Consider the following 54739-nt stretch of genomic DNA (forward strand, 5'->3'; position numbering starts at 1 on the left):
CTTGATCGTCCGGACCATGATAGGCGCGGTGATCTTCCGGTCGAGCCGCAGCAGGCGCAGATAATTGTGCATGCGCCGGTAGGTGCTGTCGATCAGAGTATTGTGCAATGACGCAATGATTGCGCCGTGAAACGCTCCTTCCAGCGCGTCCATCGCCTCCAGTTGTTCCCTTCCGAGGCCATCCCGCTCCACGCTTCTAAGCAGACGGGAATGCCGGATTTCCAAGGCATTCATGACGGTTTCGTCGCCTTGTTCGGCAAAGACGCGGATCGCCGAGCGCTCAATGATGGCGCGGAATTGGTAGGTGGCACGCGTAAGCTCCATGCCGGGCCTGATGAACTGGATGCCGGAGCGCGGGTGGATGATCAGAATCCCTTCCGCCTCCAGAACGCGCAGAGCGTCCCGAAGCGGTGCAACAGGCACGTCGACGATCGCAGACAACTCGTTTTGCGAGACGAAGGCCCCGGCAGGAACGCGCCTGTCGAACAGGCCCTCCAGAATACGCTGATAGGCAATATCGCTCATACGGACGGCTGCCCCCAGGGCGGTAGAGACGGTTTTTGCTTTGCCCACCACTTGCGGCACCCCCATTGGTCCGATACTAAAGACGCAATCTGATAGATCAGTTTATCATTGTAAACGATCAGAAAGCCCTTGTGATGAGCCTTTCGCATTTTCGTATAACCCGATTTCAGTTCGCCCGCGACCGGGTAATCGGAGACAGTCAAGTTCGGGTGGACGATGTCAACGTCGCCACGTTGGAACTCGTCTCGGAAAGCGGCGAGGTTGGGCTGGGGTTCATCCAGGCGCTCTTCAATCCTCTACCCGATCAGACGGAGATCGAGACTGTTTTCGAACACGAGGTTTGGCCGACACTCAGGGGACACAAGGCGATCGCGCTGGTTCATCGTGTGAACCGCCCGCGCGGCGGCAACCAGCGGTCCTATTCGCTGCCCTTTCACGAGGCGGTTCAGGTGGCGCTTTGGGATCTTGCGGGGAAGGAAGCCGGCCTGCCTCTTCACGTCTTGCTTGGCAGTCGCCGCAACCGCGTGAAAGCCTACGCCAGCGGCCTCGATTTTCACCTCGACGATGAGGCGTTCGTCTCGTTGTTCTCTCACGCGGCATCGCTTGGCTACTCCGCTTTCAAGATCAAAGTCGGCCATCCGGATTTCGACCGCGATCTGCGGCGCCTGGAGCTGTTGAAGACCTGCGTTCCGGCAGGCTCAAAAGTCATGATCGATCCAAACGAGGCGTGGACATCGAAGGAAGCGCTCGTGAAATTGGTCGCGATCCGCGATGCCGGTCACGATCTTCTCTGGGTCGAGGATCCGATCCTACGTCACGACCACGAAGGATTGAGAACGCTCAGGCATGCCGTGACATGGACCCAGGTCAACAGCGGCGAATATCTGGATCTTCAAGGCAAGCGGCTTCTTCTGGAAGCCCACGCAGCCGACATGCTGAATGTCCACGGCCAGGTGACCGACGTCATGCGCGTCGGGTGGCTAGCCGCCGAACTCGGAATCCCGGTCAGCATCGGCAACACCTTCCTGGAGGTTGGCGTGCATATGGCGGTCGCCCTTCCCGAGGTCGAATGGCTGGAGTATTCGTTCCAGAATTTCGATCATCTGGTGGAACAGCCCATCGAAATCCGAGACGGCTACGTCTATGCGCCCGATCGACCCGGCCATGGACTGGTGCTTTCCGAAAGAGCACGCGGCGAATGGAGGAGACCGAGGCGCCTGGCCCGGTCGGAACTGGGCGCAGCGCCCCAAAATCCACGCCTTGTCCCGTGAAGCAGAAGAGAAGCTGAAGCCCAGACCGGGCGGCGGTCAGAAAATCAGAAATCCTGCTGTCGTTCCGTGCAGCCCTCGGAGACTGCGCGGTAGTGGCGACAATCCACCCCAAGGTCCGATCGAATTTGCACAGTCACCATGAGCATTTGATGCCGCGCGTCGGTTTATCGACCGGCCAAGGTCAAATCGATCTCGGTGATGTGCCAACGGCCGAGATTGGAGGTGTAGAGTTTGTTACCCTTGAAGGCGATATTGGTGGGATGCGACAGCGTGGTTGCCGCCGGATCCTCGATCAGCACTTGGAGTCCCCGATCGTTGCACCAGCAATAGATCCGGCTGGGCTCGTAACATGAAATGAACAGCGATCCGTCCGGAGCGAAGGCTAGGCCATCCGGGACGTTATGTACGCCCTCGATGACGACCTGTTTCGACCCAGCCGCACCGTCGGCAAGGATCGGCACGTAGCTGATACAAGACGCATTGCTTTCCACCACATAAAGCCCGCTTCCCTCCGGCGCCATGGCCATGCCATTGGCAAAGGACATCGCCTCCTGGCACCACAGACGGCCCTCGCCCGTTTTGAGATCGTAGCGGAAGATGCCGGAACGATTGTCCTCGCCGACGCTGTCCGACACGTAGAGGCAGCCCCTCGCCTCGTCGACAATGGGATAATTCGGCACGCGTATGCCGGACGACGCGAAGCGCTCCATGCCCGCTGTCGCGGCATCCCAACGAAAGATCGCGGCGTGCTTCAGGTCACAGGCGAAGCAGTTCCCCATGCTGTCGAAGGCTATGCCGAGCAGAAAACCGTCCGTGCCGCCCATGCGCTCAACCGAGCCGCCATCGGCGGCCAGCCGCAGGAGGTCGCCGGTTTCGGTGCCGCACCAGATCGACCCGTCACGGTGGACTGCCACGCCCTCCGGGTGCGCGACGCGCGGGCTGGTGAAGATGCCGTCGAAGAAGACGCGCGCGGCGGACATGTCGAGCAATGGTTTTGCCATGGAGCGCTCCTCAGCTTGCGACGTGCGATCTCTGTGCGGCGATGCAGCGCTCGACCATCGCGCGGTCGGCGGCGAGGATCTCGGCGATCAGCGCACCGCGCTCCTTGGCGCTGACAAATTCGAGGCGCCGCAGGCCGAGCGGGTCGATGCGATTGCGCAGAACAGCGAGCACATCGCTGGAAGGAAGGGGGACCTCCCGACAATCGGCGTCGAAGGCCACCGCAAACCCGGTGGCGTCGCGGATCTGCTGCTGCATGACGCCGGGCATGGTCTCGGTGACGATCAATTCCCGGGAAATCCGGTCGAGCCGGAAAACGCAGAGATCGGTGAACACCAGCGCCTGGCCGGTGCGATAGCCCATCGGCTCTCGCTCCGCCGGTGTCAGCAGCCCGCGGGCGGAACTGACGATCTCCACCTCGTCCACCAGCGACTGGACCGAATGCCGGGGGATGTAGAGCAAATAGTCGCGGTGCATGTTGGCGACGTCGGCCATGCCGCCCTGCCCGGGCAACCGGATCAGGCCGCCGCTCGGTTTGCGCAGCGCGATGGTGTTGACGCGGCCGCGTCGGTCGACCTGCGCCGCGCCAACGATCTCATGCGTCACGGCACCCGCCTGATAGTAAGTCGAGTAAGTGTCGTCGCCGCCGGCATGCGTCACTGCCGTCTCGCAATCAAGGCTTTCGATCAGCGACAGGATCATCGGGCTCGGCGCGATGTCGAGATGGCCGCAGCTCATCGTCGCGATGATCATGTCGGGCGCATGCGTCGCCTTGGCCAACCGGTAGGCGACGTTGGCCAGCGGCGAGACAGCGCCGGCGCTGGCAAAACTCTCATTGTCGAGTTCGGCGGCGATGCGGGCGGCAATGATCTCGTCGCTGGATGCTTTCTCCTCACCATGTGCGAGCGCCGGCATTGCGAGGGCCGTTTCGGCGCGAACCTTCGCAGCCTTTTGCAGCGGCTTCGGCACGCCATCGGAAGGTAGTTGGAGACTGTCTGCCAAGGGTGTTTCCCGTGCCGCGAATACCTCCGACAACGCCTTATAGTCGGTGACATAGAATGGCAGGCAGGACGCCGGCCAAGCGCCGCCCGGCGCCAGCGCTATGGCCGAAACCTGGTTGCGGGTCAGCACGCTCTGGCGTCGGTCCTGCCGCAGCGCCCCAACCGGGACGATCTCCTCGACAGTGACCAGCACCTTGCGTGCCGCGCCCGCCATTGCGAAGTCCAGTGCGCGCGGGCCGATGACCTGAACATTGCCATTTTCATCCGCCCGCTGTGCGTGGACGACGAACGTATCGAGCCTCAGCGGCGGGATGAATCCCATATCTGTTCCGGCGATCGGATCGGGCACGGCTCTCGCGCCCGGCAAACGCGACAGCATGTCCGATCCCTCCGGAAGCTGGAACGGCATGGACGGCAGATTCTGCTGCGCAGCCCGCAGCGCCTGGATCATGGCCAGTGCCGTCCAATCGCGAACCGGTATCGCTCCGCTTTCGGCGGCGGCACGGAACCTCGGCGGCAGGCCGAAAATATCGAGACTGGAGAAGCAAAGGTCGATTTCCGCCACCGCATCCGCTTCGAGCAGCAGCTCGAGCGGCAACCCGCCCGCCCAGCAAACGTAGTGCAAATCCTTGACGCCCAGCTGGGCAATCGCGTGCAGCAATGCGATCGGCAGCCGAGCGAAATGGTGACCGCCGACGCCAAGCGAGTCGCCTTGGCCGACCATCGCGGCCAGCCCTTCGACATCAGTGAAGCGCGGCCGGTTCGACTTGACCAGGGACATTGCGGCACGATCATTCACAGCGCGGACGCCTCGATGCGGTAGCGGGTCACGAACGGCTTTTCGGTTGAGAATTCCAGCGCCGTCGCAACGCCGGATTGGGCGATGGGGTTGTCAGCCAGCGCAAGCATCGCGCCAAGCCGCTGGACGGTCAGCGCGCCGGTCTTCACGGCCCAGCCTTCTTTGTCGTGCTCCTGTCGGCGAATTCTTTGACCCGCTGCTGGCCGATCTCGCTGCGATAGAGGTCGCCCAATATGTCGCGTTCCATGGCGAGGCCATCGGCCAGGTCGCCCGAAACGGCATGCAACGTCAGTGCCTTCAACCCTTCGATCGCGGCGGCTGGCTCGGCGGCAATTATCTCAGCCAATTCCAGCGCGCGCGCCATCAGCCTGTCGGCGTCGACGATCTCGTTGACAAGGCCGGAACTGGCGAATTCAGAGGCCGGTAAGATGGCGCCGGTCATCAGCAGCAAATTGGCACGGTTGCGGCCGAGCTTGGCGACGCTGCGTTGCGTACCGCCACCGCCGGGGACCAGCCCGAGCTTGATCTCCGGCAGGCCGAGTTTCGCGAACTGGTTGGCGATCACGATGTCGCAGCACAGCACCAACTCCATGCCGCCGCCCAGGGCAAAGCCGTTGACCGCCGCGATCACCGGTTTGCGGTTGTTCTCGATCGCCGCGTACATGCGCATGCCGGCAGTCTGGAACGTGTCGAACTCGGCGGCGGTCTGCGCGGCGTATTCCTTGATGTCGGCGCCGGCCATGAAGCCGCGACCTTCGCCGGTCACCACGATCGCTCCCACGCCCGCATCGTTGGACAGCGCCTCGAAGGCGTCGGTGATCTCACCTTGCATCATCCGGTTCATGGCGTTGAGCTGGTCGGCGCGGCGGAAGGTGACGACCGCGACGCGGCCAGAGATTTCGACCGTGAGTGTCCGATAGAAGCGCATTGTCAGGCCGCGTCCACAGTCATGTCGCCTGACGCCTCCAGTGCTGCGATTTCCTCCTTGGAGAGGCCGAACTCGGCCAGGATCTCGCGGCCATGCTGGCCGACCAGCGGCGCCGGCCGCTCGATGGTCGCGGGCGTCTCGCTCATCTTGACCGCGGGCGCCACCACCCGCACCTTGCCGCCGCGCGGATGATCATAGCTGGTGATCATGCCCATATGCTTGACCTGCGGGTCTTCGGCCGCGCGGCGGATGTCCTTCACCTCGGCGCACCAGATGTCGGCTGCCAGCAGCCGTGCCAGCAGATCCTGCGTGGCGAATTTCTTCGTCTCCGCATTGACATTCTCGAACACCTCGTCGCGCTTGTCGAACAAGGTTTTCAGATCGTCGTAGACGGCAAGCTGCGGCGCCTCCAGCACCTCGTAAAGCGTCTTGAACGGGCTCATGGCGATCGAAATGTAGCCGCCGTCCTTCGCCTCGTAGATGCCGAACGGCGCCTGCATGCCGGGATGGCCGATGCCGGAATTGGGCCGCACGAAATCCTCGCCGAGGTTGAGCACGGCTACATATTCCTGATTGAGATGCGCCAGCAGACCGGCCAGCAGATTGACCTCGATCTTCTGGCCCTTGCCGGTCTTCTCGCGATAGTAAAGCGCCGACAGGATGCCGTAGACCATGTTCATGGCGCCGATCTGGTCGGCGAGCCCGGCGCCGGCCGGGACCGGCGCCTGGTCGCCGCGGCCGGTGTTGGCAATCAACCCGGCTAGCCCCTGGATCAGCATGTCCTGGCCGGGGCGCTCGACATAGGGGCCTTCCTCGCCATAGCCGGAACCCGAACAATAGATGATGCGCGGATTGACGGCCTTGAAGTCCTCGTAACCATAGCCGAGTTTGGCCAGCACGCCGGGGCGGAAATTCTGCACCACTACGTCGGCGCTCTCGGCCATCTCCATGATGATCGTGTGCACCTTGCGGCTCTTCAGGTTGAGGGCAATCGAGCGCTTGTTGCGGTTCCAGGCGAGGAAATTCGGGCTCTCGGAGCCGCCCACCCATTTGGCGAAGAAGGTCATGCCACGGAACATGTCGCCAGCGCCGGCACGCTCGATCTTGATGACATCGGCGCCCATGTCGCCGAGCAGCTGTGTGGCGAACGGGCCCTGCAGCAAATGGCTGAAATCGAGGATGCGGACGCCTTCGAGGGCCTTGTTCATTTCAAATCTCGTTTCGTGTTTTCAAAGCAGTTCGGGAACATAGCGCGGTGCGGCGGTCAGCCCGCCGTCCACACGCAAATCGGTGCCGGTGGTGAAGCCAGCGGCATCGGAGGCGAGATAGACGGCGGCCTCGGCCACTTCGGAGGGTTCGCCTATGCGGCCGAGCGGATGCATCTTGACCCAGGCCTTGGCCAAGTTGCCGCCGATCTCCTTGATCAGCCTGTCGTTCATCGGCGTGTTGATGGTGCCAGGCGAGATCGAATTGACGCGGATGTTCACCGGGCCGAACTCGACCGCCATCTGGCGCGTCATCGCCATCACCGCGCCCTTGGCGCCGGCATAGGCGGTCCAACCGTCCAGCCCGATATGACCTTGCGCCGAGGCCATGTTGATGATCGAGCCGGACTTCTGCGCGATCATGTGCGGCAATGCGTATTTGCAGCCGCGAAACACGCTGGTCAGGTTGACCGCGATCAGCCGGTGCCATTGCTCGTCGGTCATCTCGTGCACCGGCATGCCGCCAATGGCGATGGCGGCATTGTTGATCAGGATGTCGAGGTGCCCGGTCTTCTTGACGGCGCTGTCGATGAGGCCGGCGATGTCGGCCTCTTGAGAGACGTCGCAATGCACGTAATCGGCCTGACGGCCGGCGGCGCGAAGTGCGGCCGCGAATTCCTCGCCGGCGCCGTCGGCTATGTCGCCGAGGAAAACATGCGCGCCTTCGCGCGCCATCGCTTCAGCGATCGCGTGGCCGATGCCGTCGGCAGCACCGGTTATGATAGCGGTTTTCCCTTCCAGACGAGCCATGTCAGCCTCCATTCGCGCGCCGGCGTTTCGCTTCGTCGAAGGCGACCGCGGCGATGATGATCATGCCGGTGATGACCAGTTGCCATTCGGTCGGCAGGCCGAGGCCGCGCAGGCCGTTGGACAGGAACTGCAGGATCAGCACGCCCAGCGCCATGCCTGTCAGGCTGCCAATGCCGCCGGCAAGGCTGACTCCACCGAGCACCGTCGCGGCAACGACCTGGAATTCGAAATTGAGCCCCGCCGTATGCTGCGCCGAGCCGACGCGCGCGGCGAGAATAATGCCCGCAATTGTCGCCAGCAGTGAGCTGATGATGAAGCAGATGAACTTGACGCGCCGCACATCATAGCCAGCCAGCCGCGCCACTTCCTGATTCCCGCCGACGGCATAGATCTGCCGCCCGAACGGCCGATGCTGCATCATGTAGGCGAAGGCGGTGAGAAGGACGATCGCGATGACAGCCGAATAGGGGATGGTGTTGAACAGGCGGCCATCCGACAGAGCGATGAAACTGTCGAGGCCGGCATCGTCCGGGATGGCGCGCTGGCCGGTATAGAGATAAACTCCGCCACGCATGATGAACATCGTGCCCAAAGTCACGATCAGCGAGTTGATGCCGGCATAGGCGGTTAGATAGCCGTTCACCACGCCGATGATCAGCCCGAACAGCAGCGCGCCACTGATGCCGAGCCACAGCGAATTGGTGTCGTTCATGATGATGATCAGCGGCAACGCAATGGTCGCGAGCAGAGAGCCGATCGAGATGTCGACCTCGCCGGAAATGAAGACGATGGCGCAGCCAATGCCGGCGATCAGCGGCAGCGACGCCTGGCCAAGCACGTTGGTCAAATTGCGCACGGAGAAGAAATTCTCGACCGTGAAAGAAAAGAACGCCAGAACCAGGATGAGGCAGACGAACAGCGCCAGTTCCTGTCGGGCAATGAGCCGCACCAGCATGGATGGCTGGGCCTTTGCGGAAGCCGTGGCTGCAAAGCTCATCGCATGCTCCCTTCGAGGTGGGGCTGATCGCTTGATGTCATCATCTTACCCGATCGCCGCATTGAGGATCTTCTCCTGTGTAGCTTCCTCGCGCGACATGATCACGGTCAGGCGGCCTTCGCACATCACCGCGATCCGATCCGCAAGACCGAGCAGTTCCGGCATCTCGGACGTCATCATGACGACCGCCAGGCCCTCGCCGGCGAGCCGGTCGATCAGCGCGAAGATTTCCGACTTGGCGCCGACGTCGATGCCGCGCGTCGGCTCGTCGACGACGATCACTTTCAGGCCTCGCATCAGCCAACGCGCGATCAGCACTTTCTGCTGATTGCCGCCCGACAGGTTCTTCACCTGCTGGAACAGGCTGGGCGTCTTGATGCGGAAACGGTCGACATAGTCCTGCACCGCCTTGTGTTCCTTCGCCTTGTCTACGAACCCCAGGCGGGCGAAAGCGCCGAGCGAGGCCAGGCTTGCATTCTGGTAGACAGGCAGTTCGCCCATCAGCCCTTCGCTCTTGCGATCCTCGGTGAGCAGGCCGATGCCGAGCTTGACGCCGGTGCGCGTGTCACGCGGCACGAGCCGGCTGCCGTCGACGGTGATCGTGCCCGCAGTGATCGGGTCATAGCCTACGATCGCCTTGGCGAGTTCGGTGCGGCCAGCGCCCATCAATCCAAAGAAGCCGAGCACCTCGCCGGCTCGTGCCTCGAAGGAGACGTCGGTCAGCTTCTTCGCCGTGCTGAGGTTCTCCACCGACAGCGCGACCTTGCTGCCCGCCGCGCCACGCTGGCGGGGAAACAGATTGTCGATGCGCCGGCCGATCATGTCCTGGATCAGCGTGTCGTTGGTGTGCTCGCCGATCGGCCTGGTCGAGATGTGGCGCCCATCACGCAGCACGGTCACCGTATCGGCGATCTCGAACACCTCGTCGAGCTTGTGGCTGACATAGACCACCGCGATGCCAAGGCTGGCCAGCCGGCGGATGACTGTGAACAGCAGCGAGACCTCGTTCGGCGTCAGCGAAGACGTCGGTTCGTCCATCACCACGACGCGGGCTTCATGGGCGAGCGCGCGGGCGATCTCGACCATCTGCTGCTGGCTGACCGGCAGCGATCCCGTGCGCGCCGCCGGATCGACGTTGAAGCCGATGCGGTTGAACAGCGCGGCTGAATCGGCACGAATCTTCTTCCAGTCGATCGAGCCGGCTCTGCCGGTCGGATAGCCTTCCAGGAAGATATTCTCGGCAACGGTGAATTCGGAGATCAGCGCAATCTCCTGGAACACGACCTTGATGCCTTCCTTCAGGCTGTCGCGCGGCGACTTGATGTCGACCTCGTGCCCGCGCATGCGGATGGTGCCGGCATCCTTGCCGTAGACACCAGCCATGATCTTGATCAGCGTCGACTTGCCGGCGCCGTTCTCGCCCATCAAGGCATGGATTTTGCCGGGCTCCAGGCTGAAGTCGACATTGTCGAGCGCCACGACGCCGGGGAAGCGCTTGTCGATGCCGCGCAGTTCGAGCGCCGGCACGCTGGTGTCGATGGCCGCGCCTTCGCCAGGGTGAAGGAAATCAACGGACATTGGCTTTGTTCCGGATGGTGTCGAGATAAGTTGCAAGGATGATGACGACGCCCGGCACCACCATCTGCAGGTCCTGGTTCCAACCGAGAATGATGATGCCGTTGTCGATCACCTTCAGCACCAGCACGCCGAGCAAGGTACCGAACAGCGATCCACGGCCGCCGAGCAGGCTGGTGCCGCCGAGGATGACGGCAGCAATGACGGTCAGTTCGAAGCCTCGGCCGGCGGTCGGCTGGCCGGCATTCATCAGCGACGACAGAATCACGCCGGCAACGCCGACGCAGAGCCCGGTGAGAACGAAGGCAAACAGCTTGAGGCGCTCGGACCGAAGGCCGGACAGGCGCACCGCCTTTTCATTGGCGCCAACGGCATAGAGGTAGCGGCCGAGCGTGGTGAAACGCAGCGTCACATAGGCAACCACGAAGATCAGCGCCGCCAGGATGACGGGAACCGGCACCGCGCCGACGTAGCCGGCGCCGAGATCGGTGAAGCTTGCGAGCTGGTTGTGGTTCTGCACCGCCTCGCGCGTGAACAGATAGACGCCGCCTTGCAGCATCATCATCGTGCCGATGGTGGCGATCAGCGAGTTGACCCGCAGCCTGGTGACGACCAGCCCATTGAACAGGCCGACCCCGCCGGCAAAGGCTAGGGCCGCCAGCAAGCCGAGCGTGAGGCTATGGGTAGAATTGAGCACCGCCATGCCGATGCAGCCGACGAAGGCGAGTGACGCGCCGACCGACAGATCGACCTCGGCGGTGATGATGAGCATGGTCATGCCCGAGGCAACGATCAGCACCAGCGCGCATTGGCGCAGAATGGCGATGATGTTGGCCTCCGAATAGAATTGCGGCGCCGCGATTGAGATGGCGATGCACAGCACCGCCAGGATGACACCCAGCACAAGCTGGCTGCTGCCCAGCAGCTGGCCGCCGACAAAGCGCTTCGGCGCGGAGGCGTGTGTAAGCTCGCTCATCTCAATCCATTCGGGCCGCTATGGGTCAGGCGCCCTTCCCGCATTGCGGGAAGGGCAAAGTCAGCCGGCTTTATTTCTTCAGGTCGGCGGAGGTCTTCATGCACTTTGCCGGCGGCTGCAGTGCGTTGACGGCATCCCATTTGATGGTGCGGGTGGTGCCGTCGTAATCATAGAACTTCTTCCAATCCTCGCCGTTCATCGGCGCGGTCGGGCTGACGATATGCTCCGGCACTTCCTCGTTGTTGAAGAGCTTGACCGCAGCATTGATTGCCGTGAAGCCTTCCTTTTCCGGGAACATCGCGGCCTCGATGCGATACGACGGCTCGTTCTGCATCGCGTTGATGAAGGCAAGCCCCTCGCCCCCGGTGCCGACGGTCAACAGGCCATCCTGCGACTTGCCGGCCGCCTTCCAGGCCTGTAGGCCGCCCAACGACGACGAGTCGTTGATGCCGTAGATGATGTTGATATCGGCGTTCTTGGCGAGTGCCGCCGAAGACACTTCGAGCGCGCGGTCGGGATTGCCGCCGCCGTCAAGGTCGTGGACCATGACCGCGTCAGGAATGACGGTCTTCAGCCCGTCCATGAAGCCGTGCGAGCGCAGCACCGTGGCGGAAAGCAGCGGCAGGCCGACATTCATCACCTTGGCAACGCCGCCAAGCTTTTCCTTGGCATATTTGCCGGCCTCGACGCCGGAAAAATAGCCAGTGTCATAGTCGCAGATGGCGACCATCGTGGTCATGCCCTTGACCGGATTGCCCTCGAGCACCACCGGAATGTTGGCGGCTTTGGCCTGGCGCAGCAACGGGACCACACCTTCTTCATTCACCGGCGTGATGATCAGCACATCGACGCCCTTGGCGATGAAGTCTTCGGCTGCAGCGACTTGCTTGGATATGTCGAGATTGGCGTCCTGCACCTCGACCTCGATGCCGAGTTCCTTCCCGTGAGCCTTCATGCCTTTGATGACGTTCTGGTACCATTCATGGGTTGCGTAATTGGTGACGTAGCCGATGCGCTTGGGCATGTTCTCGGCATATGAAGCCGCCGCGCCCATGGCCAGCGCGGCCACGGATGCAAACAGGATTGACTTGGACCAGTGCATTTTCTTCTCCCAGGTTTATCGCTTTTGTTTAATCGCTGAACGGATAGTCCCGCCGTTCCGGGTCGGCACGTAACGAAGAGTTGGATTCCCCCCAGCCGAGCTCCGCCGATATCTTCTCGGCGGCTGCCCGGGTGCGTTCGAAGACGGTCTGCCGGTCGAACCGAGCCGCCTTCTGCGGTAGCAGCGGGACCGTCAGTGCGGCGATGACGGCGCCGGTGTGATCGCGCACCGGCATGGAGATGTTGGTGCAGGCTTCGACGGCCAGCGAGGCACGCATCTCGTAGCCGAGCCTGGCCACCTCGTTCAGCCGTGCCTCGATTTCGGCCCGCGTGCCCTGTCCTTCGCCGGCGGTCACGATGCGATCGACAATGCGGTCGCGCTCGGCCCGGTTCGAATGGGCGAGCAAGACCGCGCCTGAACTGGTTTCGAGGATCGGGAAATGCGACCCCAAGGCAACCGAGTAGCGCATCGGCAGCGGTGAATCGATCTGCAACACCACCAGCGCGTTCTGGCCTTCGCGCACCACGAGGTGGCAACTCTGGTCGGCATTGGCGGTCAGTTCGCGCATCACCGGCAGCGCGCATTCGACCAGCCGGTTTACCGGCGGGTGCATGTGCGCCAGTTCGAACAGCTTCAGCGACAGGCGGAAGCGGTCCGACTGCGTGCGAAAGATGTAGCCGCGCTTTTCCAGCAGGAGCAGGATACGGTAGATTTCGTGAATGGAGCGTCCGAGGCCGGCCGCGATCTCGGTCTGGGTCAGCGTTTCGGCGCTGGCCGCCATGAACTCAAGGACGTCGAGCGCCTTGTCTACCGCGGGCACACGATAGCCGTTGCGGCCGCTTTCGCTGTCGTCGAGCGTCTCGGTAACGCTGGCGGCCATCACGCAATGCTCCGTTCCGGTTGCCTGGTTTTGCGGTAGAGGCGATTCACGTGGTTGGCCAGTTCGGCCGCCGAAATGTCGCCAGCGATGGCGGCGGCCGCATGCGGTGCGGATTCGCGGAAGAAGCCTATGAAGCCAGGATGCTTCGGACGCAGATAGGACGAGCTGATCGTCGCAAGCGTCGAGCTGAAGAAATTGCCGCAGAGTTGGTTGACCTCGACATCCTTCCAGGCTGCCAGCGATCCCGGCTGTCCGCCCGACTTCACATAGTCGCCGCGCTGGTACTCGGGCGAGCACAGGAACACCGCGTAGTCGATCGCGGCCTGCTTGTGTTTCGACCGGGCACTGACGCCGATACCGGCACCGCCGAGCAAGGCTCCGGCGGAACGCGGCGTCGGCACGTCGGCAAAGCGCAGATACGGCCGGTCGGCCCTGGAGGCATAGTTCACATAGCCGAACGCGAAAGGCACATAGACCACGTCGTCATGCGCGATCATGTGGTCATAGCAGCGGATCGGGTTCCACTTTGATGAGTTCGGATGCGACAGCGCCGCGAGCTCTCGCAATTGAGTGACGGCCTGCTCGACCATCTCCTTGGCAATGAATTGCTCACCGTTCTCCTGTGGGCTGCCAAGCGTCAGAAGCATGCACATGGCATCCGTCGGGACCGACGGCAGGCCGAGCCACTTGCCGTTCTTGCGGGCGCGCTGACCAAGCTCGACCACCTCGTCATGTGTGCGCGGCACCAGCCCGTAACGCTCCAGGAGATCCGGGCGATAGGACGCGACCTGACAAGCGGCATCGATGGGCAACGCCCATTGGCGTCCGTTCCCTGCGTAGGAGCGCCAGGACGCACCGACCGAATCGTGTTCGAAGAAACGAATTTGTTCGGCCGACAGATAGGCGTCGAACGGCACCATCAGCTCATCCTTCGCGATGTCGCCGATGAAGGGATGGTCGAACACGACCAGATCGTAAGTGCCGAGCACCGGACCGAGAGTACCCTCGCCGAATTCATAGAGGCTGCGGCGGTCCCATTCGATTTCGAGGCCCGGATTGCCTGCGCAATACGGCGCCACGCTGGCGTCAAGCGGACCCCAGCAACGTCGATGATCCCACGCAAGACCGCGCAGTCTTGTCATTTCAGGCAATTCCTCCCTGGAACCGAGCATGCCCGCCCGGCCCGCATTCGTAGCAGCTATTTTCACATAGACAAGTAACTTTTACATATGCAAACTGCCTGACGGGCTTCAAGCCAGACCGAAGCGTTCCACGGCGCGCATGATGCCACGCAGCTCGGCAAGGCCCTTCAGCCGACCGATTAGCGAATAGCCGGGATTGATCCTTGTCTTGCCGATATCGTCGGCGAGCAGATGGCCGTGGTCCGGTCGCATCGGAATGCGCCAGTCGGCGCGGCCCTCGTTGCGGCGCCGGGTCTCCTCCTGCATCAGAGCGAGGATGACATGCGCCATGTCGGTGCCGCCCTCGAGGTGCTCGGCTTCATGGAACGAGCCGTCATCCTCGATGGTGATGTTGCGCAGATGGACGAAATGGATGCGATCGGCGAATTCCTTGACCATGGCGACGATGTCGTTGTCGGCGCGCGTGCCGTAGGAGCCGGTGCAGAACGTCAGGCCGTTGGCCGGGCTGTCGACGGCGTTGAGGATGAAACGCGCATCCTCGGCGGTCGAAACGATGCGCGGCAGGCCATAGAGCGAGAAGGGCGGGTCGTCGGGATGGATGCACATGCGCACCCCCTCCTCTTCGGCCACCGGAATGATCTCGCGCAGGAACCAGGCAAGATTGTCGCGCAGCTCCTTCGGTCCGATCGCGTCGTATTCCGCCAGGGCCTCGCGAAAACTGTCCCTGTCGTAGCTGCGCTCCGTCGCCGGCAGGCCGGCGATCAGGTTGCGTTCGATCTGGTCGATCTTCTCAGCGCCCAATTCCTTCAGCCGCGCTTCCGCCTCGGCGATACGCGCCGGCGTATAGCTTGCCGCGCCGTTCCCGCGTTTCAGCACGAACAAATCGTAGGCGGCGAAATCGATCGCGTCGAAACGCAGCGCATAACCCGTCGTCGGAAGCCGATAGGCCAGGTCCGTGCGGGTCCAGTCGACCACGGGCATGAAATTGTAGCAGACCGTCGCAATGCCGGCCTTGGCAAGTGCGCGGATGCTGTCGCGATAATAGCCAGCGTAGCGCTCGCGTTCCGGTGCGCCGATCTTGAAAGAATTGTGGACCGGGATGCTCTCGACAACCGACCAGGCCAGACCTGCGGCCTCGATGATGCGCTTGCGCTCCAGAATGCGCTCGAGCGGCCATGCGCGCCCGTCGTAGATATCATGCAAGGCTGTCACCACGCCTGTCGCGCCCGCCTGCTTGACATGATCGAGTGTTACCGGGTCGTTCGGTCCATACCAACGCCAGCACTGTTCCATGAAGCCTCCTCAATGTCAGGTGGGCGACATTATTGTTGGACCACAGACCTGTCAACACGCTGAATTCTTCTTGAATCGACCGATGTCGGGATCCTTTTTCGACCTTTCTCCGGGTGCTGATTGATTTCCTATCCGTTTCAGCCTAGCCTTGGTCCAACAAATAAGAAGGAACAATGCCTTGGATCAAGAAGCGGCGGATGATGCCGGGGTCAGCAGTTCGGCCGTCGACCAGACGGTACGGCAGATCCTCGATCTCATTCGAAACCGCGCCATGTCGGTGGGCGACGTCCTGCCCACGGAGCGGGAGCTTGGCGAGCTGTTCGGCGCCAGCCGCAACACGGTTCGCGAGGCGCTGCGCACCATCCGCACCTACGGCCTGATCGATCCCAAGCCGCGTGTCGGCGCAGTGCTGGCCGACCGCCAGAATGTCGCTGTCCAGAATTTCTTCGCCGCCCAGATGGATATTTCGAGGACCTCTTTTCACGACATACAGGGATTTCGCCGCATCATCGAAGTGGGCATCGGCGACCACATCGTCCTTAATGCCAGCACGGCCGAACTCGACGCCCTGGACGAAGTCAACGGCCTGATCGAAGCCAGCAAGGATGTCCAGGAAGCCGCGCAGCGCGATTTCGATTTCCACCTGGCGCTGATGAAGCTGGCCGGCAACCGCATGCTGGTGCAGACCTATCAATTCCTGTCGCCGGTCATCTTGCACATCATGACCGTCGGCAAATCAATCCGGCCGGTGCTGAGCGAAACACGCCGCGCCCATGGCGAGATCATTGCGGCTTTGCGGGCGCGCGACCGCATCGCCTACAGCTACTTGATGAGCCGGCATCTCGATTCCGGCCTGCGCTTCGTCCCCGACGACCTCGAAAATGCCCGCACATCGCCGGCGCTGACGGACCCCTCCAAGGATTTGCATCATGTCTGACTTTGAGAACAAGGTTGCGCTGATCACCGGCACGACCGGCATCGCGCTCGCCACCGCGAAGCGCCTGGCGCAGGGCGGTGCTGCGATCGTCGCCTGCGGTATCGATGTGGCAGCCAATGCTGCCATGCAGGAAAGCCTCGTCCGAGCCGGAGCGAATGCGCTGGTGCAGACGGTGGACGTTTCCGTTTCCGACCAGGTTCGCGACGCGGTCGCAGCCGGCGTCACGCGGTTTGGCGGCATCGATGTCATCGTCAATTCCGCGGCGGTTCATCCCTACGGGACGGCGACGACGACCGACTGGGAGACCTGGAACCGGACGATGGCGGTCAATGTCGGTTCGATCTATCTGACCGCCCATTTCGGCATTCCGGAAATGATCAAGCGTGGCGGCGGCGCCATCGTCAACGTCGCTTCGGTGCAGGGCTTTGCCTGCCAGCAGGACGTCGCCGCCTATGCCACGACCAAGGGCGCCATCCACACGCTGACGCGATCGCTGGCGCTCGATTACGCGGCGGCGGGCATCCGGGTCAATTCGGTCAGCCCAGGCTCGATCCGCACGCCGATACTCGAGAAGGCCGCGCGCGGCGACAATGGCAGCGATGCCGATGTCGAAGAGGCCTACCGGCGCTTCGGCGCGGCCCATCCGCTTGGCCGTATCGGCGAGCCGGAGGAGGTGGCGGAGTTGATCGCCTTCCTGTGCTCGTCGAAGGCCGGCTTCTGCACCGGCGCGGACTACAGAATAGATGGCGGCCTGACCGCCGGCATCGGCGTGAAGTAAGGCCGTGAAGATCGGCCTTGGCCTTTACCGGGAGTCGCTGACCCCCGACAATTTCCGCTTTGCCCGCCAGGCAGGCGCCACCCACATCGTTGCCCACCTCACCAACTATTTTCGCGGCCGCGATCCTTCGCTGTCCGCCGGCTGCGATGCCGAGGGTTGGGGCGATTGCTCAACCGATGAGCTGTGGGATTACGAGGATTTCATCGGTCTGGTGAAGACCGTGCGCGACAACGGCCTGGAAATCGCCGCGATCGAGAATTTTTCGCCGCGTTTCTGGTCGGACGTGCTGCTCGGCGGTCCTGACAGGGCAAAACAGATCGAAGGCTTGAAGCGCCTTGTTCGCGATGCCGGACGTGCCGGTATTCCCTGTATCGGCTACAACTTCTCGATCGCCGGGGTCTGGGGCTGGTCGCGCGGCCCATTCGCTCGGGGCGAGGCGATGTCGGTGGGGCTCGATCTCGCTGCCATCGACCCCGATCTGCCCCTCCCCGACGGCGTGGTCTGGAACATGCGCTACCGTGCCGGGCGGCCGGATGCGGAGCCGGTGAAGGTCAGCAGCGACGAGCTTTGGCAGCGGCTCGACCTCTTCCTTCGCGAGATCATACCGGTGGCCGAGGAAGCCGGTGTTGTGATGGCGGCGCACCCCGACGATCCGCCGGCCGAAGCGCTGCGTGGTACCGCACGGCTCGTCAACCGGCCGCAGAAATACGACCGCCTGATGGGCATCATCGACTCGCCGTCCAATGGGCTGGAGCTCTGCCTCGGCTCGCTGCAAGAAATGCCGGGCACCGACGATATCTACGGACACGTCAGGCGCTTCGCACGCAGCAAACGCATCGGCTATATCCACTTCCGCAATGTGCGTGGCAAGGTTCCGAACTATCACGAAACCTTCGTGGACGACGGCGATATCGATATGGCCGAGATCGTCCGCATCCTGCGCGATGAAAACTATGACGGCGTCATGATCCCCGACCATACGCCGGAGATGACCTGCGACGCGCCCTGGCACGCAGGAAAGGCCTTTGCCTTGGGCTACATGCGCGCGCTGGTCCAAAACGCTGCGGCGCTGGGGCCTTCTCGGACCGCCCAAGCCAGCAGGATCCGGACGAAAGCCTCATGATAAAATCGACGCGCCTCTATGATCCCAACCTGGTGAGATCTACGGCGCGTCCCCACCTACGGGCGAACTGATGGCGACCTGAGTGCCCATGGCGCGCTGGTCAACGGCTTCGCTCGCGACCCCGGACGGTGTCCGCCGCTCCGAACCGGAAACGCCGCCAAAAATACCGTCAGCACCCATCCTCAGAATCTCGACACCTATGCGAACGGGCAAGATCAAGCGGCATGAACGCCCTTTGATCGTCCCGCTCGCCGACAGCACGATCTATGAGAAGGAGACCTCCCATAGCCGAGTGAGAGATGAGCACCGGTGCACTGATCTACGGTCCCCGTGCAACTCACCTTGGCCGCTGCGGAATTACACTTGGATCTCACGCAGTTCGCCGAGCCAGCCTTCTGTTCGGCAAAGAGCGCTGGCCGCCATCCGTGAGCTCAAGCGTGCGGTCACGTCGTTCGAATAGCCCCAGGCTTTCCTCAAGCCCGATCACACGCCGCTACAAGGTCGCCGTCGGTCGACCGCTTTTCCGCTTGGCCGAAAAGCACCGACGGATAAGGCGACAATTACGAAATTGGCGACGCTGGAAGGGCCATCCGGGTGTCTCTCCAGCGAGACAGACCGTCTTATTTCGATGACTTATGGCTCGGATTTCGAATGCATACCTTCTGCCAAGAAGGAGAACCTACATGATCCAATCCGCTGATCTCAAGCGCGGGGCTTCCACATCCGAGCCGCTTGCCCCCGGCCGCGCCTTACGTCTTCAAACATATGGCGGCCCCGAATCCCTGACAGTCGATAGCGTATCCGCGCCCGAGCCGGGTCCGGGCGAGGTCTTGGTGTCGGTCAAGGCCACCGCGGTAAACGGCATCGACTGGAAAATCCGTGAAGGCTACCTCCGCGAGCGCTTCAAGCTGACCCTGCCCGCGACACTTGGCATCGAAATGGCCGGCGTCGTGCTTCGGACCGGCCCCAGCGTCACGGGCGTGAAGCCCGGGGATCGGGTTATGGCCGCCCTCGGTGGCGTCGGGGCCTACGCCGACCATCTCGTCATCAACGCCGAGAAGCTCGTCCTGACTCCGTCAGCGCTGTCGGACGTTGAGGCAGCGGCCATTCCCGTCGCGGCGATGACAGCCTGGCATGTCATTCAGGTCGCGGATTTCGACCTCTCCGGACGGCGGGTGCTGATCCATGGCGCAGCCGGCGGCGTGGGCGGCTTTGCCATCCAGTTCGCCAAGGCGGCCGGAGCGACCGTCTTTGCCACGGCCTCGACCAATAGCCTGCCGCATGTCCGGGCCCTCGGCGCGGATGAGGTGATCGACTACCGGCAGCAGAACTTCGAGCTGCTTGCGCGCGACATCGATTTCGTCGTCGACCTCGTCGGCGGTGAGGTCGTGGACCGCTCCTGGGCACTCCTGTCGCCCGACGGCCTTCTCGTAAGCATCGCCGCTACGGACCTCGCATCGCGTACGCCGCCAGGCCGCCGCGGCGTCTTCTTATCGAACAAGCCCGATACCGCGCGCCTGACCGCGATCGCCCAGCAGGTCGCCGTCGGCGCCCTGCGATCGACGATCGCCGACGTGGTGGGCTTCGATGATTTGGCTTCCGCAATCGAGCGCAATCGCACCGGCCACGCATCCGGCAAGATCGTCGCTGACTTCACCCGCTGATCACCACGTTTTCAACTTTCAAGGAGTTTATCATGACGACGATCTGGAATCCGGTCCGCGTGGGCCAAATGGACCTGCCCCACCGCCTGGCCTTGGCCCCGATGACCCGCAGCCGAGCCGAGTTCAACGGCGTACCGGGCGAGCACGCCGCTGAATACTACGCCCAGCGCGCCTCGCTGGGCCTACTGATAACCGAAGGTGTGCAACCCTCGGCCGATGGCCAGGGCTATTTCGCGACCCCGGGGATCCACGCGCCCGAACATGTCGCCGGCTGGCGCAAGGTCACCGATGCGGTTCACGCAAAAGGCGCGAAGATCTTCCTGCAGCTCATGCATGTCGGCCGCATGTCGCACCCGGACAACACGCCGCATCACCGTCAGCCCGTCGCCCCATCGGCCGTCGCGCCCGGTGAGCAGATGTTCACTGCGAGCGGCATGCAGCCCATCCCCAAGCCGCGCGCGCTGACGACCGAGGAAGTCGCCGCCACGGTGCAGGATTTCCGGCGGGCCGCGCGGCTGGCTATCGATGCCGGCGCCGACGGCGTCGAGATTCACGGCGCCAACGGCTATATCGTCCATCAGTTCTTTGCGCCGAACGCCAATCACCGGACCGACGCCTATGGCGGGCCGATCGCCAACCGCATTCGGTTCGCCGTCGAAGTGGCGCAGGCTGTCGCCGATGAGATCGGCGCCGATCGCACCGCTATCCGCCTTTCGCCAGGCCTGCCTTTGGGCGGGCTTGATGAAGGTCCGGAAAGTCATGCGCTCTATCGCGAACTGATCGCCGCGCTGGCACCGCTGAAGCTCGCCTATCTCCACCTGATGTATGGCGGGGGCGACGAGCTCCTCGCCGACATCCGCCGTGCCTGGCCCACGACCCTGATGGTGCTGCGGCTTGGCCGCACGCGCGAAGCCCTGGACCAGGACATCGTCTCGGGCCAGGCAGACATGACCTCGATCGGCCGTTGGGCTTTGGCCAATCCCGACTTCGTCGAGCGCCTGCGGTTGGGCGCGCCCGTCAACGAGCCCGATCCATCCACCTTCTATGGCGGTGGCGCGGCCGGCTACACGGACTATCCGCGGCTGGCGGGCTGACGCGTCGGCTGCTGTGGTTCATCGGACTGCAGCAGCCACCTGCTGGCGGTCGTCGCTTGCGTTATCGGATCATGCTGACCATGCGACATGGGTGATGGCGTTGGCCGACAGTAAGGTAATTGTGGCGGCTTCAGATCCGAATGAACGCTGCCAATTCGTCGGGAGTGCCTTTGGGAAACGCTTCCCTCAGATGGTCGATGAAGGCGGAAACGCGGGCATTCAACAGGCGCCGCGACGGGTAGAGTGTCCACAGGGCCGCATCCGGACCATCTACGTCCCCCCAATGCACCAGCGTGCCGGCGGCCAGATCATGACTCACGAGCGATACCGGCAACCGTGCCGCACCCACGCCCATGACGACCGCATCGCGAACCATGATGAGCGACGACAGGCTGAGCACCGGGGTGAACGCGATCGTCGTCGGTCCCGTGTCCGGTTTGATATTCCACAACGAGACTCCTCTGTCCGAGCTCCGCACGACAGCCGGAGCGGCGTCTCCGTCTTGCGGTCTCGCCACTTGCGGGCTCGCCACGATCACAAGCCGATCACGCATGAAGACCCGTCCCACCAGGCTTTCATCGGAACGCGGATTGACGCGAATGGCCAGGTCATACCCTTCTTCGACCATGTCGACTGCACGGTCTTCGGTCGTGACTTCAAGGATAACGTCAGGATATTTGAGCGAGAAGCCTGCCGCCAGCTTACCCATCGCAAGTTGAGAGAAGAGCAATGGTGCACTGATCCGCAAATTTCCACGCGGTTCCCGGTCTCCCGACGCAATCGCTGCGGCCGTCTCCTCCACTTCCGTCAGCAAGCGACTGGTTCGCTCATGCAGGTCCTTTCCCTCCTGCGTGAGCTTCAGGGCACGCGCTCCGCGCTCGAACAAGCGTAGGCCCAGGCTATTCTCCAGTTCTGCGGCGCGCCGCGAGAGCGTCGCCTTGGGGCGCCCCGTGGCGCGCGCCGCTCGCCCGAATCCACCATGACGTGCAACCAGATTGAAGTCGGCTAGGGCGAGCAGGTCCATGTGTTCCACCAGTGAGACGGGGTGTCTACAAATGGCAGCTTCCGGTGCGTTTGTGGACTCCTAAATAAGCGCTAGCGATTTGATAAAAGCAGGAGTGACCACATGACTATCCTCGTTACCGGTGCGACCGGAACCGTCGGCCGCAATGTCGTCGATCAGCTCATCAGGCGCGGCGCTAAGGTGCCGGCGACCATGGATGAGCTGATGGCCGACGCCGCCAAAGTTACGGCGGCGGGCAATGGGCAGGATTTCGGCGCCGCAATGCGTGGCAAGCGGTCGGCCGAGCTTGTCGACACCATGACCGGGATCGTCCTCGATGCCTGGGGTGACCAGCCCGCGGCGCTGCCGGAAAATATCTGGTTCGACGGCGATTGGGCCAAACCGCGCTTCAACGATCCGCGAATTGCCAAAGGCTTGTCCTATTATGCAGGCCTCCTCAAGGCCGGTCCGCCAAGCGTATTGTCGTATAGGCACGGCAAAGCATCAGGATGATGATGGAGAAGACGACCGAGAGCGCCGCGGACTCGCCGAAGCGGTGAAATTTGAACGCAGTCTGGTAAGCCAGCGTCTGCACAACTTCAGTGGCGCGAAGCGGTCCGCCGCCGGTGGTGCCGAAGACAATGTCGAAGATCTTGAGCGTGTCTACCGTGCGGAAGATGATGACGGTAATCAGCACTGGCTTGAGCATGGGCAAGGTGATGTAGCGGAAAGTTGCCCAGGGGCCGGCGCCCTCAAGCCGCGCGGCTTCGAAGGGCTCGGCGGGCAAGCCCTTGAGCGCGGAGGAAAGAATGATGAAGGTGAAAGCTGTCTGCCACCACGTGTCGATCATTATGATGGAGGGCATGGCGGTGTGCACGGTGCCCAGCCAGGCAGGACCCGCGATTCCGATTTGCGCGAGGAAATAGTTTATGATGCCCTGGGTCGGGTCGAGCAGCACTTTCCAGACCAGGGACACGGCGATACCCGAAACCATCAGAGGCATCAGAAGAATGGTTCGGATTATTCCAGCACCTACCGTAAGGCGATTGATGACCAGCGCGAGCCCGAGCCCGAGCAGGGTTTCCACAACGATGGCCGAAACCGAAAAGATCAGCGTGTTGAGGAACGCGCCGCGAAACTGAGGCTTGGTCAGGACGTTGATAAAATTCGTCAGCCCGACGAAATTGCTGGTTTTGCCCCAGTTCCAATCGGTGAAGGACAAATAGACCGAATAGATCACGGGGTAAAAGGTGTTGAGCGCCAGCATTAACAATGCCGGGACCAGAAGCCAATATGGGTTAAACGCTCTACGTCGCAGCCGCATGGTAGTCTCCAACATCAGGCATGGTGGATCGGTGCGGCGGGCGAGGCGGATCGCCCCGCCCGCCAAGGCGTTACTGGAAAGTGCCAGCCAGCGTTTCCTGCAGTCCATCAGCCGCCTCTTGCGCAGGCGTGCCCGCGACCATCGCGTGGATTGTGTCGACGATCTGCAAAACGACTTCGCTCCAGCCTTCACGGAAGACGGAGGTCGGGCGGGTGTGCTGCATCTGGGTCTGCACCGCCTCGACATAGCCTGGATTGAGCGCGGCTTTGTAGCCGGCATCCGCCCAGGACGAGAGGCGCGGAGCGCCGCCAGTGTTTTTGCCAAGTTTCGCAGTCATGGCCTTACCCGTTGCCCATTCGACGAAGAGCCAGGCCGCATCCTTCTTCTTCGAGTTCTTCGGGATTGAGATGCCCCACGACCAGTGACCGCTATAGCCGATGTCGCCAGCGGATGGGGGAAGAGGCGCATAGCCGACTTTGCCCGCGATCTTGGATGAGGCCGGGTCTTCGAATCCAGGTCCAAAGACCGAAGCATCGACGAAAAAGGCCGCGTGCCCGTCAGAGAAGAAGCGACTGGCATCTTCCCAGCCACCCACAATTTGATGCAATACGACACGCCGGATGTGATTTACAGCAAGCCGACCAACCTCTTCGTCGCGCGCTTCATCGGCTCTCCCAAAATGAATACTTTCGAAGTGGAGAGCTCAGGAGAGACCATACGCATCGGGGACCAGGATATTACCGTCAAGGCGAAGCACCCCCTTCCACCCAAGGTGATTGTCGGCATACGGCCGGAGCATGTGGTTGTCGGCGCGCAGCGGGAAGGCCCGACGATCACGGCGCGGGTGGCGGTTACCGAAAACCTTGGACACGAGCGCCTGGTGTTCACGGAAACGACGATGGGCCCCATGACACAGCGCGCGTCGGATCAGACGGTTTGCCCGAATGCTGGCGACGAACTTGAACTGACATTGCTGCGCCACAGGCTTCACTTTTTCGACGCAGTCACCGAAGAGCGGATAGAGATGGTGTCAGACGGACAATAGACGCGGTATACGCTGGCGTCAGAAAGGCTGAAGGGCCTTTACAATATTGGCTCCGGCCCGCACTAAATCGTCGAGGTGGTTTATTGGCGCATCGTGCTCAAGCACGGAACAGCCGATCTCGCTGATCTCGGATACGCGGTGCGGGGCTCGCACCTCGAGCTTGTTCGTCGTAGCTAGGGCGATAGTATAACCGCTAGCCGCCAGCAGAGCCCGCTTGAAGGTCGCGTCAGCAATGTCGAATGCACTAAGGCCGGATGTCGGAGAAACCGAACAAACGCCCAGAAAAGATCTGTCGATATTCATCTGCGAGAGACTTCCTATGGCCGTCGCATCGACGCAGCCGCCGACGGCAAGATCGACCGTCCCGCCAAGCATAATAAGTTTCAGGTCCTGCCTTCGCAGCGCTGCGCCGGCAATATCTATGGAATTGGTGGCCAAGGTCAGATCGTAGCCTTTCGGGCAAGAAATCGATCAGCGCAAGATTGGTGCTGCCGCTGTCCAGAAATATGAATTCTCCAGGCTGGATCATCCGTGAGGCTGTTTGGGCAAGGGCTTGTTTCTGTCGGCGCCTCGTGTCGATACGGACTGACATAGGAACGCTGTTGGCCAGAAGTGGGAGGGCTCCACCATAGACCCGGCGACAACGGCCCGCCGCTGCAATGTAGCCGGCGGCGATCATCTTCATGCGAAAGCCGATCATGTCCGCCAGGCTGTGGACGACCTGGTCCGGGCAGCGCGGATCGTCGATGCAACGCGCCAGACGCTCGGCCACTCGCAACCGCTTTTCCACCTCGGCCAAAGCCAGAACGCCGCTGTTGGACGACAGCATGCCGCCGTCGAAACGGGCGACGACGGACTTGTCGCCGACTGATGACAAACCGCTCAGCGGCAGCGTAAGATCGTTCATGGTGGGTGTGGTCTCCGGGAAATGGTCGGATCGGCTTAAGCAACCAAATCCTACGTCATTTCAACGGCTTGCGCCACATCCACCAACCCCCATGAATTTTTCAGGCTAAGACTGTCGAATGCGACGAACGGACGCCAAACCTAATGCTTAATATAGTCGGGAAACTGCTGGCTAATGAGACCTATTACAGAGAGTGTGCCAGACAGGTGTTTGCGTAGCGCGTTCGTGGCAGCAAGCGGATCGCCAGAGCGGATAGAATCCACGATGTTGTGGTGGTCGTCCACCACTGTCTGCATTTTTCCGGGCATCGGCAGGTTGAGGCGACGCAAACGGTCGATGTGCACGCTCTGCCGGCGAACTGTGAACCATAACTCCATTATCTCCGCACGCTCATAAAGTGCGCGGTGGAAGTCTCGGTCCAATGAATCGAACAAGTCGTAAGTTTGGGGTGAGGCGACCCGTTCTTGGCGCGCAAGGACATTCAGCAGCGCGTCGGCTGTCTCGACGGGACTTTCCAATGTCAGCCGTCGCACCGCCTCCAGTTCGATAGACAGTCGCATAAATTGCGCCTGCCTTGCATTTGCGATGTCGATGCGGGCAACCACCGTCGCATATTGTGGATAGACCTCGATGAGGCCCTCTTCCTGAAGACGCATCAGCGCATCGCGCACAGGCGTCTGGCTGACCCCGAATTCGAGTTGCAGCGACGCGCGCGACAGCACGGTGCCGGGCACCAACTCCAGAGAAAGAATGCGCTTTCTCAGGATTTCGTGGATCTGGAGCGCCACCTGCCGTGACCTGTCCAGGACGCTTTCCCTCAGCCTGCCGCTCATGCTTGTTCCTTCGATTCCCATATCGACATCGCTTAAAGCACATATTCCGACTTGATGCACTGATGCATTAGTGCTTTAAGTGGATCTGCCGCATTTTGTCGGCGGCAGCGCGGTCGTTGCGCTGCGACGTCCATTCGGGAGGAGTTCATGCGATCACTCATAGGCGGTATCGCCGCGCTCGGTATCATCCTCGGCCTCGGCTCATCGGTGCTTGCGCAGGAGAAGACCGACATCTCAATCACCCGCCAGCCCGGCATTCTCTATCTCGCCAGCCATGTCATGGAGACGCAGAAGCTGATCGAGAAACGCGCCGCCGAAGACGGCGTCAAGGGCGTCAAGGTCGCTTGGCGCACGTTCAGCGGCGGCGGTGCGCAGACCGATGCGCTGCTCTCCGGCAACGTCGATATCGTCAACACCGGCACCGGCAACCTGCTGCTTCTCTGGGACCGCACGAGGGGCCGCGTGAAAGGCATCTGCACGAACTCGGCCCAGCCGGTGATCATGGTTTCGCGCGATCCGCACATCAAGTCGCTGCAAGACATTGGTCCGAACGACAAGATCGCCGTTCCGACCGTCGGTGTCTCGACACAGGCGATCCTGCTTCAGATGGCTGCCGCCAAGATGTATGGCGACAAGGACATCCATCGCTTCGACGCCAACACCGTGCAGTTGGGCCACCCCGATGCGATGGCGGCGCTAGCCAACAGCAAGCATGAGGTGAAGAGCCACTTCTCCGCTCCGCCCTATCAGTATCTTGAGCTGAAGATGCCCGGCGTCCATGAGGTGACCAGTTCGCGCGACATCATCGGCGGTGACCTGAGCCAGGGCACGTTCTTCACGACAACCGAATTCGCCAAGGCGAATCCGGCGATCGTCAAGGCGATCCGTCAGGCGACCGCCGACGCCATCGCCTACATCAAGAAGGACCCGAAGGGGGCCCTGGAGGACTACAGGACGATTTCCGGCGACAAGACCAGCATCGACGACTTGATGGCGATCCTCAAGGAACCGCACATGATGGAGTACCGGATGGATCCTCAGGGCACGATGAAGTTTGCCGAGCATCTCTACAACATCGGCACGTTGAAAACGATGCCGAAGGCCTGGACCGACTATTATCTGCCGGAAGCCGCCGATCTGAACGGCAACTGACCCGTACGACCGGGGTGGCCGCGGGACGCGGCCGTCTCTCGAAGAACCAGCCACGGAGGAGTGGCCATGCTCCAGACCACCATGCCGATCGATTCGTCACGTGTCCAAACGGCTTCTGGCACTCCCCTGCTCAACGTCGACAAGGTGACGCTGCGCTACAAGACGCCGAACCTCCTGATCACGGCAACCGAGGACGTCTCGTTCGTGGTCGAGCAATCGGACCGTTTTGTCCTGCTCGGCCCGTCCGGTTGTGGCAAATCCACTCTCTTGAAGGCAATTGGTGGCTACATGACGCCGGTCAGCGGCACCATCTCGATCAAGGGCCGAACGGTGAAGAAGCCTGGCGCCGACCGCATGATGGTCTTCCAGGAGTTCGATCAACTCCTGCCGTGGAAGACCGTTCTGGAAAACGTCATGTTCCCCCTGCTTGTGGCACGCAAGCTGCCGCGCGCGGAAGCCGAGACAGTTGCCCGCGAGTATGTCGATAAGGTCAAGCTGACGCGTGCCGTTGATACCTATCCGCACATGCTGTCTGGCGGCATGAAACAGCGAGTGGCGATCGCCCGCGGCATGGCGATGCAGCCCGATATCCTGCTGATGGACGAGCCGTTCGCCGCCCTCGACGCCCTGACCCGACGCCAGATGCAGGACGAATTGTTGCAACTGTGGGAAGACACGCGCTTCACCGTGATCTTCGTCACCCACTCGATCGCCGAGGCGATCAAGATCTCTAACCGCATCCTGCTGCTGTCGCCGCATCCCGGTCGCGTGCGCGCGGAAGTCGGTGACGTCGAGAGCGTGCGCGACGATCCGCTCGCCGCCACCGAACTCGAACAGCAGATTCATTCCATGCTCTTTTCCGAGCCGGGACACCGGGAGTAAATCATGGCCCCGCAGATCATCGTCGCTGCCGACCTTCGCTCGCGCAGGGGAAATATCGATGCCGTTGAGCAGAAGCTCGGAGCGTTCGAACTGCTCTGGCAGTCCGGCGCCTTCCGCAAGACCCTTCTCATCGTCGTGCTTGCCGTCATCTGGGAGATGTATGCGCGCCAGCTCGACAACCCGCTGCTCTTCCCGACGCTCACCGACACCTTCCAGTCGCTCTACGCCAATTTTGCCGATGGCGTGCTTCCGACGCGTATCTGGACGACGCTGAAGATCCTGGTCACAGGCTACGTTCTGGGCACCGTGCTCGCGTTTGTCCTGACGATCCTCGCTATCAACACCCGCATCGGCACCGACTTCCTCGAAACGATGACGGCGATGTTCAATCCGCTGCCCGCGATCTCGCTGCTGCCGCTTGCGCTGATCTGGTTTGGCCTCGGCCCGTCGAGCCTCGTCTTCGTATTGCTGCACTCGGTTCTGTGGGCCGTTGCGCTCAACACGCACTCCGGCTTTCTCGGCGTCTCACGCACTTTGAGGATGGTCGGCGCCAACTACGGCCTGACCGGCCTCCCCTACGCGATCCGCATCCTCGTGCCGGCCGCCTTCCCGTCGATCTTGACCGGGCTCAAGATCGGCTGGGCTTTCGCCTGGCGCACGCTGATTGCAGCCGAACTGGTCTTCGGCGTCTCTTCGGGACAGGGCGGCCTCGGATGGTTCATCTTCGAAAACCGCAACCTGCTTGACATCCCGGCGGTCTTCGCCGGCTTGCTGACGGTCATCATGATCGGCCTCGTCGTCGAAAACCTGATCTTCCAGACGATCGAGCGCAAGACGCTGCAAAAGTGGGGCATGAAGGAATAGTCGGGCCGAACGCCGGGAATCTGTTTCCAACCGAATTTTGATCGAGTTTCAGACATGACGACAAGGAAGAAGACGCCCGAACAGTTGAGAAGCGCGCGGTGGTTCGCGCCCGACGATCTCAGGAGTTCCGGACACCGCTCCCGCACTATGCAGATGGGCTATGCGCCGGAAGAGTGGGCCGGCAAGCCAGTGATCGCCATCCTCAATACCTGGTCGGATGCCCAGCCCTGCCACGCGCACTTCAAGACCCGCGTCGAGGACGTCAAGCGCGGCATCTTGCAGGCCGGCGGCTTCCCGCTCGAGCTTCCTGCGCTGTCGCTATCGGAGAGCTACGTCAAGCCGACGACGATGCTTTACCGCAACATGCTGGCAATGGAGGTGGAGGAACTGCTGCGCTGCCATCCCGTCGACGGCGCCGTGCTGATGGGCGGCTGCGACAAGACCACGCCGGGTCTCGTCATGGGCGCGCTGTCGATCGGCCTGCCGATGATCTTCCTGCCTGCCGGCCCAATGCTGCGCGGCAATTATCGCGGCGAATATCTCGGCTCCGGCTCCGACGCCTGGAAGTTCTGGGACGAACGCCGCGCCGGCACCATATCAGCCGACGAATGGGTCGATCTCGAAGCCGGAATCGCGCGATCCTATGGCCATTGCATGACTATGGGAACGGCCAGTACGATGACGGCGATCGCCGAGGCGATGGGACTGACCTTGCCCGGGGCAAGTTCAATCCCGGCTGTCGATTCCAATCATATCCGAATGTCGTCAGCGGTTGGCCGCAGGATCGTTGCCATGGTCTGGGAGGATCTCGTTCCATCCAAGATCCTTAACAAAGCAGCCGTTTTCAATGCCGTGGTGGTTGCAATGGCGACTGGCTGTTCCAGCAACGCCGCCATTCATCTGCTGGCCATGGCGCGGCGGGCCGGAGTCGCCCTGACGTTGGACGATTTGGATGCGGCGGGGCGCAACACGCCGGTGCTAGCCAATATAAAGCCGATGGGCTCGACCTATCTGATGGAGGATTTCTACTACGCCGGGGGCCTCCGGGCGCTGATGTCCAAGCTGTCATCAAAGCTCGACCTGTCGGCCATGACCGTCTCCGGCCGCACCCTCGGCGAAACGCTCGAGGGTGCCAAGTGCTATAATGACGAAGTGATCCGATCGCTCCACAATCCCGTCTATCGCGAAGGCTCGTTGGCCGTGCTGAAAGGCAATCTTGCGCCAACTGGTGCTGTTATAAAGCCCGCCGCCTGCGATCCGCGCTTTCACCAGCATCAGGGTCCGGCCCTGGTCTTCGACAACTATCCAGACATGAAAGCCGCCGTCGACGACGAAAATCTCGACATCACTCCCGCTCACGTCATGGTTCTGCGCGGTGCCGGACCGCAAGGCGGCCCGGGCATGCCGGAATGGGGAATGCTGCCGATGCCGAAGGCGCTGCTGAAACAGGGCCATCGCGATATGCTGCGCCTGTCTGACGCCCGAATGAGTGGTACCAGCTATGGCGCCTGCGTTCTGCACGTCTCGCCCGAATCCCATGTCGGGGGGCCGCTGGCCCTGCTGAAGACCGGGGACATCATCAAGCTGGATCTGGCTGCACGTCGCATCGATGTGCTCGTCGACGACGCTGAACTCGCACGCCGCCGGACCGAATGGCAGAAGCCTGCGGAAAAGATCGGCCGCGGCTACGGGTGGATGTTTGGCCGCCACATTCAGCAGGCCGATACAGGGGCTGACTTCGACTTTCTGGAAGCCAACTTCGGCCCCTCCGCGCCTGAGCCCGACATCTATTGACCGTCAAGGACTGAATTATGACCAATTATGCCCTGAGCAAGGAAACTCGCGAGAAATATATGGGCGTCGCGACGCCGACCATAGCCACAGCCCTGTTCAAGCGCGGCTTACGCAACCAATTTATACAAGATGTGCGGCCGCTGTCTTCGAAGAAGGCAAACATGGTCGGCCAGGCGTTCACACTGCGATACATTCCTGCGCGCGAGGACCTCAACTCGATCGACGTTTTCAAGAACCCGTTGCATCCACAACGCGCAGCTGTCGAGCAATGCCCCTCTGGGTGCGTTCTCGTCATGGATAGCCGCAAGGATGCGCGCGCAGCATCGGCCGGCTCAATTCTGGTTTCACGACTACACGTACGCGGTGTGGTTGGCGTGGTTACCGATGGCGGGTTTCGCGACAGCCCAGAAATTGCCGAACTCGACATCCGCGCCTATCACAACCGGCCATCAGCTCCGACGAACCTGACTCTCAATCAGGCACTTGATATCAACGTGCCGATTGGTTGCGGTGATGTGGCGGTCTGGCCGGGCGACGTCCTGGTCGGCGACAATGAAGGCGTCATGGTCATTCCGGCGCATCTAGCCGATGAGATTGCCGATGAGACGGTGGAGATGACCGCCTATGAGGACTTTGTCCTGGAGAAAGTTCAGAGCGGCGCACCCATCATTGGGCTCTACCCGGCAACCAGCGATGCTCCCCGAATCGAATTTCTGGGATGGCGGAAGCAAAATGGCCGCTGATTACGCCGCCATTCGCGTCTAAACAGAGAGCACCAAATTGGGTGGGTGTCAGGCGGCCATTTCGGTCTCCAGCCGAGGGGCGGAATTGTTGCCACGGGGGTACCACTCCTCGAACTTTCTGGGCAGCGTTCCATCGAGGGCCCGCGTGCGGTTCCGGAGCAAGAGATGCGCCCCTTCCTTCGACCATTGCATCTGCTGGCGCTTTGAGAAGCGCTTGCCGACGACGACGTTGACGGACGACTCGACGAACGCCGTCGAAACCCGCTCGCCATTGCGCCGCCGCTCGGCGTAGTTCGGGATCATACTGGCATTGTTGGCGATGTGATGTAGGTGTTGAACTCATCCGCCGCCTTCCGAAAAGCCGAAAAGCCTTCATGTCGGGATATTCGGTTTCGACCGCATCGCGATCGTCGATTAGCCACTCGATGCAGGGTAGCGCCCCGCGATGGTTGCCGTTCCAACAGATGGCCCTTGATACGCCTCAACTCGCGCGCGGCGTCTTCGGCTTCTTTTGGATTGTGATGCGCCAGCCCCTTGGCGTATTGGCCGAGAACGGTCAGCCGCATGGTGATATGGAACCAGTCGAGCAGATGGTCGGCACTGAGAGACATGGCCACCGCCATGTTGCGCACGCTATCGCCGCCGTCGGTGAGGAAGGTGAGGTCCTGGTTCATCTGAAAGCCTTGCTCGCGCAGGACCTCTCGCAAGCGGCGGCGCGGCTTGTCGTCATAGCTCTGGACCAGGCCGAAATAGCGGTTGTCCTGATCTTCCGGGATTGATTTGCCGACCAGGACCTCGAAATGGCTCTGCGTGCCGTCACGGGCGCGGACGTAGCCGTCGTCGATGCCGACGACAATCGGGCCTTCGGGGATGGGTAACTTCGCCCATATTGGCGGGAAGCTTCGATGAAGGAGGGGCGCTCCTCGTCGAGTTCCGATTCCGCGCGCGGCCATGCGGTGAAGATAATTGCGGACGGTCTCGGCTTTCAGCGTAGAACCGACGGGGAGCACGTCTTTCAAAAGGTCGACGGTGACGCTCCGCCTTCGCCTTACGATACAGCTTCCTCTGCAGGTTCCTGATCTTTTCGGGTTTTCGAGGCTCATCGCCATTCACCCCCTCCTCGCCAGCTTCGAAAGCACACCAGAAGTCAGGGCCCTTCCCTCCACCGGCATTACCCGGCCTCAACGGTATTATGACCCTGTCCGACTCCCACTGGCACCGCCGCCCTGAGATATTCAGGCTAGCGGAGCAAATCGAACATCAGCTTGAAGAAGCGGTCCGCATCGACATCATAGGCGATTCGCGCATTGTCCTCCTCACCGCGGTCATGCCAGAAATCGGCCACCGTGGCGCCGAATGTGTAGCTGCCGGACAGGTCGACGCCGATATGGGCGGGACGCGTTCGGACCAGGGTTGGATCGATCGCCAGCGCCAGCGCCAGCGGGTCGTGCATGGCGCCGCCGACGCCCATCGAGTTGCGGTGCAGCTTCTCGTAGAACTTCAGCCAGTCCATGGCCACGCGGCCGAGCGGCGTGTCGATGGCGGCCAGTTCCTTATATTGCGGCGCCTCGATCAGCACCTGCATGGTCACGTCGAGCCCTATCATGGTGATAGGCACCCTGGCGTCCAGCACCAGCTTCAGGGCTTCGGGGTCGCAGAAGGCGTTAAACTCGGTCGGCGTGATGATCTCGCTCTTGCGGTAGAACACGCCGCCCATCCAGATCAACTCCTTGACCTTGGGCAGCACGTGCGGGTGCTTGAGCACGAGCAGGCCGATGTTGCAGAGCGGGCCGGTCGCCACCACCAACAACGGATCCGGTGATGCCGCGAGCTTTTCGGCAAGGAAGTCCACCGCATGCTGCTTGAGGGGCCCGCGCGAGGGCTTCGGCAGATAGGGTGAGCCTTCGAGCCCGCTCGGGCCATCGGCGGTGCCCAGAACCAGCGGCCGCGCCAAAGGCCGAGCGCAGCCGGCGGCGACCGGCACGTCGCTGGCGCCGACGAAATCGAGCACCCGGATGGCGTTGTCCGTCGTCTTTTCGAGTTCGGCGTTGCCGCATGTCGTGGTGACGCCCAGAAGCTCGATGTCGGGCGAGCGGTGCGCCATCACCAGCGCGATGGCATCGTCGTGGCCGGGATCGCAGTCGTAGAGGATTGGTGTCGGCATGATCTGGGATCCTTCAGGCTGCTGGCTGGCCGTAGCGGGCCATGGTCGTCTTGAACATGTCGAGGAAGCGGCGTCCGTCGAGTCCCGTGGCAATGCGCGTCGTCTCGGGGCCGCCGCCGGGCAATATCTGGTGGCCGCGATAGGCGACAACCTGGCCGCGTGCCACGCCTTTCTCGAGCACCACATCGGCAAAGAGCGGCGCGGTCGTCGCGACGAGGCCGGGATCGATCGCCAGCGCCACGGTGATGACGTCGTCCATCGGAAAGCCGACAAGGCCGAAGAAATCGCGCCATATGTCGATATAGATCGGAAAGACAGTGCGGATCATCTCAACCACAGGGTTGGCGACGCCGGCGGCCAGCGCCTCCATGTCGGCCAGGTCGTCGCGGGTCAGCATGCTGTCGGCGACGCGGTTGTCCTCGCAGACATCGAGCGGAACGAGGATCTTGTCGACCTCCGCGTTGAGCACGATGCGCGCGGCCTCGGGATCGGCCCAGATGTTGTATTCCGACAGCGGCGTGATGTTGCCGGGCGTCGAGAAATTGCCGCCCAGCACCAGCATGGACTTTAACAGTGAGGGCAGCCGCGGTTCCTGCAGAAACGCCAGCGCGGCGTTGGTGGTCGGCCCGGTCGTCACCAGCGTGATCTCGCCTGGCGCGGACTTCACGGTATCGATGATGAAGTCCACCGCGTGGCCGGGCGTCGCCTTGCGTTTCGGCTCCGGCGCCGGCGGATTGAAGACCTTCAGCCTGTCGCCGAAGCGCGCCGTCAGCCTTTTTTCGAAATGAACCGGGGCAAGCATGTCCTGCTTGGAGTTGCCGACGATCGGGCGCCAGGCGCCGGCATGCACCGGCACATCGTCCTTGCCCGCGAGCGACAAGTTGTTGAGCATGACATCGGTGACCTGCTTGATCGGTCCGGCCGCGCCGATCGTCGTCGTCACGCCCTCCAGCCTGAGGTCCGGGTGAGCGGCGGCGAACAGCACGGCGAGAATGTCGTCGCCAGCCGAATCCACGTCCAGAATAATGCGTTGCATGAATGGCCTCGGAAGTTGAAGGGAGTCACGAGCGGTTATCGGCGGGCAGTTTGCCGCCGCTGTCTTGCGCCTTCCCCGACAGAGCGCTGCGCATCGTCTCCAGCGTCTCGCGGACCAGCTTGGGACGCGTGCGCCAGGACAAGACGAACAGCGCCATCAACGCTACGGCATAGGGCACGGCGAGGATCAGATAGGACGGGAAATTGAGGATCTGCAGACGCAGCGAAAAGGCATCGGCAAAGCCGAACAACAGGCAGCCGAGCAGGACCTTGAGCGGATTGCCGGCGGAAAAGATCAGGATCGCCACCGCCATGAAGCCGCGCCCCGACGACATGTTCTCGGTGAACATGGTGATGTAGCCGAGCGACATATGCGCACCGGCCAGGCCGGCGAACAGACCGCACAGCAGCGAGGCGATATAGCGGACCTTGGCAATCGAGATGCCCAGCGTCTCGGCGGCTTCCGGCTTCTCGCCGACGACGCGCAGATAAAGGCCGAGCCGGGTGCGGGCGTAGAACAGGATCAGCAGAGGAACCGAGAGGAAGGCGACATAGACCAGCGGCGTGTAACCGGAAATGAGCTGCGCATAGGACGGCCCGAGCATGTCGCGCGCGCCCGGGAGTTGCACCTTCGGCAGCCCGACGATGCCGCGCCCCACGACCGACCCGCGCGTGCCGAAGATGGCCTTCATCAGCGAGATCGTCATGCCGCCGGCAAGGATGTTGAGCGCCAGGCCGACGACCACCTCGTTGGCGCGGAAGCTGACGACCAGCACGGCGTAGACCAGCGCGAAGGCGAGCGCCGCCGCCACGCCGATCAGAAGGCCGCCAAAGGAGGAGCCAGTCCATATCGAGCCGATCACGGCGAAGAAGGCCGCGATCAACATCTGCCCTTCCAGGCCGATGTTGAAGATGCCGGCCTTGGTGGTGAAGGAGCCGCCGAGCGCCACCAAAAGGATGGGCGTGGTGGTGCGGATCGTGGCGACGAAAAGCCCGACATTGAAGAACGTAGCTAGAACTTCCATCGGCGCCCCCCGGTGCGGTCACCCTTGCGGCGCAGCAGCAGATCGGCCGAGACCGCCAGAATGATCAGGGCCTGGATCACGGTGATGATCTCACGGGAGGCCGTGGTGTCGACCTCGAGCAGCAGCGAACCGGCCCGCAGGGCTCCGAAAAACAGCGCGGTAAAGATCGTGCCGATCGGCGAACCGTTGGCAAGAAGGGCCGCGATCAGCCCATCAAAGCCGAAGCCGGGCGCGAACCCCTCCATGAAACGGTGATGCACGCCCAGTGTCTCGACGCCCCCCGCCAATCCGCCAACGGCACCGGAGGCGATCAAGACGCCGAACCCGGCGCGGCGAACATTGATGCCGCCATACTCGGCGAATTTGGGCGCCGATCCCACCATGGTGACGGCGTAGCCGGTGGCGGTGAAGCGGAAGAACAGCGCGGCCGCCACCGCCAGGGCAAGCCCGACAAGCAGGCCCATATTGAGCCGGGAGAATGAAAACAGCTCCGGCAGATAGGCGCTCGGCAGGATCGGCGGCGTTTCCGACCAGCCGCCGGGCCGCTTGAAGATGAAGATGGTGAAATAGGAGGTCAGCAGCACCGCGACGTAATTCGCCAGGATGGTCGACACCACTTCGTTCGCGCCGAACCGGACGCGGAAATAGGCCGGCACCGAAACCCAGGCCGCGCCGGCCGCGACAGCCGCCGCCATGGCGACGAGCACATGCAGGACCGGCGGCAGTGCAAAGGAAAAGCCCACCCACGCCGCCGCGAAGCCGCCGAGAAAGAGCTGGCCCTCGATACCGACGTTGAACATGCCGCCGCGCAGCCCGATGCAGGCGGCGACGCCGCAGATCATGATCGGGGTGGTCTGCAGCAGCGTGCCGGCGATCTTCTCCGAATCGCCGAAGGCGCCGCGTATCAGCGTGGCGAACACACGCAGCGGATTCTCGTCGATCATCAAAATGACGATCGAGCCGAGCGCGAGCGCGATTGCCAGCGCCAGCAATTGACCCGCAAGCGTGCGCCTGAGGTTTCTCGGCAGGAGCGAGGCGATCATTGAGCCTCCGCCGCAGCGACCGGATCTATTCCCGCCATCATCAGTCCGATGCTCTCCTCGTCCATCGCAGCGCCGTCGATCTCACCCATGATGCGCCCCTCGAACATCACCAGGATCCGATCGGCAAGCGCGGCCAGCTCGTCCAGCTGCGTCGAGATCAGCAGGATGGCCTTGTCCTCCGCGCGCTGGCGCATGATCTCGCTGTGAATGGCCTCTTGGGCGCCGATGTCGACGCCGCGTGTCGGCTGGTCGATCAGCAGGAAATCGCCGCCGGCGGTAAATTCGCGCGCCAGCACCACTTTCTGGATGTTGCCGCCCGACAGGCTGCCGGTGATATCCCGGGGACCCCGCGCGCGGATGTCGAAGCGCTCCATCAGCGCTTTCGTTTCGCGATCCACCGCGCTCCAGTCGATCAGCCCGCGATGGTTGTAGGGCTCCTTGCGCTGGCGCCCCATCAGCATGTTGGCCGACAGCGCGACGTTGCCGTCCACGCCGCGCGCCAGGCGATCGCCAGGGACATGCGCCAGACCGCGAGCGCGGATCTGCGCCGGTGAATGCTCGAGCAGTTCCTTGCCGTGCAGCAGGGCCGAACCATGGCTGGCCGGTCGCAGCCCGGACAGCACCTCTGCAAGCTCGGTCTGTCCATTTCCCGCGACGCCGGCAATACCGACGATCTCGCCCGCGCGCACGCTCAGATTGACCGCCTTCAATGCCGGCAGCCGGCGATCGTCGCGCGCCCACAGATCGCTGACGGACAGCACCGCGCGTCCGGAACCCGGCGAGCGGGGCCGCCGGTCGAAGCTGACGTCCCGCCCCACCATCATGCGCACGAGCTCGCGCTTGGAAAGCTCGGATTTGCCGCGTGTCGCCACCACGCGGCCATCGCGCAGCACTGTGATGGTGTCGGAAACCGCCATCACCTCCTCGAGGTGGTGCGAAATGAAGATGACCGTCATGCCGTCTTCCACGAAGCTGCGCAGCGTGGCGAACAGATCCCGGCTTTCCTGTGGCGTCAGCACCGCCGTCGGCTCGTCGAGGATGATGATGCGGGCGTTGCGGGCGAGCACCTTGAGGATCTCGATGCGCTGCTCGATCCCGACCGAAAGACCGGCAACGCGCTCCGCGGGATCGACGTTGAGGCCGAATTTGCGCGACAGCGTCCGCGCCTGCTCGATCTGGGCCTTGCGGTCGATGAGGCCACGCCTGCGGATTTCCATGCCGAGGAAGATGTTGTCGGCGACGGTCAGCGAGGGCACGAGCTTGAAGTGCTGGTGCACCATACCCAAGCCTTCGGCGATGGCGACGGCCGGGCTGGTGACGACGAGAGTCTTGCCATTGACCGAGATGGTGCCTTCATCGGGCTGCAGCAGCCCGAAAAGGATGTTCATCAGCGTCGTCTTGCCGGCGCCGTTCTCGCCGATGATGGCGTGTATTTCGCCGTGCCGCACGGACAGGTCGATGCGATCGTTGGCGGTGAACGCGTCGAAGCGCTTTGTGATGCCCTGAAGCTGTACCGCTAGGTCCATGGATGACGACGAGCCGAAACAAGAAAGCTGGTAAATGAAGGGCCGGCGCCGAACTTGGGCGCCGGCCGCCGGTTTCGGCAAGCCTATTTCGCCTTGGCGATCGTGATTTTGCCGGCGATCACATCCTGGCGCAAGGCTTCGAGCTTGTCCTTGACCGCCGCGGGCAACTTGGCCGCGGCGTCGTCGCAGAGCTTCACCTCGACGCCGCCCGAGGCAAGATCGAAGGTGCGGGTGCCGGCCTGCACCTTCTTGCCCTGGACCTCGTCCTTGATGATCGAATAGACGGCCACGTCACCGCGCTTGAGCATACTGGCAAGCACGTTGCCCGGCGCCGAGGAGCACATGTCGATGTCGACGCCGAGCGAATACTTGTCGGCCGCGGCGCTCGCCTGCATGACGCCCTCGCCGGTCGGACCGGCGACATTGTAGACGATGTCGGCGCCCTGCCCGTAAAGCGTCATGGCCAGTTCGCTGCCCTTGGCGGGATCGTCGAAGGTGCCGGCGAAGACGGCGTTCACCTTGACGTCGGGGGCCGCGTATTTCACGCCCTGCTCATAGCCGCCGAGGAAATTGCGGATGACCGGAATGTCGCGACCGCCGACGAAGCCTATGGCCTTGCCGGACCCGATCTTATCGAAGGCGGGTCCGAGATCCTCGACCATGCCGGCCAGCGCGCCGGCGATGAAGGAGCCCTGCTCCTCGGCGAAGTTCGCGTAGATCATCGACTTGCTGTCAAGCACGCCGTCGATGAAGACGAAGCGCTGGTTGGGATACTGCGCGCTGACCTTCTGCAGCGCGTCGACCAGTTCCCAGCCCATCACGAAGATGAGGTCGTATTCGCCGCTCTTGGCAAGGTTGGCGAACTGCTCTTCGTAGTCCAGCGAGCGGTTACCGGTGTCGACCAGCTTGAGGTCGATGCCGAAATCGTCCTTGGCCTTGTTGAGGCCGTTGACGATGGAGACGCCGAAGCCCTGCGCGAAATAACCGGAGATCGCGGCCACGTGCACCTTGTCGGCGGCAAGAGACGGAAGCGAGGAAGCGGCCAGCACGATACCGGCCGCCAAAAGGCGAGCGAATGACTTCATTTGGTTCAACCCTCTGGTAGCCTGTCGGCGGAGCCATCAACTCGGTCTTCTCACTGCCGATCTTGTTGATGGTCATATGACCATCGAAAAATACAAGAGTGTTGTCAATCCCCCACCGCAATCTTCGGATTAGCCCTGCGGTCCACGAACTGGATGAAATTGGCGGGAAACCCTCCCTTTGGGCGGGCTTCTGACGCCATTGTCCGGATTTCTCCGCCTCGGTCGCGCCGAGACGAAACCAGGGTTGACTTTGGCGGCACAAGGAAAGACTGTTGCTACTCAAATGAATTCTGGAGAGTGGCATGGCCGAGGTCGCGGTGCGGAAATTCGTCATTTCCGTCGATGAGATTTTTCATGAGGGCGGGCCCGTGGCCGAAACCCCGGCCAGGCGCGGAGCAATCCTCGCCGTCATCGAAAACCCGTTCGCGGGCGGCTATGTCGAGGATCTCATGCCGTTTATGGATGAACTGAAGCCGCTCGGCCTGGAAATGGCCAGGCGCCTGCTCGAGGCTTTGGGCGGCGATGCCGCGGCGATCGAAGGTTACGGCAAGGGCGCCATCGTCGGTGCCGCCGGCGAACTCGAGCACGCGGCGCTGTGGCACAATCCGGGTGGTTATTCGATGCGCGAGATTCTCGGCGGCGCCAAGGCAATCGTTCCATCCACCAAGAAGGTCGGCGGCCCCGGCACCCGGCTCGACGTGCCGATCACTCACATCGACGCATCCTATGTGCGCAGCCATTTCGACGCCATTGAGGTCGGCATCAACGATGCGCCCCGCGCCGGCGAGATGGTTGTCGCGCTCGCCATGACCACGGGTCCGCGCGTGCACGCCCGCGTCGGCGGCCTCAAGGCCAGCGAGATCAAGGGCGAGGACGGCTTGCGATGAGCGAGGATATCGGCGTGCGCCGCATCGTTACGATCGTCGAGGAAACGCTGATCGAGGGCGGCCGTGTTCTGGAAACCCCGACGCGTCGCGCCGCCGCGGTGGCGATCATCATCAATCCGTTCGCCGGCGCCTATCAAGAGGACCTGACGCCGCTGATGACTATCGGCAAGGCGCTCGGCCGCATCTTGCCGGAGCGCGCGGTGGCCGCCCTTGGGCTTTCGGGCGACAGGGTCGAAAGCTTCGGCAAGGCCGCGCTGGTCGGCGAGGACGGCGAGCTGGAGCATGCCGGGGCCTTGCTGCACCCCGAGCTTGGCGCCCCGTTCCGCGATGTGCTCGGCGGCGGCGCCGCGCTCATTCCCTCCTCCAAGAAGCGCGGCGCGCCGGGCGCGGCCTTCGACATTCCGCTCGGCCATAAGGACGCGGCGCGGGTGCGCAGCCATTTCGACGGCATGGAGGTTCGGGTGGCCGACGCGCCGCGGGCCGGCGAAATAGCAGTTGCGATCGCGGTGACCGATTCGGGCCGTCCGCTACCGCGTGTCGGCGGACTGACAAAGGACAAGATCGTCGGGTTGGACGGCATGATCTGACGGCTGGCACCCGGCGGCGTGTCGCCGGAAAGCCGTCCGGGGCCGGGCGGCTTTTATATTTCGGCCTGGATCGAATCGGCCGCGCTTCAGGCGGCCACGAACTCCGGCATGGTCACCGAGGGCGGCGTATTGCGGCTGCGTCCGATCCGCTGGACGCCATCGACCAGGATCATGCCGATACCGGGCATGTTGCCGAGCGTCATGGCGTCGAGCACGTCTTCGCCGGCGCCGCCCATCGCTTGGTCGATGAAGACGAGGTCAGCGGCAAGGCCTTCGGCTATGCGGCCGCGATCCGTCAGACCGCGCATTCTCGCGACATTGCCGGTGGCGAAACAGACCGCCATTTCCGGCGCCACGTCGCCTAGCGAGGCAAGCATGGTGACCAGCCGCAGCATGCCGAGCGGCTGCACGCCGGATCCCGCCGGGCCGTCGGTGCCGAGCACCAGCCGGTCGAGCGCGCCGATCTCGCGGATCACCCCGAGGACGAAGAGGGCTGCCCGCATATTGCCGTTGTGAACGATCTCGAGATAGCGCGGGCTCTTCTCGCATATCAACCGCAGCTCGGCCTCGGGCAGCGAGGTGGGGCCGCCATTGAGGTGCGCGGCGACATCCGCATCGACTTCGAGCACGGTCTCGGATCCAATGCGCGCCGAGCCCGGAATGGAATGGCCGCCCGTATGCGTCATCGAGGTCATGCCGTTGCGGCGCGCCCACTCGATCATCTTGCGGCCGGTGGGTCCATCCTTGATCGCGCCGAGCCCGAATTCGCCGATGAGCGTGACGCCGGCGGCGGCGAGTTCTTCGAAATCCTTCTCCTCGAGCCCCGGCTCCAGCACCAGCGCGCCCGCCAGGACCTTCATGCCCAGCGGCGAAAAGCCGGAAAAGGTGCGCTGCGAGGTGATGGCAAGCGCCTTCACGCCCACGACGTCGCGCGGGCGGCCGGGCACATGTACCTCGCCGGCTGAAACCAGCGTAGTCACGCCGCCATGCAGCGTGGATTCGATCCAGCCCAGCTGGTTCTGCCGCGGCGTCCAGTCGCCCATGACCGGATGGGCGTGGTTGTCGATCATACCGGGCATGATCGCCGAGCCCTTGGCATCGATAACCGCGCAGCCGGAGCCTGGGCCCATGACACTTTCACGACCGAGGGCCACGATCAGGCCGTCCTCGATCACGATCGTGTCGGCATCCGCCAACGGTCGGGCAATGTCGCCCGTCAGGATCGGGCCAAGATTGCGGATGACGAGACGGCTCGCCTCGCCGCCGGGTTTGTGTGAATGCTGCATGCTGCCAACAAGTCCTTGTTCTGTGCCCGCGGACCAGCGGATCTGCCGGCATGGAAGGATGCCGACCCTGACACTTGCCGCGGGATATCGGTTGGGGAAGGCCGGACAGAGCCGGACCCATCGCCTGAGGTGTTATGCCGTATCGTCCGACCCGCTGATTCGGTTGAGAAGATCAAGCAGTGTCGCCTGCTCTCCCGGGGTCAGCGGTGCAAGCAGCCGGCGCACCACTTCCATGCTGCGGTCGAGCAAAGGCAAGGTATAATGGACGCCGGCATTGGTCAGCGTGATCATCGTCATGCGCTGGTCGGTCTCCGAGCGCTTGCGTTCGATCAGGCCCCTTTTCATCAGCGCCTTCACCACCAGGCTGATGGTCGAGGGGTCCATCTGCGTCAGGCGCCCGAGATGGTTCTGCGAAACCTCCCCGTGCCGCAGCAACGTCGCCAGCGCCGCATGCTGTGTGGGCGTCAGGTCGGCATGCGGCATCACTTCCTGAAAACAGGCCGTCGCCCGCTGGTGCGCTTTGCGCAGGATATGCGCGGCATGGTGCTCGAGCGAATATCCGGTGCGCGCGTAGAAGGCGAGAATTTCCTCGCGGCCCAGTTCCGGCAGCTCGAACGCAGCGCTTGAGGGGGCGGACAGGGTCTTCTCGCCTGTCTTCTCTTCGCCGCTCAATGCGGTTTCCATGTTCTTCTGTTCATTCAAAGGCCGCGAGCCCTCCATTGCAAAAGCTAAACGTCGTTGTCTCAGGCGGCAATCATGTTGGCGATCGGCACGCCCTCGCGCAGCGCCGCGACGACGGCGGCCGAATCCGACACCACGCCGAAATGCGTTGCGATGTCGTAGAGCGAGCTCTCGTGTTCGCGCGGCCCCGTCGCCGCGCAGGCATCGGCCGGCACGACCACGTCGTAGCCGATGAAGAATGCATCATGCACCGTGGAGCGCACACAGATGTTGGTCACCACCCCGCAAATCACCAACTGATCCACCTGCATGTCCTTCAGCGTGAGATCCAGGTCCGTCTGGAAGAAGGCAGAATAGCGTCGTTTGATCACGTGGATCTCATCCGCTCGCGCCCCGAGATCCTCGATGACCTCGACCGCCCACGTCTTCTCCAGTCCATGCGGCGTGCGCTTTTCCCATTCGCGCTCGCGGCGCATACCCGGGCGGTGCGCATCGTGCACCCAGATCACCGTCGCACCGGCCGCTCGCGCGGCCTCGATCAAGGCCAGTTGCGGCGCGACGAGCCGTTCATAGCCGGGAAGCACCATCTTGCCGCCGGGTTTGCAGAACTCATTGATCATGTCGACGACCACAAGCGCGGTGCGTGCCGGATCGAGCCTGAGCTGGCGATCCTGGAAATGCGCGGAAAAGACATCCACCGACATGGCTTGCCCTCGTTTCTCACCGTCATCGGACAGTCTATCTTTGTTGATGATCAAACAAGACGCCGAACCCCAATGAAGTCAAGCGATTTTTAAGCACGTGCGAAAATCTCCCGTATCTGGGAAGAATGGCGCCTTCCTGAGTGAGAAAACCGCCGAAACTTGCAACTTGACAACGCGGGAACCTTATCGCTTACTCATATGACAATCAACGAATTGCTCGAGCATCAGGACGGCTCGCGCATCAACAGAGGGGTTCCTGAGATGTCTGGTTCCATGCCCAGTTCGCGCATTGTATTTGCCCCCGCTTCCCTCAAGAAATTCGTCTTCGCCGCCTCGCTTGCCGCTGCCCTCGCCCCATCCCACCTGTCGGGCGTCGCGCAGGCCGAAGGCGTCACGCTCAAGGTGTTCGGCGGCTCGTCGCTGGATGTGTTGGCGCCGCGCGAAAAGCCCGAAGTCCAGACGCAGATCCGCGAGCAGATCGTCTCCGGCTTCCTGAAGGAGCACCCGGACGTCGCCGCCGTCGAATGGGACGCGCAGGGGCCGCAGTCCGGTTCGCTGCAGCGCATGATGACGGCGAAGCTTTCCGGCCAGGAAATGGACCTGATCGCCTGCTCGGCCTATTGGGTCAACGGCGCCTATGTCCGTCGCGGCCTGCTCAAGCCCATCACAGACGAGGTCAAGCCGTTCGCGGGCAATGTCGACGCCACCAGCCTCGGCGCCTTCACGGTTAGCGGAAAGCTCTACGGCGTGCCGATCAGCTCGCTGTCGACCTCCACGATCTTCTACAATGTGGAACTGTTCAAGAAGCTCGGTATTCCCGAGAAGCCGACCTACGAGGATCTCAAGGCAGCCGTGCCGAAGCTACAGCAGGCAGGCGTCATTCCGCTGCTGCATCAGGGCGCCAACGCGGTCATGTGGCCCATGTGGTACTTCGAGGCACTGGCGCAGTCCAGCGGCGATCCGATCACCCTGACCCAGGCGCATCTCGAGGGTAAGGAGCCTTTCAACGACGACGCCAGTGTCGGGGCCTTCCGCCTCATCAAACAGTGGGTGGACGATGGCATCCTGTCGAAAGACTCGCTCTCGGTCGACATGGACGGCATGCGCGCCGCCTTCGCCAGCGGCAAGAGCGCCATGTACTATGGCGGCACATGGGAAGTGCCGTCGCTGAAGGACAGCGTTAAGACCTTCACCTGGGGCGTGTTTCCTTTCCCCAAGATGCCCGGCACCAAGGGCGAGCCGAAACATGGCGGCGGAGCCGACAACGGCATGTGCCTCTCGGCCTCGATTCCGGACGAGAAGGTCAAGCCCGCGCTCGACTTCATCGCCTATCTCACCAAGCCGGAGGTGGCCAAGATCTACTTGGCCGCGGACCAGCCCATCGCGACCTCCATCAAGGGTGTCGATGGCGTGAACGAACCCTATGCCGCATCGCTGCGTGAAACGACTTTCCCGAATACGGTGAAGTTCCTTGATTGGATGTGGCCGAGCGAGGTGACCACGGCGGTCGCCTCCGGCATCGCCGGCGTCGTGGGTGGCACCGCCACGCCCGAAGATGCCGCGGCCAGCGTGCAGACGGCGTTCAAGACGCTGGTCGACGAGGGCAATTGGCCACCCAAGGACTGAGCCGGGACCTTCCAACCATAACAACCATCCTCCCCCTGCCGCGGGCCGGGCACGCAGACCGGCCCGCGGCGTCATTCCCAGGCAGAAAGATACTTCCATGACGCGCGCGGCCCGACAGCGGTTTTCCATCGGCTACCATCTCAACAGCTGGGATCTGACCGGCCAGCCGCTGCGCCCGGCGCTCGAATTCCTCGCCGGCCAGGGCTTCGGCTGGTTCGAGATCCTCGCCTTCACCAGCCTGTCCGACCAGTTCGCGCGCAAATACATGCAGCTCGGCGATCTGCCGCCTGCAGGGGTTACGACAGACACCGACATCCTGCGCCGCTACGCACTGCTTTCGGAAGCCCAGAACGATCTCGGCATCAAGCTGTCCTCGCTCTATGTCAATGCAACCTTCATCAATCCCAACCTATGGGCCTATGAGCGCGACTGCCTGGTAGCGCTCGCGCGCCTGCTGAAAGGCTTCGGCGCGCCGGTGCTGGTGCTTGGCGGCGGCCCCTCGGAGGCGTCCGGCAACGCGCATGCCCCCGACGATTACAAGGCCTTCTGTCGGGCGCTCGAAGACATCGGGCGCCGCACCGCCGACCTCGGCATCGCTGCCGTCTACCATCCGCACCTCGACACGTTTGTCGAACGCCGCGGGCAGCTCGATCGCATGATGGACGAGCTCGACACCCGGCACGCGGGCCTCTGCATCGACCCCGCCCATCTGGTGCAGACGCATTCCGACCCGGTCGACGCGCTGAAGACCTATGTGTCGGCCGTTCGCTACATGCACTTCAAGGACTCCAGGGTCGACGACAATCTGAAGGGGCCGGAACGCTACGCCGCCTTCTGCGAACTTGGCGCCGGCGTGGTGGATCTCCCGGATCTGGTCGACGTTTTGCTCGACGCGGAATATGACGGACTTGCCATCGTTGAGCTGGACGCATCCCAGAAGACCGCCGAGCAGAGCGCGCTCGAAAGCATCGAGTATCTGACCGGCACGTTGGGTCTGACGCTGGCTCCCGGAAAAGGCTGAAGCGGGACATGGCGGCAAGCGGCCGACGGGCAGGAGCGACCGGTGGCGATGCTTTCGCCGCCGCCCTCATGCTCGCTCCCGCCGCTCTGCTTCTCGGCCTCTTCTTCGTCTGGCCGTTCCTGCGCGGCCTGTGGATCAGCGCGACGCGCTGGGACGGTTTTTCCGCACCGGTCTTCGTCGGCTTCTCCAACTACGCCCGGCTCTTCGGCGACAGCCTGTTCCAGGGCGCGCTGCTCAACAATCTGATCTTCGTCGTCCTCATCCTGATCTTCAAGAACGGCTTGGGCATGGGGCTTGCGCTTCTGCTCGATCGCGCGCCGTTCTTTCGCGGGCCGATCCGCGCCGCCGTCTTCATCCCCGTCACGCTGTCGTTTGCCGCGACGGGCCTGCTTTGGTCATGGATCTACAATCCGGTGTTCGGCCTACTCAACGCCGCGTTGGACCTGGCCGGGCTTGCCGGCCTGAAGCGTTCCTGGCTCGGCGATGCCGACATCGCCCTTTATGCGATCGTCGCGGTCGACATCTGGAAATGGCTGGGCTTCCACGCCGTGATCTATCTCGCCGGCCTGCAGACCATTCCGGCCGAACTCTACGAGGCGGCGCGTATCGACGGCGCCAGCGCATTTCATCGCTTCCGCCACATCACCTTGCCGCTGATGATGCCGGTCGTGCTGATCAACGTCATCCTCGGCCTGTCGGGCGCGTTCGTGCGCAATTTCGATATCGTTCAGGTATTGACCCAGGGCGGCCCCAACCACGCCACGGAGGTGGTGATGACCTTGATGGTCAAGACCGCCTTCCAGGACGGCAACATGGGCTATGCGAGCGCCATGGGCTTTACGCTGTTCCTGATCGTCGGGCTCTGCTGCGTGGCGCTGCTTTCGCTCATGCGCCGTTCGAGGGTGGACCTGTGACGATGGCAGCGCCCGCCCCTGCCGTGCCGGCCGGCAAGGCTGTCTCCGCCCAAATACCTGCAAGGCGCCGCCGCTCCTTGCTTGGTCGAGCCGGTGGCGAGCTCGCCCTCGTCTACGGCCTGCTCGCGCTTGTCCTGGTCGAAACGCTCTATCCGCTGATCTGGGTTCTGTTCGGCTCCTTCAAGTCGAAGGAAGAGGTGATCGCCAATGTCTGGGGGCCACCTTCGCAGCTTCTGTGGTCGAACTATGCGGAGGCCTGGAAGATTTCCGGCATGGGCGCCCGCATCTTCAACTCCGCGAGCATTACCGCGGGCGCGCTGCTCATCCTGGTGGTGGCCGCCACGCCCGCGGCCTATGCGCTGTCGCGCATCAGATTCCGCGGACGCAACATCATCCTGGCCTTCATCGTCGCCGCCATGCTGGTGCCGCCGCAGGTGATGGCGATCCCTTTGTTCATGACGGCGCGCGACCTTGGGCTCGTCAACAGTCGTGTCGGCATCGCCATCATCCATGCCGCGTCGACATTGCCGCTTTCCATCTTCATCATGCGCAGCTTCTTCCTGACGCTGCCGATGGAGCTGGAGGATGCCGCCCGCATGGACGGCGCGAGCCGGGTGCAGACGCTGTGGCATGTGATGCTGCCGCTCATCCGTCCGGGCATCGCCCTGGTCACCATCTTCGCCTTCATCGAGATCTGGAACGACTTCTTCCTGGCCTTCCTGTTGCTGCGCGAGCCGTCGGTGCAGACGATCCCACTCGGCCTCGTCGCCTTCTTCCAGCAATACGGCTCGATGTGGAACCTGTATTTCGCCGCTCTCACGCTGACGACGCTGCCGGTCATAGCGGTGTTCCTGCTGATGCAGCGGCATTTCATCGCCGGCCTGACCGCCGGCGCGGTAAAGTCCTGAAACGGAGATTGCGATGAGCGCATCCCAAACGCGCCCGCTGGGCATCGGCGTCATCGGCTGCGGCGAGATCGCGCAGCTCATGCATCTGCCGATCATCCACGAATTGCCACAGTCGAGGATCGCCGCGCTTTGCGATCTGTCGCTGAGCGTGCTCGACAGCCTGGGCGGCCACTACGGCGTCACGGCACGCTACCGTGACTATCGCGATCTGCTTGGCGACCCGGCGGTCGATGCGGTGGTCATATGCACCTTCGACCACGCACCCGTGGTGCGCGCGGCCATCGAGGCGGGCAAGCACTTCATCGTAGAGAAGCCGCTGGTTTTCACGGCGCAGGAGGCACGCCCGCTGGTCGCGGCGGCCGCCGCGAGCGGCCTGACGGCCCTGGTCGGCTATATGAAGCTCTACGATCCCGGCTACAGGCTCGCCTTGGAGAGGATCGCGGCGATCGGCCGTCCAAAGATGATCCAGGTGCATGATTTCGCCGGCCGCTTCGACCGCTACCAGCAGCTTTACACCCAGGTGCGCGGCAAGGATGTCGATGCCGCCATGATCAAGGCCGGTCAGCAGGAGGTGGCCGGCCGCGTCACGACAATGCTGGGCGGGCGGCACGCGGCCTATGCCGATCTCTATATGACGCTGCTGATGCTGGGCAGCCACGACCTCGCCGTGCTGCGCGGCGCCTTCGGCGTGGCCGAAACCGTGTCCTACGCGCAAGCGGTCGGCCCGACCCATCTGATGGCGGTGCTGGGCTTTGCCGACCGCGTTCCGGCGCTGCTGGAAGTCGCGTTCGGGGCGCAATATGAATGGTGGGACGAATGGATGACGGTCCACGGCGAGGCTGACGAGGTGCGCATCGACTTCCAGAATCCGTATGTGCGCAACGCGGCTGCCACCGTGCGCCTGCGCGAAGCCGCGGGCGAAGGTCCGAGCGAGCGCATCCTGCCCGGCACGCCGGAGACCGCCTTCCGCCGCCAATGGCAGCATTTCATCGCCTGCATCCGCGGCGAGGCCAAGCCGATCGCGCAACTTCAAGGCGGGCTCGACGATCTCGAACTTGCCGAGCGCATCATCAAGGCGCTCCCTGCAGGAGCGCTCGATGAGGCCGCGGCATGAGCGGCATCCTGGTTACGGGATCGAGCGGCCTGCTCGGCCGCCACGTCGCCGCGGCGCTTGCCGAGGCCGGGCATGACGTCATCGGCCTGGACCTGGCCCCGCCGCCAAGCGGCTCGGCGTGGAGGCATGTGAGCGCCGACGCGACCGACCTGTCGGCCGTCTACGAGCTTGCAAAAGGATGCCGTGCCCTGGTGCACATCGCCGCGATCCCGCGACCGACCGGGCGGGCGGCGGCGGATGTCTTCCGCATCAACATGTCCGCCATGTATGCCGCGACCGAAGCGGCGCGGCTGATGGGGATAGCCCGCTTCGTCTATGCCTCCTCCTTCAGCGTTCTGGGCTACCCCTTCTTCGAGCAGCCCGTCATGCCGCCCTATCTACCTGTTGACGAGGGCCACACCGCCGCCCCGCAGGACGTCTATGCGACAACCAAGTGGCTCGGCGAGGAAATGGTCGAGGCCATGGTGCGGCGCGGCGCCTTTTCCGCCCTGAGCCTGCGCATGCCCTGGATCCAGACACCGGAAACATTCCATGCCGCCGTGGGGCCGCGCCGGCGGCAGGCCGATGCGGCCCGCGACCTCTGGGCCTATCTCGACGCGCGCGATGCCGCCTCTGCCTTCGTCGCGGCGGTCGAAAGACCGGCCGATCGCCATCTGCGCGTCTTTCTGAGCGCGGCCGACAGCTATATGGACCGGCCGAGCGCGGCGCTCGCGGCGCAAGCCTATCCCGGCGTTCCGATCACGCGCCAACTGGACGGCAACGCCGCCTTCATCGACACCTCGGCGGCGAGGGCCGCGCTGGGATTTGCGCCGCGCTTCTCATGGCGCGACTATCGCTGATCGGTATCTGGGTTTCGGAGACAGGAAAGATGCGCTTCAAGGACAAGATCGTTCTGGTCACGGGCGCTGCCGGCGCCATCGGCTCTGCGGCGGTACGCCGCTTCGTCGAGGAAGGCGCGGTAGTCGCCATCGCCGACCTCGACGGCGTCCGTGCCGAGGCGCTGGCAACGACGTTCGGCGATCGCGCCGAAGCCTTTGCTGTGGACGTAGCGGACCCTGTGGCGGTGGAGGCCACGGTCAAGGCGGTGGCCGCGCGTTTCGGCCGGATCGATGTGCTGTTCAACAATGCCGGCATCTCCGGAAAGGTCGCGCCGGTCCACGAACTGAGCATCGAGGACTGGCAACGCATCATCAACATCAACCTGAACGGCATGTTCTATGTCCTGCGCGCGGCGCTGGCGACCATGATCGCGGGCAAGATCAAGGGATCGGTGGTCAATATGGGCTCGTCCATGGCGGGCTGGGACGTGCTGTGCGGCGGCGCCGGCTATGCCTCGACCAAGCACGGCGTGGTCGGGCTGACCAGGATCGCGGCTCTTGACGCCGCGGCCTATGGTATTCGCGTCAACGCCATCTGTCCGGGGGTCGTCGAGACCCGGCTGGGTGTGCCGGCGCAGGACGAGGCGGCCTATGAAGCCGCCATTCGCCGCTTCTCCGACCGCATTCCGCTGCGCCGAATCGGTCAACCCGAGGACGTTGCCGCCGCAGTAGCCTTCCTGGCCTCGGACGATGCGCGCCACGTTACCGGCGTGGACTGGCTGATTGACGGCGGCCAGACATTGCAGAGCTGGGCAAACGCCCCTGATGCCGAAGCTTTTCCACGATTTTCCTGACACCCCCAGTCTGAGAAACTAAGTCTTTCATGTTTTGGCGGAAGCATATCCAGCGTTGTTGAAGTAGTTTGCGCATTCGTCTGGCTTGATGGTGCCGACGAGGGTGCCGAGATGGAGAGCAGGAAAATCTGTGGGGTGTTTCAGGTAGTTCGAGCAAGAGAGCGGCGGTAGAGTTGCCGTGGTGACGCTTCGCACAGGGGGACGGATTGGAGCATGCTTGAAGGCGAGATCGGCTCATCGGGAGGAGCCAGCGGTTCGATCCTGCAACTCACGGTCCGCCTGCTCGATGTGAACCCGATGATCTGGAGGCGTGTGCTTGTACCGGCCGCCATGACACTGAAGGAACTGCATGGCGTCTTTCAGGTGCTGCTGGGATGGCGCAGCCTGCACCTTTATCGGTTTCGCATCCACGCGGTGCATTATGCGTTCCTGGGAGCCGGGAGCCGAACGTCCCGACCGAACGCTTTGCAGCTTCAATTTCCGCCGCAGCGACAAGTTCGTCTACGAATACGACATGGCGGACTACTGGAAGCACGAGGTCCGGATCGAAGCCTGGCTTGAGCCGGGCCCCACAAGCGCCACCCGGCCTGCATCGGCGGCAAGGGTAATTGCCCGCCCGAGGAATGTGGCGGTCCGGCGGGCGACGACGAATGCCGCATCGAAGCACTCGGCCTCGATGCCCGCGAAGATCTCGACACCATGGTCGAGATTCTGGATCGGGGCGTGCTGCAGGACCAGCCACATCTGTTGGATGACGACGAGATCCGTAGGTGGCTCGAGGATGTTGTGGAGCGAAACCGCGCTCGCGAGCCACTCTGGCCGGGTCGGTTGACCGGCGCTCAGTGAACACCCGATTGCACGCCGGCGAGGACCATTTTCTCAAGCATCAGCAGCTTTACTGAGCCGACGCTCTCGGTCCGCCGGCAAAGACAATATTCGGGTTCTTGCCGCCAAGCTCCATTATGGTCTTCTTGAGAGTTCGGGACGCGGCGACGATAATGGCGCTCCCGGTAGCGGTCGAGCCCGGGCACGAGACGACGTCCACGTCGGGATGTTCCGCGATGCGTTGCCTACCGGATCGCCATAGCCGGTAACGACGTTGATACGCCTTTTGGCAGGCCGGCTTCCTCAAGGATCTTCGCGAGCTGAAGGGTAGTTCCCAACGTGAGTTCACTCGGCTTTGCCACGACGCCATGGAACTATCCGCTGGTCGTCCTCAGTCAGAAATTGCCATTTGCTCTCGCTGCGGGCTGTAGCGTCCACCGGCCAGGCGCCCCATCTCGCGCAATTAAGGTATGAGACCAGTGGCGCGATATGTCCTGATCGTCCGGTCGTAGATGGCAATATCCTGGCAGCCGCGCGCGACGAGTTGAGCACCCTCGATGGCGGCGAAGATCGCCATCGCATGCTCCCGCAATTGTTGCTCGCCAGCCGCAGGCTTGGCCCGCGTCAAGACCTGCGTGATCCAGCCTACGTTCGTCTCGGCGAACTTGTCCACTTCGGTCCGAACCTCAGCGGGAAGATCGTCGAGCTCGGCGCTCATGATGCCGCATAGACACATGCGATTGTCGTTGGTCAGTGCCGAACGAAAGATCTCGGTATATCGATCCATGCACCAGGTCGCGTCCTTCGACGTCGCCAGCACCTCCGCTAGATAGGTTGCCCCATCTTCAGTGTAGCGGCGTGCCAGCGCAGCCCCGAGGTCGCCCTTGGTCGGGAAATGGTAGTGCACGCTGGCGCTCTTGATCCCGACCTCTTTCGCCAGCTCGCGGAAGCTGAGCGCATTGTAGCCATGCGCCTGCACCGTCGCCTTTGCGACCGCCATCAGCGCCTCGCGCATATCTGTTTTGGTCTTAGCCATCGTCGTTCCGTACCTATCATCCGATAGATAGTTGTTGACGCCGAAAAAGGGAAGGGGTAAACGGCATCGCGTAACCTATCTATCGATAGACAGTTAAAGGAGCCTTGTTATGAAAATCTTCGATCGCCCCGGCTTTCCCAATCCGGCTCGTATCCGCATCGTCCTCGCCGAGAAGGGGCTTGAGCCGCAGGTCGAGTTCGTCTCCGTCGACCTCATCGCCGCCGAACACAAGCAGCCGGCCTTTCTTGAGAAGAACCCGTCCGGCGTACTGCCGGTCCTGCAGCTCGACGATGGCGCGTATATCGCCGAGGCAACCGCCATCACCGAATATCTCGACAATCTCGACGGCGACCCGAAGCTCACCGGCAAGACGCCGAAGGAAAAGGCCGTCATCCACATGATGCAGAAGCGGGCTGAAACCGAGTTCCTCGATGCGGTCGGCAACTACTTCCATCACGCGACGCCTGGCCTTGGGGCCGCCCTGCAAGTGTTCAAGAGCCCCGAATGGGCCGGCCGTCAGGATTGGGGCAACCGCCAGCGGGATCGGGCTCTCGGCGGCATGAAGTATTTCGACACGGTGTTGCAGAGCCGTTCCTACGTCGCTGGCGATGCATTCTCGATGGCTGACATCACCGTGTTTGCCGGGCTGATGTTCGCCGATGCCGCCGGCATCGCCGTGCCTGAGGATCATTCCGCGCTGAACGCTTGGCGCGCGAAGGTCTCCGAGCTGCCGAGCGTCAAGAACCGCAGCGGCCAGATGTTCGTCGCCGAGGATCTGCGCCGGCTCGGGTTCTGATCACACGAGGTTATCCGCGCCTGCACCGAGGCAGAGCGGCTCTTCGCTCCGCCTCCCATCCACCAATCTCGCCGTCGCAAGCGGCTTCCTCTCGCATGGAGTTCACTATGTCTACGATCTCAACACCCAATGGCGCTTCCAGGCGCAACCTGCTGAAGGGGGTTGCTGCCGCCGGCGCCGGCATCGCCGCCGCTAGCGTCAGCGCAGCCGATGCAAAAACACCCACGCCGACAAATAGCGGCAAGCCGACAGCGGACCGTCTGACCATGAAGGACGGTACTAGCCTCTACTACAAGGATTGGGGCTCGGGTCCCGCCGTCGTCTTCAGCCACGGCTACCCGCTGTCCTCCGACGCCTGGGAGGACCAGATGTTCTTCCTGCTACAGAACGGCTATCGCGTCATCGCCTATGACCGTCGGGGCTTCGGGCGGTCGAGTCAGCCGGCCAAGGGTTACGACTACGACACCTTCGCCGATGATCTGGCGCAACTGGTCAATGCACTCGATCTGCGGCAGGCGACCTTCGTTGGCCATTCCATGGGCGGCGGCGAGGTGGCCCGCTACGTCGCCCGTCATGGCCAGAGCCGCGTCGCCAAGGTCGCCTTCGTTTCCTCGGTGACGCCGTTTCTGCTGAAGACGCCGACAAATCCGAACGGTGCACCCAAGGAGCTGTTCGACAGCTTCCGCGCGGCCGTCCAGGTTGACCGCTCGCAATGGAATCTCGACGTCACCATGCCGTACTACAGCTTCAACCGGCCGGGCGCGAAGGTCTCGGGAGGATTGCGGCAGAACTATTGGCGGCAGGGGCAGGCGACCGGCTTTCTCGCCGCCTACCATGCGCTTGGTGCTTTCTCCGAGACCGATTTCCGAGACGACCTCAAAAAGATCACCGTCCCCGCACTGGTGGTGCATGGCAGCGACGATCAGATCGTCCCGCTCGAGATCTCTGCGAGGCTGACGGCCAAGCTCATCCCGCAGGCAAAGCTCATCGTGTACGACGGCGGTTCTCACGGCTTGCTGCATGTCGACAAGGACCGGCTGAACGCCGATCTTCTGGCATTCCTTCGCGGCTAACCCGGATATCTCACACAGTCTTTCGGCGCGAGGCTGGCGGCAGCGATTTTGCAGGCGCTTGAGCTGCGGGCAAGGGATGTCGGCC

The 54739-nt window shown here is 62.8% G+C and carries 57 protein-coding genes and 5 pseudogenes (1 of these 62 running past the window's edge); 27 read left to right on the forward strand and 35 right to left on the reverse strand.

Translation table 11 applies throughout. The annotated features are described in order from the left end of the window. Positions 1-573, reverse strand: the 5' portion of a protein-coding gene (locus NKI20_RS12455) for a GntR family transcriptional regulator (protein WP_352830867.1). It extends 111 nt beyond the left edge of the window; the window shows 573 of its 684 coding nt (coding positions 1-573); the start codon lies at positions 571-573; its stop codon lies beyond the left edge, outside the window. A gap of 86 nt (positions 574-659) precedes the next feature. On the opposite strand from NKI20_RS12455, the gene NKI20_RS12460 reads away from it, so the two are divergent. Next, a complete protein-coding gene (locus NKI20_RS12460; protein ID WP_352830869.1) occupies positions 660-1796 on the forward strand; it encodes a mandelate racemase/muconate lactonizing enzyme family protein in 1137 nt (378 codons plus the stop codon). Between the two features lie 164 nt (positions 1797-1960). Here NKI20_RS12460 and NKI20_RS12465 read toward each other — a convergent pair whose 3' ends face one another. The 13 genes from NKI20_RS12465 to uxuA all read right to left on the reverse strand — a co-directional run bounded on the left by NKI20_RS12465 (position 1961) and on the right by uxuA (position 15503). After that, positions 1961-2797, reverse strand: coding sequence for an SMP-30/gluconolactonase/LRE family protein (locus tag NKI20_RS12465; RefSeq protein WP_352830871.1), 837 nt, complete (start codon positions 2795-2797; stop codon positions 1961-1963). Positions 2798-2807: 10 nt separating this feature from the next. Further along, positions 2808-4595 (reverse strand): CoA-transferase, encoded by a 1788-nt coding sequence (locus NKI20_RS12470; RefSeq protein ID WP_352830872.1) that lies wholly within the window; start codon positions 4593-4595, stop codon positions 2808-2810. Next, complete coding sequence (locus NKI20_RS12475) at positions 4592-4744, reverse strand: hypothetical protein (RefSeq protein WP_352830874.1); 153 nt, start codon at positions 4742-4744, stop codon at positions 4592-4594. Before NKI20_RS12475 ends, NKI20_RS12470 begins: the two co-directional genes overlap by 4 nt. Next, positions 4741-5523 carry an enoyl-CoA hydratase/isomerase family protein gene (locus NKI20_RS12480; RefSeq protein ID WP_352830875.1) on the reverse strand — a complete coding sequence of 261 codons (783 nt, stop codon included), beginning with the start codon at positions 5521-5523 and terminating at the stop codon, positions 4741-4743. Before NKI20_RS12480 ends, NKI20_RS12475 begins: the two co-directional genes overlap by 4 nt. 2 nt (positions 5524-5525) lie before the next feature. Next, positions 5526-6731: a CaiB/BaiF CoA transferase family protein gene (locus NKI20_RS12485; RefSeq protein WP_352830877.1), complete on the reverse strand. Its 1206-nt coding sequence runs from the start codon at positions 6729-6731 to the stop codon at positions 5526-5528. A gap of 21 nt (positions 6732-6752) precedes the next feature. Next, positions 6753-7538, reverse strand: a complete 786-nt coding sequence (locus tag NKI20_RS12490) for an SDR family NAD(P)-dependent oxidoreductase (RefSeq protein WP_352830879.1) — start codon at positions 7536-7538, stop codon at positions 6753-6755. Position 7539: 1 nt separating this feature from the next. Continuing rightward, the gene (locus tag NKI20_RS12495) at positions 7540-8535 is read right to left on the reverse strand and encodes an ABC transporter permease (protein WP_352830881.1); all 996 of its coding nucleotides are present in this window, start codon (positions 8533-8535) and stop codon (positions 7540-7542) included. Between the two features lie 45 nt (positions 8536-8580). Then, entirely contained in the window at positions 8581-10113 is a 1533-nt protein-coding gene (locus NKI20_RS12500) for a sugar ABC transporter ATP-binding protein (RefSeq protein WP_352830883.1), read from the reverse strand. Continuing rightward, positions 10103-11086, reverse strand: a complete 984-nt coding sequence (locus NKI20_RS12505; protein WP_352830884.1) for an ABC transporter permease — start codon at positions 11084-11086, stop codon at positions 10103-10105. Before NKI20_RS12505 ends, NKI20_RS12500 begins: the two co-directional genes overlap by 11 nt. A gap of 70 nt (positions 11087-11156) precedes the next feature. After that, positions 11157-12188 carry a sugar ABC transporter substrate-binding protein gene (locus tag NKI20_RS12510; protein ID WP_352830886.1) on the reverse strand — a complete coding sequence of 344 codons (1032 nt, stop codon included), beginning with the start codon at positions 12186-12188 and terminating at the stop codon, positions 11157-11159. 28 nt (positions 12189-12216) lie between these two features. After that, positions 12217-13068 carry an IclR family transcriptional regulator gene (locus NKI20_RS12515; RefSeq protein ID WP_352830887.1) on the reverse strand — a complete coding sequence of 284 codons (852 nt, stop codon included), beginning with the start codon at positions 13066-13068 and terminating at the stop codon, positions 12217-12219. Beyond that, positions 13068-14210, reverse strand: a complete 1143-nt coding sequence (locus NKI20_RS12520; protein ID WP_352830889.1) for an ABC transporter substrate-binding protein — start codon at positions 14208-14210, stop codon at positions 13068-13070. The genes NKI20_RS12515 and NKI20_RS12520 overlap by 1 nt, the downstream gene beginning before the upstream one ends. Positions 14211-14318: 108 nt before the next feature. After that, positions 14319-15503, reverse strand: coding sequence for a mannonate dehydratase (uxuA, locus tag NKI20_RS12525; RefSeq protein WP_352830891.1), 1185 nt, complete (start codon positions 15501-15503; stop codon positions 14319-14321). A gap of 178 nt (positions 15504-15681) precedes the next feature. On the opposite strand from uxuA, the gene NKI20_RS12530 reads away from it, so the two are divergent. The 5 genes from NKI20_RS12530 to NKI20_RS12550 all read left to right on the forward strand — a co-directional run bounded on the left by NKI20_RS12530 (position 15682) and on the right by NKI20_RS12550 (position 21099). Beyond that, positions 15682-16440, forward strand: coding sequence for a FadR/GntR family transcriptional regulator (locus NKI20_RS12530; RefSeq protein ID WP_352830892.1), 759 nt, complete (start codon positions 15682-15684; stop codon positions 16438-16440). After that, positions 16433-17218, forward strand: coding sequence for an SDR family NAD(P)-dependent oxidoreductase (locus tag NKI20_RS12535; protein ID WP_352830894.1), 786 nt, complete (start codon positions 16433-16435; stop codon positions 17216-17218). The genes NKI20_RS12530 and NKI20_RS12535 overlap by 8 nt, the downstream gene beginning before the upstream one ends. 4 nt (positions 17219-17222) lie before the next feature. After that, complete coding sequence (locus tag NKI20_RS12540; RefSeq protein ID WP_352830896.1) at positions 17223-18341, forward strand: mannonate dehydratase; 1119 nt, start codon at positions 17223-17225, stop codon at positions 18339-18341. Positions 18342-19024: 683 nt separating this feature from the next. Continuing rightward, the gene (locus NKI20_RS12545; protein WP_352830898.1) at positions 19025-20005 is read left to right on the forward strand and encodes an NADP-dependent oxidoreductase; all 981 of its coding nucleotides are present in this window, start codon (positions 19025-19027) and stop codon (positions 20003-20005) included. A gap of 32 nt (positions 20006-20037) precedes the next feature. After that, positions 20038-21099 carry an alkene reductase gene (locus NKI20_RS12550; RefSeq protein ID WP_352830900.1) on the forward strand — a complete coding sequence of 354 codons (1062 nt, stop codon included), beginning with the start codon at positions 20038-20040 and terminating at the stop codon, positions 21097-21099. A gap of 130 nt (positions 21100-21229) precedes the next feature. Here the strand turns inward: NKI20_RS12550 and NKI20_RS12555 are convergent, their stop codons facing one another. Further along, entirely contained in the window at positions 21230-22123 is an 894-nt protein-coding gene (locus tag NKI20_RS12555) for a LysR family transcriptional regulator (RefSeq protein WP_352830902.1), read from the reverse strand. 102 nt (positions 22124-22225) lie between these two features. Between NKI20_RS12555 and NKI20_RS12560 the strand changes: the two are divergent. Continuing rightward, positions 22226-22345 (forward strand): annotated as a pseudogene (locus NKI20_RS12560) (NAD-dependent epimerase/dehydratase family protein); the annotation flags it as partial. A gap of 214 nt (positions 22346-22559) precedes the next feature. Here the strand turns inward: NKI20_RS12560 and NKI20_RS12565 are convergent. From NKI20_RS12565 to NKI20_RS12575, 3 genes and pseudogenes are all read right to left on the reverse strand, one after another. After that, the gene (locus NKI20_RS12565) at positions 22560-23492 is read right to left on the reverse strand and encodes a carbohydrate ABC transporter permease (RefSeq protein ID WP_352830904.1); all 933 of its coding nucleotides are present in this window, start codon (positions 23490-23492) and stop codon (positions 22560-22562) included. 4 nt (positions 23493-23496) lie between these two features. Continuing rightward, positions 23497-23763, reverse strand: a complete 267-nt coding sequence (locus NKI20_RS12570; protein WP_352830974.1) for a hypothetical protein — start codon at positions 23761-23763, stop codon at positions 23497-23499. Between the two features lie 57 nt (positions 23764-23820). Continuing rightward, positions 23821-24021 (reverse strand): annotated as a pseudogene (locus NKI20_RS12575) (sugar ABC transporter substrate-binding protein); the annotation flags it as partial. On the opposite strand from NKI20_RS12575, the gene NKI20_RS12580 reads away from it, so the two are divergent. Further along, positions 23977-24471: a TOBE domain-containing protein gene (locus NKI20_RS12580; protein ID WP_352830905.1), complete on the forward strand. Its 495-nt coding sequence runs from the start codon at positions 23977-23979 to the stop codon at positions 24469-24471. The pseudogene NKI20_RS12575 and the gene NKI20_RS12580 sit on opposite strands and share 45 nt — an antisense overlap. A gap of 18 nt (positions 24472-24489) precedes the next feature. Here the strand turns inward: NKI20_RS12580 and NKI20_RS12585 are convergent, their stop codons facing one another. From NKI20_RS12585 to NKI20_RS12600, 4 genes and pseudogenes are all read right to left on the reverse strand, one after another. After that, entirely contained in the window at positions 24490-24909 is a 420-nt protein-coding gene (locus NKI20_RS12585) for a DeoR/GlpR family DNA-binding transcription regulator (protein ID WP_352830907.1), read from the reverse strand. 25 nt (positions 24910-24934) lie between these two features. Beyond that, a pseudogene (locus tag NKI20_RS12590) lies at positions 24935-25156 on the reverse strand (hypothetical protein); the annotation flags it as partial. Further along, positions 25133-25378: pseudogene (locus NKI20_RS12595) on the reverse strand (transposase); the annotation flags it as partial. The pseudogenes NKI20_RS12590 and NKI20_RS12595, both read right to left, overlap by 24 nt. Positions 25379-25518: 140 nt before the next feature. Further along, positions 25519-26211, reverse strand: coding sequence for a GntR family transcriptional regulator (locus NKI20_RS12600; RefSeq protein ID WP_352830909.1), 693 nt, complete (start codon positions 26209-26211; stop codon positions 25519-25521). Between the two features lie 147 nt (positions 26212-26358). Here NKI20_RS12600 and NKI20_RS12605 point away from each other — a divergent pair, with 147 nt between their 5' ends. The 5 genes from NKI20_RS12605 to NKI20_RS12625 all read left to right on the forward strand — a co-directional run bounded on the left by NKI20_RS12605 (position 26359) and on the right by NKI20_RS12625 (position 31646). After that, complete coding sequence (locus tag NKI20_RS12605; RefSeq protein ID WP_352830910.1) at positions 26359-27363, forward strand: ABC transporter substrate-binding protein; 1005 nt, start codon at positions 26359-26361, stop codon at positions 27361-27363. 66 nt (positions 27364-27429) lie between these two features. After that, the gene (locus NKI20_RS12610) at positions 27430-28245 is read left to right on the forward strand and encodes an ABC transporter ATP-binding protein (protein WP_352830912.1); all 816 of its coding nucleotides are present in this window, start codon (positions 27430-27432) and stop codon (positions 28243-28245) included. A 3-nt stretch (positions 28246-28248) separates the two neighbouring features. Then, positions 28249-29109 carry an ABC transporter permease gene (locus tag NKI20_RS12615; RefSeq protein ID WP_352830914.1) on the forward strand — a complete coding sequence of 287 codons (861 nt, stop codon included), beginning with the start codon at positions 28249-28251 and terminating at the stop codon, positions 29107-29109. Positions 29110-29163: 54 nt separating this feature from the next. Continuing rightward, positions 29164-30903: an L-arabinonate dehydratase gene (araD, locus tag NKI20_RS12620; RefSeq protein WP_352830916.1), complete on the forward strand. Its 1740-nt coding sequence runs from the start codon at positions 29164-29166 to the stop codon at positions 30901-30903. 17 nt (positions 30904-30920) lie between these two features. Beyond that, positions 30921-31646, forward strand: a complete 726-nt coding sequence (locus tag NKI20_RS12625; protein WP_352830918.1) for a ribonuclease activity regulator RraA — start codon at positions 30921-30923, stop codon at positions 31644-31646. A 48-nt stretch (positions 31647-31694) separates the two neighbouring features. Here the strand turns inward: NKI20_RS12625 and NKI20_RS12630 are convergent. The 7 genes and pseudogenes from NKI20_RS12630 to NKI20_RS12660 all read right to left on the reverse strand — a co-directional run. Further along, positions 31695-32680 (reverse strand): annotated as a pseudogene (locus tag NKI20_RS12630) (ISKra4 family transposase); the annotation flags it as partial. 206 nt (positions 32681-32886) lie between these two features. Then, positions 32887-33810: a nucleoside hydrolase gene (locus NKI20_RS12635; RefSeq protein ID WP_352830919.1), complete on the reverse strand. Its 924-nt coding sequence runs from the start codon at positions 33808-33810 to the stop codon at positions 32887-32889. Between the two features lie 13 nt (positions 33811-33823). Continuing rightward, positions 33824-34846: a nucleoside hydrolase gene (locus NKI20_RS12640; RefSeq protein WP_352830921.1), complete on the reverse strand. Its 1023-nt coding sequence runs from the start codon at positions 34844-34846 to the stop codon at positions 33824-33826. 25 nt (positions 34847-34871) lie between these two features. Further along, entirely contained in the window at positions 34872-35870 is a 999-nt protein-coding gene (locus NKI20_RS12645; RefSeq protein ID WP_352830923.1) for an ABC transporter permease, read from the reverse strand. Continuing rightward, on the reverse strand, positions 35858-36913 hold the full coding sequence (locus tag NKI20_RS12650) for an ABC transporter permease (protein ID WP_352830925.1): 1056 nt from the start codon (positions 36911-36913) through the stop codon (positions 35858-35860). Before NKI20_RS12650 ends, NKI20_RS12645 begins: the two co-directional genes overlap by 13 nt. Further along, positions 36910-38439, reverse strand: a complete 1530-nt coding sequence (locus NKI20_RS12655) for an ABC transporter ATP-binding protein (RefSeq protein WP_352830927.1) — start codon at positions 38437-38439, stop codon at positions 36910-36912. Before NKI20_RS12655 ends, NKI20_RS12650 begins: the two co-directional genes overlap by 4 nt. Positions 38440-38522: 83 nt before the next feature. Continuing rightward, the gene (locus NKI20_RS12660) at positions 38523-39524 is read right to left on the reverse strand and encodes a BMP family lipoprotein (RefSeq protein WP_352830929.1); all 1002 of its coding nucleotides are present in this window, start codon (positions 39522-39524) and stop codon (positions 38523-38525) included. A 302-nt stretch (positions 39525-39826) separates the two neighbouring features. Here NKI20_RS12660 and NKI20_RS12665 point away from each other — a divergent pair, with 302 nt between their 5' ends. Both NKI20_RS12665 and NKI20_RS12670 read left to right on the forward strand, forming a co-directional pair. Beyond that, on the forward strand, positions 39827-40411 hold the full coding sequence (locus NKI20_RS12665) for an amino acid synthesis family protein (protein ID WP_352830931.1): 585 nt from the start codon (positions 39827-39829) through the stop codon (positions 40409-40411). After that, entirely contained in the window at positions 40408-40998 is a 591-nt protein-coding gene (locus NKI20_RS12670) for an amino acid synthesis family protein (protein ID WP_352830933.1), read from the forward strand. Before NKI20_RS12665 ends, NKI20_RS12670 begins: the two co-directional genes overlap by 4 nt. Before the next feature lie 86 nt (positions 40999-41084). Here NKI20_RS12670 and NKI20_RS12675 read toward each other — a convergent pair whose 3' ends face one another. The 3 genes from NKI20_RS12675 to NKI20_RS12685 all read right to left on the reverse strand — a co-directional run bounded on the left by NKI20_RS12675 (position 41085) and on the right by NKI20_RS12685 (position 43669). Continuing rightward, positions 41085-42284 carry an amidohydrolase family protein gene (locus tag NKI20_RS12675; protein WP_352830935.1) on the reverse strand — a complete coding sequence of 400 codons (1200 nt, stop codon included), beginning with the start codon at positions 42282-42284 and terminating at the stop codon, positions 41085-41087. 132 nt (positions 42285-42416) lie between these two features. Further along, positions 42417-42986: a MarR family winged helix-turn-helix transcriptional regulator gene (locus tag NKI20_RS12680; RefSeq protein ID WP_352830937.1), complete on the reverse strand. Its 570-nt coding sequence runs from the start codon at positions 42984-42986 to the stop codon at positions 42417-42419. Positions 42987-43027: 41 nt separating this feature from the next. After that, positions 43028-43669, reverse strand: a complete 642-nt coding sequence (locus tag NKI20_RS12685) for a cysteine hydrolase family protein (protein ID WP_352830939.1) — start codon at positions 43667-43669, stop codon at positions 43028-43030. A gap of 261 nt (positions 43670-43930) precedes the next feature. Between NKI20_RS12685 and NKI20_RS12690 the strand changes: the two genes are divergently transcribed. The 9 genes from NKI20_RS12690 to NKI20_RS12730 all read left to right on the forward strand — a co-directional run bounded on the left by NKI20_RS12690 (position 43931) and on the right by NKI20_RS12730 (position 51756). Continuing rightward, positions 43931-45295, forward strand: coding sequence for an extracellular solute-binding protein (locus NKI20_RS12690; RefSeq protein ID WP_352830941.1), 1365 nt, complete (start codon positions 43931-43933; stop codon positions 45293-45295). Between the two features lie 97 nt (positions 45296-45392). Further along, positions 45393-46316, forward strand: a complete 924-nt coding sequence (locus tag NKI20_RS12695; RefSeq protein WP_352830942.1) for a sugar phosphate isomerase/epimerase family protein — start codon at positions 45393-45395, stop codon at positions 46314-46316. 8 nt (positions 46317-46324) lie between these two features. Continuing rightward, positions 46325-47230, forward strand: coding sequence for a carbohydrate ABC transporter permease (locus tag NKI20_RS12700; protein WP_352830943.1), 906 nt, complete (start codon positions 46325-46327; stop codon positions 47228-47230). A gap of 2 nt (positions 47231-47232) precedes the next feature. After that, the gene (locus tag NKI20_RS12705; protein ID WP_352830944.1) at positions 47233-48138 is read left to right on the forward strand and encodes a carbohydrate ABC transporter permease; all 906 of its coding nucleotides are present in this window, start codon (positions 47233-47235) and stop codon (positions 48136-48138) included. A 13-nt stretch (positions 48139-48151) separates the two neighbouring features. Continuing rightward, positions 48152-49252 (forward strand): Gfo/Idh/MocA family protein, encoded by a 1101-nt coding sequence (locus tag NKI20_RS12710; protein WP_352830945.1) that lies wholly within the window; start codon positions 48152-48154, stop codon positions 49250-49252. Beyond that, positions 49249-50091, forward strand: coding sequence for an NAD-dependent epimerase/dehydratase family protein (locus NKI20_RS12715; protein ID WP_352830946.1), 843 nt, complete (start codon positions 49249-49251; stop codon positions 50089-50091). Before NKI20_RS12710 ends, NKI20_RS12715 begins: the two co-directional genes overlap by 4 nt. 29 nt (positions 50092-50120) lie before the next feature. Beyond that, the gene (locus NKI20_RS12720) at positions 50121-50924 is read left to right on the forward strand and encodes an SDR family NAD(P)-dependent oxidoreductase (protein ID WP_352830948.1); all 804 of its coding nucleotides are present in this window, start codon (positions 50121-50123) and stop codon (positions 50922-50924) included. Between the two features lie 213 nt (positions 50925-51137). Continuing rightward, a complete protein-coding gene (locus NKI20_RS12725) occupies positions 51138-51485 on the forward strand; it encodes an IS1096 element passenger TnpR family protein (protein ID WP_352830950.1) in 348 nt (115 codons plus the stop codon). After that, positions 51439-51756: a hypothetical protein gene (locus NKI20_RS12730; protein ID WP_352830952.1), complete on the forward strand. Its 318-nt coding sequence runs from the start codon at positions 51439-51441 to the stop codon at positions 51754-51756. Before NKI20_RS12725 ends, NKI20_RS12730 begins: the two co-directional genes overlap by 47 nt. Positions 51757-51819: 63 nt before the next feature. Here the strand turns inward: NKI20_RS12730 and NKI20_RS12735 are convergent, their stop codons facing one another. Beyond that, positions 51820-51987: an aldehyde dehydrogenase family protein gene (locus NKI20_RS12735; protein WP_352830972.1), complete on the reverse strand. Its 168-nt coding sequence runs from the start codon at positions 51985-51987 to the stop codon at positions 51820-51822. 7 nt (positions 51988-51994) lie between these two features. Beyond that, positions 51995-52111 (reverse strand): aldehyde dehydrogenase family protein, encoded by a 117-nt coding sequence (locus tag NKI20_RS12740; RefSeq protein WP_352830954.1) that lies wholly within the window; start codon positions 52109-52111, stop codon positions 51995-51997. Between NKI20_RS12740 and NKI20_RS12745 the strand changes: the two genes are divergently transcribed. Continuing rightward, positions 52089-52223 carry an aldehyde dehydrogenase family protein gene (locus NKI20_RS12745; RefSeq protein WP_352830956.1) on the forward strand — a complete coding sequence of 45 codons (135 nt, stop codon included), beginning with the start codon at positions 52089-52091 and terminating at the stop codon, positions 52221-52223. The two genes, NKI20_RS12740 and NKI20_RS12745, sit on opposite strands and share 23 nt — an antisense overlap. On the opposite strand, the gene NKI20_RS12750 is transcribed toward NKI20_RS12745, so the two are convergent. After that, entirely contained in the window at positions 52213-52785 is a 573-nt protein-coding gene (locus tag NKI20_RS12750; protein ID WP_352830958.1) for a TetR/AcrR family transcriptional regulator, read from the reverse strand. The two genes, NKI20_RS12745 and NKI20_RS12750, sit on opposite strands and share 11 nt — an antisense overlap. A gap of 109 nt (positions 52786-52894) precedes the next feature. Here NKI20_RS12750 and NKI20_RS12755 point away from each other — a divergent pair, with 109 nt between their 5' ends. After that, positions 52895-53581, forward strand: coding sequence for a glutathione S-transferase family protein (locus NKI20_RS12755; protein ID WP_352830960.1), 687 nt, complete (start codon positions 52895-52897; stop codon positions 53579-53581). Between the two features lie 107 nt (positions 53582-53688). Next, positions 53689-54654, forward strand: a complete 966-nt coding sequence (locus tag NKI20_RS12760) for an alpha/beta fold hydrolase (protein WP_352830962.1) — start codon at positions 53689-53691, stop codon at positions 54652-54654. The last annotated feature ends 85 nt before the right edge of the window (positions 54655-54739 follow it).

The organism is Mesorhizobium sp. M0830, assembly GCF_040319965.1.
Lineage (GTDB): Bacteria > Pseudomonadota > Alphaproteobacteria > Rhizobiales > Rhizobiaceae > Mesorhizobium.

Bases quoted from the DNA above. Each gene is read 5' to 3' on its own strand.
- NKI20_RS12460 (WP_352830869.1), top strand. From the start codon at position 660: ATGAGCCTTTCGCATTTTCGTATAACCCGATTTCAGTTCGCCCGCGAC.
- NKI20_RS12465 (WP_352830871.1), bottom strand. From the start codon at position 2,797: ATGGCAAAACCATTGCTCGACATGTCCGCCGCGCGCGTCTTCTTCGAC.
- NKI20_RS12480 (WP_352830875.1), bottom strand. From the start codon at position 5,523: ATGCGCTTCTATCGGACACTCACGGTCGAAATCTCTGGCCGCGTCGCG.
- NKI20_RS12485 (WP_352830877.1), bottom strand. From the start codon at position 6,731: ATGAACAAGGCCCTCGAAGGCGTCCGCATCCTCGATTTCAGCCATTTG.
- NKI20_RS12490 (WP_352830879.1), bottom strand. From the start codon at position 7,538: ATGGCTCGTCTGGAAGGGAAAACCGCTATCATAACCGGTGCTGCCGAC.
- NKI20_RS12495 (WP_352830881.1), bottom strand. From the start codon at position 8,535: ATGAGCTTTGCAGCCACGGCTTCCGCAAAGGCCCAGCCATCCATGCTG.
- NKI20_RS12500 (WP_352830883.1), bottom strand. From the start codon at position 10,113: ATGTCCGTTGATTTCCTTCACCCTGGCGAAGGCGCGGCCATCGACACC.
- NKI20_RS12505 (WP_352830884.1), bottom strand. From the start codon at position 11,086: ATGAGCGAGCTTACACACGCCTCCGCGCCGAAGCGCTTTGTCGGCGGC.
- NKI20_RS12510 (WP_352830886.1), bottom strand. From the start codon at position 12,188: ATGCACTGGTCCAAGTCAATCCTGTTTGCATCCGTGGCCGCGCTGGCC.
- NKI20_RS12515 (WP_352830887.1), bottom strand. From the start codon at position 13,068: ATGGCCGCCAGCGTTACCGAGACGCTCGACGACAGCGAAAGCGGCCGC.
- NKI20_RS12520 (WP_352830889.1), bottom strand. From the start codon at position 14,210: ATGACAAGACTGCGCGGTCTTGCGTGGGATCATCGACGTTGCTGGGGT.
- uxuA (WP_352830891.1), bottom strand. From the start codon at position 15,503: ATGGAACAGTGCTGGCGTTGGTATGGACCGAACGACCCGGTAACACTC.
- NKI20_RS12535 (WP_352830894.1), top strand. From the start codon at position 16,433: ATGTCTGACTTTGAGAACAAGGTTGCGCTGATCACCGGCACGACCGGC.
- NKI20_RS12545 (WP_352830898.1), top strand. From the start codon at position 19,025: ATGATCCAATCCGCTGATCTCAAGCGCGGGGCTTCCACATCCGAGCCG.
- NKI20_RS12550 (WP_352830900.1), top strand. From the start codon at position 20,038: ATGACGACGATCTGGAATCCGGTCCGCGTGGGCCAAATGGACCTGCCC.
- NKI20_RS12555 (WP_352830902.1), bottom strand. From the start codon at position 22,123: ATGGACCTGCTCGCCCTAGCCGACTTCAATCTGGTTGCACGTCATGGT.
- NKI20_RS12570 (WP_352830974.1), bottom strand. From the start codon at position 23,763: ATGACTGCGAAACTTGGCAAAAACACTGGCGGCGCTCCGCGCCTCTCG.
- NKI20_RS12600 (WP_352830909.1), bottom strand. From the start codon at position 26,211: ATGAGCGGCAGGCTGAGGGAAAGCGTCCTGGACAGGTCACGGCAGGTG.
- NKI20_RS12605 (WP_352830910.1), top strand. From the start codon at position 26,359: ATGCGATCACTCATAGGCGGTATCGCCGCGCTCGGTATCATCCTCGGC.
- NKI20_RS12610 (WP_352830912.1), top strand. From the start codon at position 27,430: ATGCTCCAGACCACCATGCCGATCGATTCGTCACGTGTCCAAACGGCT.
- NKI20_RS12615 (WP_352830914.1), top strand. From the start codon at position 28,249: ATGGCCCCGCAGATCATCGTCGCTGCCGACCTTCGCTCGCGCAGGGGA.
- araD (WP_352830916.1), top strand. From the start codon at position 29,164: ATGACGACAAGGAAGAAGACGCCCGAACAGTTGAGAAGCGCGCGGTGG.
- NKI20_RS12625 (WP_352830918.1), top strand. From the start codon at position 30,921: ATGACCAATTATGCCCTGAGCAAGGAAACTCGCGAGAAATATATGGGC.
- NKI20_RS12635 (WP_352830919.1), bottom strand. From the start codon at position 33,810: ATGCCGACACCAATCCTCTACGACTGCGATCCCGGCCACGACGATGCC.
- NKI20_RS12640 (WP_352830921.1), bottom strand. From the start codon at position 34,846: ATGCAACGCATTATTCTGGACGTGGATTCGGCTGGCGACGACATTCTC.
- NKI20_RS12645 (WP_352830923.1), bottom strand. From the start codon at position 35,870: ATGGAAGTTCTAGCTACGTTCTTCAATGTCGGGCTTTTCGTCGCCACG.
- NKI20_RS12650 (WP_352830925.1), bottom strand. From the start codon at position 36,913: ATGATCGCCTCGCTCCTGCCGAGAAACCTCAGGCGCACGCTTGCGGGT.
- NKI20_RS12655 (WP_352830927.1), bottom strand. From the start codon at position 38,439: ATGGACCTAGCGGTACAGCTTCAGGGCATCACAAAGCGCTTCGACGCG.
- NKI20_RS12660 (WP_352830929.1), bottom strand. From the start codon at position 39,524: ATGAAGTCATTCGCTCGCCTTTTGGCGGCCGGTATCGTGCTGGCCGCT.
- NKI20_RS12665 (WP_352830931.1), top strand. From the start codon at position 39,827: ATGGCCGAGGTCGCGGTGCGGAAATTCGTCATTTCCGTCGATGAGATT.
- NKI20_RS12670 (WP_352830933.1), top strand. From the start codon at position 40,408: ATGAGCGAGGATATCGGCGTGCGCCGCATCGTTACGATCGTCGAGGAA.
- NKI20_RS12675 (WP_352830935.1), bottom strand. From the start codon at position 42,284: ATGCAGCATTCACACAAACCCGGCGGCGAGGCGAGCCGTCTCGTCATC.
- NKI20_RS12685 (WP_352830939.1), bottom strand. From the start codon at position 43,669: ATGTCGGTGGATGTCTTTTCCGCGCATTTCCAGGATCGCCAGCTCAGG.
- NKI20_RS12690 (WP_352830941.1), top strand. From the start codon at position 43,931: ATGTCTGGTTCCATGCCCAGTTCGCGCATTGTATTTGCCCCCGCTTCC.
- NKI20_RS12695 (WP_352830942.1), top strand. From the start codon at position 45,393: ATGACGCGCGCGGCCCGACAGCGGTTTTCCATCGGCTACCATCTCAAC.
- NKI20_RS12700 (WP_352830943.1), top strand. From the start codon at position 46,325: ATGGCGGCAAGCGGCCGACGGGCAGGAGCGACCGGTGGCGATGCTTTC.
- NKI20_RS12705 (WP_352830944.1), top strand. From the start codon at position 47,233: ATGGCAGCGCCCGCCCCTGCCGTGCCGGCCGGCAAGGCTGTCTCCGCC.
- NKI20_RS12710 (WP_352830945.1), top strand. From the start codon at position 48,152: ATGAGCGCATCCCAAACGCGCCCGCTGGGCATCGGCGTCATCGGCTGC.
- NKI20_RS12715 (WP_352830946.1), top strand. From the start codon at position 49,249: ATGAGCGGCATCCTGGTTACGGGATCGAGCGGCCTGCTCGGCCGCCAC.
- NKI20_RS12720 (WP_352830948.1), top strand. From the start codon at position 50,121: ATGCGCTTCAAGGACAAGATCGTTCTGGTCACGGGCGCTGCCGGCGCC.
- NKI20_RS12725 (WP_352830950.1), top strand. From the start codon at position 51,138: ATGCTTGAAGGCGAGATCGGCTCATCGGGAGGAGCCAGCGGTTCGATC.
- NKI20_RS12730 (WP_352830952.1), top strand. From the start codon at position 51,439: ATGGCGGACTACTGGAAGCACGAGGTCCGGATCGAAGCCTGGCTTGAG.
- NKI20_RS12750 (WP_352830958.1), bottom strand. From the start codon at position 52,785: ATGGCTAAGACCAAAACAGATATGCGCGAGGCGCTGATGGCGGTCGCA.
- NKI20_RS12755 (WP_352830960.1), top strand. From the start codon at position 52,895: ATGAAAATCTTCGATCGCCCCGGCTTTCCCAATCCGGCTCGTATCCGC.
- NKI20_RS12760 (WP_352830962.1), top strand. From the start codon at position 53,689: ATGTCTACGATCTCAACACCCAATGGCGCTTCCAGGCGCAACCTGCTG.